Here is a 56350-nt window from a genome sequence, read left to right as displayed (position 1 = left end):
TACATCGGGACGCAGGGCATCCTGCAGGGCACGTACGAGACGTTCGCAGCGGTCGCGCGGTCCCTCGCCGAGAAGCAGGGACGGGATGCAGCCACGGCGAGCCTCACCGGAACGCTGACCCTCACCGGCGGCTGCGGCGGCATGGGCGGAGCGCAGCCGCTGGCGGTCACGATGAACGGGGGAGCGGTGCTCATCGTCGACGCCGACGAGTCGCGCCTCGCCCGCCGTGTCGAGCACGGCTACCTCGACGAGTACACGACCGACCTCGATGTCGCGATCGAGCGGGCCGTCGCGGCGCGCACCGAGGGGCGGGCGCTGAGCGTCGGCGTGCTCGGCAACGCGGCGCTGGTGTTCCCCGAACTGCTGCGCCGCGGCATCCCGATCGACGTCGTCACCGACCAGACGAGCGCGCACGACCCGCTGGCCTATCTGCCGGTCGACGTCGCGTTCGAGGACTGGCGGGCCGAGGCGGAGCGCGATCCCGCAGGCTTCACCGAGAAGGCGCGCGCCTCGATGGCGGCGCAGGTCGCGGCGATGGTCGGATTCCAGGATGCCGGCGCCGAGGTCTTCGACTACGGCAACTCGATCCGCGCCGAGGCCCAGCTGGGCGGCTTCGCGCGGGCATTCGAGTTCCCCGGGTTCGTGCCGGCGTACATCCGCCCGCAGTTCGCCGAGGGACGCGGACCGTTCCGCTGGGTGGCGCTGTCCGGCGACCCCGAGGACATCCGCAAGACCGACCAGGCCGTGCTCGAGCTCTTCCCGCACGATGAGGGGCTGCGCCGCTGGATCGAGCAGGCGAGCGAGAAGGTGCACTTCGAGGGACTTCCGGCCCGCATCTGCTGGCTCGGGTACCAGGAGCGCCACCTCGCCGGCCTCAAGTTCAACGAGATGGTGGCCTCCGGCGAGCTCTCCGCGCCGATCGTCATCGGGCGCGACCACCTCGACTCGGGTTCGGTGGCCTCGCCGTACCGCGAGACCGAGGCGATGGCAGACGGATCCGACGCGATCGCGGACTGGCCGCTGCTCAACGCCCTCCTGAACACCTCGAGCGGTGCATCGTGGGTGTCGATCCACCATGGCGGCGGCGTCGGCATCGGCCGCAGCATCCACGCCGGGCAGGTGACGGTCGCCGACGGCTCCGCCCTCGCGGCCGAGAAGATCGCGCGCGTGCTCGTGAACGACCCGGGTTCGGGCGTCATGCGGCACGTCGACGCCGGGTACGACCGCGCCAAGGAGATCGCGCGCGAGCGCGGCCTGAAGGTGCCGATGCTGTGAGCACCACGCTGATCACGAACATCGGTGAGCTGACCACGAACGTCGCGGTCGACGGCGACCGGTTCGGGACCCTCCACGATGCCGCCGTGCTGGTCGAGGGCTCGCGCATCGCCTGGGTGGGCCCGGCAGCCGAGGCCGAATCGCAGGGTTTGGGGCGCTCATCGTCCGTTGGGGCGCACCGATCACGCCCCAACGGACGGATCGCGCCCCAAACCCCGCAGACCGAGGCCGCGGAGGCCGGCGGGCACGAGGCCGCCGAGACCGGCGAGATCGAGATTGTGGATGCCCGGGGCCGGGCCGTCATCCCGGGGTTCGTCGACAGCCACACGCACCTCGTGTTCGGCGGGGATCGGGCCGACGAGTTCGAGGCGCGGATGACCGGCGTGCCGTATGCGGCCGGCGGCATACGCCGGACCGTCGCGGCCACCCGTGCAGCGAGCGACGACGAACTGCGCCGACGCCTGCGCGGATTCGTGGCCGAGCTGCACGCGCAGGGCACCACCACGTTCGAGATCAAGACTGGCTACGGACTCACCGTCGAGGACGAGGAGCGCCTCGCGCGCCTCGCGGCCGAGGTCACTCCGGAGGTCACATTCCTCGGTGCGCACGTCGTACCGGCCGAGTACGCCGACCGTCGCGACGAGTACGTCGACCTCGTGTGCGGCCCGATGCTGGCGGCCTGCGCCCCGCACAGCCGCTGGATCGACGTGTTCTGCGAGCGTGGGGCGTTCACGCCGGACGAGGCGCGCCGCATCGTGGCCGCCGGCGTGGTGCACGGGCTCGAGCCGCGGGTGCACGGCAATCAGCTGGGGTTCGGCGAAGGGGTGCGGGTCGCGGTGGCGATGGGCGCCGCCTCCGTCGACCACTGCACGTACCTCGACGACGCGGATGTCGCGGCCCTGGCCGCGAGCGACACCGTGGCGACGCTGCTGCCCGGCGTGGAGTTCTCCACCCGCCAGCCGTACCCCGATGCGCGTCGGCTCATCGACGCCGGGGTCACTGTCGCGCTGGCGAGCGACTGCAACCCGGGGTCGAGCTTCACCAGCTCCATGCCGTTGATGATCGCCCTCGCCGTACGCGAGATGGGCATGACGACGGCCGAGGCGGTCTGGGCGGCCACCGCGGGCGGGGCCCGGGCCCTGCGGCGCACGGACATCGGGGCGATCGCCCCGGGAATGCGGGCCGATCTCGTGCTGCTGGATGCGCCGACGCGCACCCACCTCGCCTATCGTCCCGGTGTGCCGCTCATGGCGACGACCTTCAAGGACGGCGTCCCGGTCTGACGCGCGCGGTCAGTGCGGCGAGTGGAAGGTCCACTCGGCCGGCTCGATGGCGTCGATCACGGCCCAGTCGTCCTCGTCCCAGCGGAAGGTCGCGACCGCGCACGTCGGCATGTGGGTGATGCGGCCGCCGGAGAGCGTCTCGGCGAGCTCGGTCAGGCCGGGGTCGTGCGCGACGAGCACGACGCTGTGCGCGCCGCTGGCGGCGGCCCGCTCGAGCAGCGTCCGGGCGGAGGCGCCGTACAGCAGCGGGTCGAGGTCGATGGCCAGGCGCAGCTCGGCTGCGAACGCCTCGGCCGTGGTGCGTGCACGGAGCGCCGTGCTGGAGATGATCACGTCGGGGCGGAAGCCGTGGTCGAGGAACACCCCGGCCATGTGCGGGGCGTCGCGCTCACCGCGGTCGTTGAGCGGGCGGTCATGATCGGGCAGCTGCGGGTCGCCCCAATCGGACTTCGCATGCCGCACCAGCGCGAGCCGGATCACGCGGGCACCGCTTGGCTGGTGAGGAGATATCCGGCTCTGTGGCCGACACCGAGAAGCATCACAACGTAGACGCTAGTCGCTCGACGTCACCGTGCGACGTAGGCCCACGCGCTCCGTCCGGTGGCCAGTACGACGGCGACGCGGCGGTAGGCCTCGACCTCGTATTCGTCGGCGGCTTCGAGCTCGTCGACGCTGACCCGAAGCACCTTGCCCATGACCTTGTCGAGCCGGTTGCCGGTGCGGCGCAGGATCGCGTGCGTGCCGAGTCCGGACACCCCCACGACCCGTGGGTCCGCTATGTCGACGTAGTCGACGGTGTACCCGGTCAGCACGTCGTCGTCCCCGGTCAGGAGGCGCCCGAACGTGTCGAGTTGCACTGCGGGGAGCTGAAGCGTCCCGTAGCTGAAGAGAAGCTCGTCGGCAGTCTCGGCCACGCCCTCAGGCTAGCCGCTCAGGGGATCAGCGCGTGAGCGATCGAGAAGATCGCGACCCCGGCCAGCGCACCGACGATCGTGCCGTTCAACCGGATGTACTGCAGGTCGCGGCCGACCATGAGCTCGATCTTCTCCGTCGTCTCGGCGGGGTCCCAGCGTTCGACCGTGTCGGTGATGATCGAGGCGATGTCGTGCCGGTAGCGGTCGACCAGGAAGACCGCGGCCTGCGTCACCCATTCATCGACGCGATGCTGCAGCGCGGCATCCGTCGTCAGTCGTTCGCCGATCTCGATGAGCGCCTGTCCGATGCGCACGCGCAGGGAGCTCTGCGGGTCGGCGAGCGAGGTCAGCAGTCCGGACTTGGCGGTGTTCCAGGCGGATGCCGCGAGCTCGCGCACGCGCGGACTGTCGAACACGCCGATCTTGGCGTCCTCCAGACGACCGATCGTCGCCGGGTCGTGCTGCAGCCCGTCGGCCAGGCGCGCCAGGTACCCGTCGATGGCCCGCCGGGCGGGATGCCGCGGATCGGCGCGCACCGCGGCGACGAACTTGACGGCCTCGCTGTAGGCCGTGTCGTCCACGAGCCGCTGCGCGATCGAGGGCACCCACGACGGCAGACGGCGGGAGACGAGACCGTCGAACGCCACGCGGTTGTTGCCCAGCCAGGTGGCGATGTTGTCGGCGGCGAGGTCGACCGCGCCGTGGTGGGCACCGGCGGCGATCACGCGTTGCAGCCAGCCGCCCAGCGGCGGCCCCCACTCCGGAGCGATGAGGTGCTCGCGGGCGAGGTCCTCGATGATCTCCTGCACGTCGTCGTCGCTCAGGGCGGTCAGAACGCCGGCGATCATGGTGGATGCCTCGGCGCCCACCCGCTCGGCATGCACCGGCACGCTCAGCCACTCGCCGAGCCGCGCCGCGATCGGCGTCCCCTCGAGCTTCGCTCGCACCACGGAGCCTTCGAGGAAGTTGGTCTCGACGAACTCGCCGAGCGTGCGGCCGATCTCGTCCTTGCGAGTCGGGATGATCGCGGTGTGCGGGATCGGGATGCCCAACGGATGCCGGAACAGCGCGGTGACGGCGAACCAGTCCGCCAGGGCGCCCACCATGCCGCCCTCGGCGGCGGCGCGCACGTAGGCGAGGGCGGGGACGGACTCCTGCCAGGCGAACGCGACGACGAACACGACGGCCATGAACAGCAGGGCGCCGAGCGCCACGCCCTTCATCAACTGGAGGGCACGGCGGCGCTCCTGGTCGGCCGGACTCAGCAATGCCGTCGGGGTGCGCGCCATTCCGCCATCCTCGCACGGCGCATCCCCGGCTACGGGCGGTAACCTTGCCGCGTGATCGAAGACATCAAGAAGCGCGCGCTGCACCGCACCAGCATCCTCGAGGGGCAGATGCGGGGGCTGGCGAAGATGATCGAGAACGAGGACTACTGCATGGACATCATCGGTCAGTCCCGGGCGATCGAGAAGGCGCTCGAATCCCTCAACCGACTGCTGCTGGAGAACCACCTGCGCACGCATGTCACGCACATGTTCGAGCAGGGCGGCAACGACCGCGAACAGGCCGTCGACGAACTGCTGAAGGCGTTCGCGTTCGACAAGAAGTAGTCGCTCAGCCCTCGAGCGGTCCGAGCCAGGCCGTCGCGACGGTCGAGTGCGCCGACTCGGGGTCGGACGGGTGGAACATGCCCGCCAGCACGTCGCGATACAGCCGACCGAGCTCGCTGGCACTGAAGTAGGACGAACCGCCGGCGACGAGTACGGCGTCATCGACGACCCGCTTGGCCATCGTCACGGCGCGGTGCTTGAGCCCCGACAGGAGCGCGAACCACTGCGACCCATGATCGGCAAGCCGGTCCACGTCGCCCGCGAGCGCCGCGAGCTGCGGCGGGAGGGCGTCGTACGCGAGCGCCATCTCGGCGATGCGCCAGCGGATGTCGGGGTCCTGGCTATACGACGCCCCCGTGCGCTTGGACCGGCGCTTGCCGGCCGTCTCCACCGCGAGCTCGAGGGCGCGCCGCGCGATGCCGGTGTAGACCGATGCCAGCAGGATCTCGAACACGCTGAAGATGCCGAACACGATGGGGTCGGGGTTCGGCCCCGGTGCCACGCGCCGCACGATGCGGTCCGCGGGGGCGACGGCGCCGTGCAGTTCGGTCGTGCGGCTCTGCGTGCCGCGCATGCCCACCGTGTCCCAGTCGTCCCGCGTCACGACGGCGTCGGTGCGAGGGACGAAGGCGTAGACCATCTGCGGTCCGTCGGGGGAGGTGGTGTCCAGGCCGTGCAGCCCCAGCTGGGTCCACACCGGCGCGAGCGAGGTGAAGATCTTGGTCCCCGTGAACGCGTACGATCCGCCCGGCCGGGGCGCGGCATCCGTATCGCTGCCGAACAGCACGAGGTCGTTGCCGGCCTCGCTGATCCCGAAGGCGAATACCTCTCCGACCGCCGCGCCGGTCTGCACGAAGGCGAGGTCGTCGATGCCGCGATCCTGGAGGACCTTCGCGACGCCGGTCCACACCAGGTGCATGTTGATCGCGAGGGCGGTGGCCGGGGCGGCGCCCGCAAGCCGCTGCTGGAGGACGGATGCCTCGGCCAGGCCGAGCCCGGCGCCGCCGCGGTCCTTCGGCACGAGGATCGCGAGATAGCCCGCCGCGGTCAGCTCCGCGAGGTCGTCGTCGGGAAAGGTGTTCTCGCGATCGTGGACCGTCGCCCGGGAACGGATCCGCTCGAGAAGGTCGTCGGGGAGGTACGCCGCAGGATCGAAGTCGGTCACGGCTCCATTCTTCCGCCTCGGACTCCGGTGCGGGGTGCGGATCGAGAACCGGTCGGGACACGGTACCTCTTGCCCGGGCACCCGTGCCACGATGAACGCAACCGCAGCGAGGAGACCACATGTCCCGCCTCACCCAGACCCTGATCCCGCGTTCTCAGCGGCAGCCGGTCGACGCCCTCAACGACGCGCTGGATCTCGGCTACGGCGACACCGTCGGCAAACGCACCGGGTTCCTCATCATGCTGACGCTGGCCGGGATGATCGCCATCGCGGGCGTGCTGACCGACTCCACCGCCACCGTCATCGGGGCCATGATCATCGCACCGCTCGGCACCCCGATCCTGGGCATCGCGCTCGGCATCGTCACGGGGCACCTGAGCCTCGTGCTGCGGTCGATCATGTGGGTGCTGATCGGCCTCGTGATCGTCATCGTCCTCGGGCTCATCTTCGCGGTGTTCGTCGCGACGCCGGAGAGCCTGGCGACCAACTCCCAGGTCGTCGGGCGCACCTCGCCGAGCCTGATGGACCTCGTCGCGGCCCTGGCGACCGGCCTGGCCGGAGGGTTCGCGATGTGCCGGAAGGACCTCAGCGCGGTGCTCCCCGGCGTCGCCATCTCGATCTCGCTGGTGCCGCCGCTCGGCGTCGTGGGGGTGTGCGCCGGTCAGGGACAGTGGGAGGACGCCTTCGGCGCGCTCGTCCTGTTCCTCTCCAACGTCGTCGCCCTGGTGATCGCGGGCAGCATCGTCTTCACGATGGGCGGCTACGCCCGGGACCCCGGATCCTCGCCGAGCGCGAACCGGCGCCGCGCGTACACGGTCGTCACCGTGCTCGCGCTCATCGTCGCCATCCCGCTGGCCGCCAACTCGATCGTGTCCGTCGCCTTCGCCCGATGGTCGGTGACGGTCCAGCAGGAGACCGTCCGCTGGCTGGCCGACGTGCCGGGCGCGCGCGTGTACAACGCGGACTGGGACGGCCTGTCGCTCACGCTGAACGTCACGACCGAGGACGGGAAGCTACCCCCGATCGACGCGCTGCAGAAGCAGCTGTCCACCGCGGTGCCGAGCTTCATCGGCGTCGTGATCGATGCCGGACAGGCCGTCGAGTACGTGGTGCGGTGATTCTTGTGCGCAGCGGTCAGGCGGACAGGACGCGCAGGACCTCCGCGATCGTCTCCTCGGGCTTGTCCCGGTGCGGGGAGTGCCCGGCATCCTGAATCACCGACATCGAGACGACCGGGTTGCGCAGCACCTCCTCTGCGAGAGCACCGGTGAAGATGGAGTGCACGAGCGGATCTGAGCCGATGATGTGCGTCGGCACGCGCAGACGGGATGCCGCGTCCCGGATGTCCCAGGGATCGTTCTGGGCGCTGGTCTGATCCACGGCCCAGCGGCTGGCCTGCTGCGTGGCGAGGGCCTTGAGCTCGATGTCGGTCTCGTGCCAGTGCGGATGCTCGGCACGCACCGCCGCGATCGAAGGGTCCTCGAACGACTGCTCCTGGCTCGAGCGCACGATCTCGCGATCGCTGTCGGCGAGCTGGATGCCCGGGTCGATCAGGAGGAGGCGTCGCGTCCACTGCGGATCGGCGGAGGCAGCGAGCGTCGTGGTCGTGCCACCGAGCGAGTGCCCGATCACGAGATCCCACGGACCGCCGTGCTCCGGAGTCGTGGCGGAGAGGTCTGCGGCGTACGCGTGGACCGAGTAGTCCAGGGTGCGCGGCGCGGTGCCGTGTCCGCGCAGGTCGACCGCGTCCGCACGCCAGCCGGCCTCCGACAGCGCCACCCCGTAGCGCCACATCAGCGCTCCGGTGGAGCCGAGGCCGTGCACCAAGAGGGCGCGGAGCGGGGCGGACGGACCGCCCCACGACAGACGGGGCAGGGTGACGGGTGCGGTCATGCGCTCAGCCTACGATCCGACGCCGGGGCGCAGCATCCGGGGGCAAGATGGGGACATGATCTCGACCGAACTCGCCCGCGCGCTGCGCGAAGCCGGGCTGGTGTGGCACCCGCAGCCGGGCGACCGCTTCCAGCTGGACGAGCCGGAGTTCGAAGCGGATGTCTTCACGGTGAGCGAGATGACAATCGAGGCGCGCAGCTATTCGACCGGATCGGTCCTGGCATTCAACGGTACGACGGAGTGGGCGCTGGACTCCGTGGCGCTGGAGGACGCACTGTGGCTGCCGCACGAGGCGCAGCTGCGCGAGATGCTCCGTGGCACGTTCCGGTCGCTGCGGCGACTCGCCGACACGCACGAGGTCGAGATCGTCGTGCACGCGACCGCAGGTGTGGTGGGGGAGACGCTCGTGTTCGAGCATCCCGAGCCCGCGGACGCCTACGCGCTCGCCGTGCTGGAGCTGCTCCGCCGGATCGCCTGAGCGCTCACACGCCGATCGTCAGCGCCGCGGTGTAGCCCTGGGCGACCGAGCCGGACATCGTCGCGAGCTGGCGGATGGCGCCGTCGTCGCGGAACACGTTGTCGTTCTGCAGCGTCACCTGGGCGGCGTTGCGCACGCTCTGCTCGTAGCCGGCGGTCGCGTACACGGTGTCGTTCGTCTCGGCGGGCAGCGCGATCTGGGAGGTCTTCACGATAGGCCCCGAGGCCACCGCGTTCGCGACATCGTCGTACACCTCGAAGTGGATGTGCGGCCAGCGTCCCGAGTAGCAGGCCGGGTAGATGGAGGTGAAGGCGACGGTGCCGTTCGCGTCGGTCTCCTGCACGCCGCGCAGGTAGTTCTCGTCCTCCACGCCTTGGCTGTACAGCGAGTAGTTGCCATCGCGGTCGCAATGCCAGAGGTACACACCTTTACCTGCGAGGGCCCGCCCGGTCGCGGCATCCCGCACGGTGAGGGCGATCGTCAGCGGAATCCCCGCGGCGACGGTCGTGGACGACCCGAAGCTGGAGCGGATGTCCGCGCGCACGATGCCCGAGTCATCGAGCACGTTGACGCCGTTGGAGCCGTCGGCCGGGTACGGTCCGCCGGTCTCGTCCGGAACCTCTGCGAGGGGTTCGGATGCCGAAGCCGACGCCGACGCCGAGCCGGTGGGAGTGGGAGTGGCGTTGGGGGTGGCCGAGGCATCCGTCGTCGGATTGACGCCGCACGCGGCCAGCAGCGAGGTGAGCGCGACGCCGCCGAAGATTCCGAGCGCGCGGCGACGGTTGATCATCGTCCGTACGTCGTAGACGAGTCCGCGGTCGTCCTCGTCGATGACGGTGCCGTCGGCGTTGATCCACTGCGGGTCCAGGGGAGCCGTGGTGCGGTCCGGGGTGTTGTGATCCTGGGTCATGCGCCCTACTGAACCACCGGTCGCTGTGCGCCGTCGATGAGCGGACTATGCGCTCCCGAAGCTCAGCGGGGCAGATGCACCGGCTCGGTGTCGGGCAGCGGGCTCGGGTCGCGGTGGCGCAGGTCGGGGAAGCCGCGCACGAACACGATCGCGACGATGAGCCCGAGCACGCAGAACGCGGCGGCGGCGAAGTAGGCGCCCTGCGGGCCCACTCCGTCGATCAGGAACCCCGCGACGGCGGAGCCTGCGGCTGCGCCGATCAGCTGTCCGGTGCCGACCCAGCCGTAGGCCTCGGCCGTCTCGCTGAACTTCACGCTCGCGGAGGTCATCGCGAAGATGACCGCGAGCGCCGGGGCGACGCCGATGCCGGCCAGCAGCAGCGTGCCGCCGAGCCACCAGACGTTCAGCGAGAACATGGTCAGAGTGAGCCCGATCGCGACGATCGCGAGGCGGCGTGCCATCGCCCACGGGCCGATCGGGGTATGCCCGAAGGTCAGCCCGCCGGCGAGGCTGCCGAGCGAGAAGACCGCGAGCACGAGGCCGGCCTCCAGGCCGCCGTGCGAGAAGGTCGCGACCACGCCGGCCTCGACCGCGCCGAACGAGCCGACCAGCAGGAACCCGATCGCGGTGGCGAGCATCACGGGCGGCTTGGTGAGCACCTTGCCGAGCCCGCGGCGGCTGCGCGGGATGCGCACGCGTCCGACCTCGGGGGAGAGGATGAACCACGCGCCGCCGCCGATGAGGATGACGACGATCACGAGCAGCGCAGGGACCGTGCCGGCCTGGGTCGCCACGAAGGTGATCAGGACCGGTGCGAGGATCCAGATGATCTCCTGGAGCGAGGCGTCCAGTGAATACAGCGGCGTGAGCTGCCGCGAGTTGACCATCTTCGGGTAGATCGTGCGGACCGCGGACTGCACGGGAGGGGTGGAGAGGCCGACGAGGGCGCCGACCGCCATGGCGTACGGCACCGGCATCGGCACGAGCGCGAGGGTGGTGAGCGAGGCGGCGCAGATCACCAGGGTGATGGTGAGCACGCGTCGCATGCCCCACACGCCCATCCAGCGGCTGGTGAGCGGGCCGGCGATGGCCTGCCCGACCGAGGTCGCGGCCAGGACGAGGCCGGCGGCCCCGTACGAGCCGGTGACGTGCTCGATGTGCAGCAGGATCGCGAGGCTCGTCATGCCGTTGGGGAATCGCGCCGTCAGCTGGGCGGCGATGACGCGGCCGACACCTGGCGTGCGCAGTAGTTCTCGGTAGCCTGCCACCCCTCAACGGTAGTGCCGACGACCCTCCGGCACGATGACGATCGTGGGGTCGTCGCGACACGCCGCGACACGCCGAAGCGCAGTTTCCACAGGCTGGGGGATGTCGGAACCCCCCTTTAGCGTCGTGCCTGTGGATGGATGTGGCCGCGGCATCCGATTCTCCCGTCTTTCAGCGCTTTTCCAGGTTCCGAATCCGAGCCCGTCCTGTGGATGAATCGGTGGACAACCTGTGTTGTACCTGAGGAGAACGGTGGATAATCACATGGATGTAACTACTACCCCTTGTGGTGCTAACGAATGTCGGTACCCATATGTAGTATTGAACTCCCGGTGGGGGGCCTACCGGGTTAGAGCTAGAAGAAGTGAGGGGAGACGGGTCTTATGACGATCACGGTCTACACCAAGCCCTCTTGTGTCCAGTGCACGGCGACCTATCGCGCGCTGGATTCCAAGGGAATCGAATACGAGATCCAGGATCTCTCGCAGGACCCCGCGGCCCTCGAACAGGTCAAGGCGCTGGGCTACCTTCAGGCGCCCGTCGTGATCACGGACGAGGACCACTGGTCCGGCTTCCGCCCCGACAAGATCGACGAGCTGGCCAGCCGCCTGGCCTGATTCCGATCAGCTCAGGGACGTCGCCATGAGCCTCGCCGCCATGCACGCGAACGCAGGGCGAGAATCGGAAGCTCGTCCCTCGACATCGACTGCTCCGCTGCTGGTGTACTTCTCCAGCGTGTCGGGCAACACGGCACGCTTCATCGAGAAGCTCGGGAAGCGTGCCGTGCGGATCCCGCTCCGTTCGAGCGAACCTCCCTTGCGGATAGATGAGCCGTACGTGCTCATCACTCCGACCTACGGAGGCGGCGAAGGCCGCGGCGTCGAACGGGGAGCGGTCCCCAAGCAGGTCATCCGATTCCTCAACGACGAGCGAAATCGTCGCCTGCTGCGTGGAGTGATCTCCACGGGAAACACCAACTTCGGCGAGTCATTCGGACTCGCCGGCGACATCATCAGCCGCAAGTGCCACGTGCCGCACTTGTATCGGCTTGAAGTTTTCGGCACGCCGGAAGACGTAGATCGCGTGAGCGAAGGATTGGAACGATGGTGGAAACTGCACTGACTCAGGCGCAATTCAAGACCGAGTCGCGGTTCGAGGGCATGGACTATCACGCCCTCAACGCGATGCTCAACCTGTACGACGCCGACGGCAAGATCCAGTTCGACGCCGACAAGCGTGCCGCGCGGGAGTACTTCCTGCAGCACGTCAACCAGAACACGGTGTTCTTCCACTCGCTCAAGGAGCGCCTGGACTACCTGGTCGAGAAGGAGTACTACGAGCCCGAGATGCTCGCGAAGTACCCGCTCGAGTTCATCCAGAAGATCAACGACTTCGCCTACGGCAAGAAGTTCCGGTTCGAGACCTTCCTCGGCGCGTTCAAGTACTACACGAGCTACACGCTGAAGACGTTCGACGGAAAGCGCTACCTGGAGCGGTTCGAGGACCGCGTCGTGATGACGGCGCTCGCGCTGGCGGACGGCGACCAGGAGCTCGCCATGCAGCTGGTCGACGAGATCATCTCCGGTCGCTTCCAGCCGGCCACGCCGACGTTCCTGAACACCGGCAAGGCGCAGCGCGGCGAGCTGGTCTCCTGCTTCCTGCTGCGCATCGAAGACAACATGGAGTCGATCTCCCGCGGCATCAACTCGTCGCTGCAGCTGTCCAAGCGCGGCGGCGGCGTCGCGCTGCTGCTCTCGAACATCCGCGAGGCGGGTGCGCCGATCAAGCAGATCGAGAACCAGTCCAGCGGCATCATCCCCGTGATGAAGCTCCTCGAAGACAGCTTCAGCTACGCCAACCAGCTCGGCGCACGTCAGGGCGCGGGCGCGGTGTACCTGCAGGCGCACCACCCCGACATCCTGCGCTTCCTCGACACCAAGCGCGAGAACGCCGACGAGAAGATCCGCATCAAGACGCTCTCGCTCGGTGTCGTCATCCCCGACATCACCTTCGAGCTCGCCAAGAACGACGAGGACATGTACCTGTTCTCGCCGTACGACGTCGAGAAGGTCTACGGAGTGCCGTTCGGCGACATCTCCGTCACCGAGAAGTACCGCGAGATGGTCGATGACGCGCGCATCAAGAAGACCAAGATCAACGCCCGCGAGTTCTTCCAGACGTTGGCCGAGATCCAGTTCGAGTCGGGCTACCCGTACATCATGTTCGAGGACACGGTGAACGCGGCCAACCCGATCAAGGGTCGGATCAACATGTCCAACCTGTGCTCGGAGATCCTCCAGGTCAACACGCCGACCACGTACAACGAGGACCTCTCCTACGCCGAGATCGGCAAGGACATCTCGTGCAACCTCGGCTCGATGAACATCGCCCTGGCGATGGACGGCGGCAACCTCGGCTCCACGGTCGAGACGGCGATCCGTGCGCTGACCGCGGTCAGCGACCAGAGCCACATCGCCTCGGTCCGCTCGATCGAGGACGGCAACGACCGTTCGCACGCGATCGGCCTCGGGCAGATGAACCTGCACGGCTACCTGGCGCGCGAGCACGTCTACTACGGCTCCGAAGAGGGCCTGGACTTCACGAACATCTACTTCTACACGGTGTTGTTCCACGCGCTGCGCGCGTCGAACAACATCGCGAAGGACCGCGGTGAGTCCTTCGACGGGTTCGCCGACTCGACGTACGCGTCGGGCACGTTCTTCGACAAGTACATCGAGCAGGCCTGGGTTCCGCAGACGGCCAAGGTCGTCGAGATGTTCGCCGGCATCCCGATCCCCACGCAGGAGGACTGGGTGGCGCTGAAGGCCAGCATCCAGGAGCACGGGATCTACAACCAGAACCTGCAGGCGGTGCCCCCGACCGGCTCGATCTCGTACATCAACAACTCGACGAGCTCGATCCACCCGATCGCGTCGAAGATCGAGATCCGCAAGGAAGGCAAGCTCGGCCGCGTCTACTACCCGGCGCCGTTCATGACGAACGACAACCTGGAGTACTACCAGGACGCGTACGAGATCGGCTACGAGAAGGTCATCGACACGTACGCCGCGGCCACGCAGCACGTCGACCAGGGCCTGTCGCTGACGCTGTTCTTCAAGGACACCGCGTCGACCCGCGACATCAACAAGGCGCAGATCTACGCATGGCGCAAGGGCATCAAGACGATCTACTACATCCGCCTGCGGCAGATGGCGCTCGAGGGCACGGACATGTCCGAGTGCGTCTCGTGCATGCTCTGATCGCCACACCAGAATCGAAGACGGAAGAGTCATGACCCCCGAAAAGCTCAAGCTTGTCGACCACGTGCAGGCGATCAACTGGAACCGCATCCAGGACGACAAGGACCTCGAGGTCTGGAACCGCTTGGTGAACAACTTCTGGCTGCCCGAGAAGGTGCCGCTGTCCAACGACATCCAGTCGTGGAACACGCTGACCCCCGACGAGCAGACGCTGACGATGCGCGTGTTCACCGGACTCACGCTCCTGGACACGATCCAGGGCACCGTCGGCGCCGTCTCGCTCATCCCGGACGCGATCACGCCGCACGAAGAGGCGGTGTACACGAACATCGCGTTCATGGAGTCGGTGCACGCCAAGAGCTACTCGTCGATCTTCTCGACGCTGTGCTCGACGAAGGAGATCGACGAGGCCTTCCGCTGGTCGGTCGAGAACCCGAACCTTCAGAAGAAGGCTCAGATCGTCATGGAGTACTACCAGGGCGACAGCCCGCTCAAGCGCAAGGTCGCCTCGACCCTGCTGGAGAGCTTCCTGTTTTACTCCGGGTTCTACCTGCCGATGCACTGGTCGTCTCGGGCGAAGCTCACGAACACGGCCGACCTGATCCGCCTCATCATCCGTGACGAGGCCGTGCACGGGTACTACATCGGGTACAAGTTCCAGAAGGGCCTCGAGCGCGTCACCGAGGCCGAGCGCGAGGAGATCAAGGACTACACGTTCTCGCTCCTGTACGAGCTCTACGACAACGAGGTGCAGTACACGCAGGACCTTTACGACGGCGTCGGCCTGACCGAGGACGTCAAGAAGTTCCTGCACTACAACGCCAACAAGGCGCTGATGAACCTGGGCTACGAGGCCATGTTCCCGGCATCCGTCACCAACGTGAACCCGGCCATCCTGTCGGCGCTCTCGCCCAACGCGGACGAGAACCACGACTTCTTCTCGGGCTCCGGCTCGTCGTACGTCATCGGCAAGGCCGAGGCCACCGAAGACGAGGACTGGGACTTCTAGAGTCCCGGATCAAGCCCGGCCCGTAAAACGGCTGCTGAGAGGCCCGGACCCGCAGGATTCTGCGGGTCCGGGCCTCTTTTCGTGCCTTCTCCTCGACGGGCTCGCCGTCTTTCGGGCCGCAGCATCCGGTGTCCTGTGGGCTTGGGGCGTATTCGGTCCGTTGGGGCGTGATGCTTGCGCCCCAACGGACGGATCGCGCCCCAATCTCCGGGTGGGGGCCGTTCGACGGCGGAGGCCCACACCCATCCGCCGTCGTTCGGGCCGCAGCATCCGCTGCCCTGTGGGCTTGGGGCGTATTCGGCCCGTTGGGGCGTGATTCTTGCGCCCCAACGGACGGATCGCGCCCCACACTGCGAGAATCGGATGGATGGTGAAGTCGGACGGATGCTGTGGCCGGGGTCCATTCGTCGTGGTGACACCGGATGCTCTGTCCCCCGAAGAGGGGACAGACACCCCTCTTGCGGAGCACGTATCCTTGACTTAGCTCCCGCAGCTCATGAGTCATCGCTTTCCCCAGAAGTGAGTCGAACCCCACCCCCATCGGGTTCGCGCCGATTCATGCGGTGAGCACGAGGCCCTCTCGAGTCGACCGCCCCCCAGCGAGTGACTCGAGAGGGCCCCACTTTTTCATGGGCCTTCTCGAGCGTGCCGGTCGTCGGGTGGTCAGACGGTGGCCACCGCGCGATTCGCGGCGCGGGCGCGCACGTGGGCTGCGATCCACTCGATCACGAGCCACAGCCAGCCGCCGATCCAGACGAGTCCGGCGGCGAGGCTGATCACGGTCGAGATGTCGCCCAGCGCGACGTTGCCGGGCGCGCCCACGATGTACATGAACGCCGATCCCCAGTCCTGATCGCCGCCGTCGACCATGAAGAATGCGCCGACGAGAACCCCGCCCGCGCTCAGCCAGGAGGCGAGCAGCGCGCGCCGTCGTACGGTCGGCGCCCGCAGAACCCCGCGCGGCCGCAGCAGCCCGTTCGCCGCGATGACCACCTGCAGCGCGTAGCCGACTGCCAGCCCGGGAGAGACGATCACCAGGATGAGCGCGAGCCACCCCATCCACGTGAACTTGATCACGACTGCGAGCAGCGGCAGCACGATCAGCGCGATGCCGGCCCAGAAGGCGGCGCGGTCAGGGGCGGAGCGGGTCGCGCTGTCGGTCATCCTTCGAGTGTGGCAGAGCACGCAGAGAGCGGCGCAGGGCGGATGTCGCGGCATCCGCCCTGCGCAGAACTGCTCAGTCGCGCACGGGGAGCTCCTGCAGGGTCCATGTGTTGCCGTCGGGGTCGTCGAACGTGACGAAGCGGCCCCACGCCTGATCGTCGACCCCGGCCGCCTCGACACCGAGGCCGCGAAGGTGGGCGAGCGCCTCATCGGCGTTCGGGACCACGACCTGGATGGTGTTCTGCTGCCCGGGCTCGAGATCGACGCCGAGGCCCTCGCCGAAAGCGATCGAGCACGCGGATCCCGGCGGGGTCAGCTGCACGAACCGCAGTCCCTCGAACGGCACTTGGTCGTGGTCGAGGTGGAACCCGATCTTCACGTAGAAGTCGCGCGCGCGGTCGACATCCGTCACCGGTACGAAGATGAGTTCGATCTTCCAGTCCATGGTGTCCTCCTAATCGCGGGGCGTGGCCGCCCACGGAACCAGGGTAGAAGCGAATGCGGGCGCATTGTGTCCGCAATCGAGAATCCGTGTCGGCCCAGCGCGAATCCGCGTGAGGCGGGGAAGCGGTTAACATGGAGGGCTGAACGCAGCATCGAGCAGGGGAGATGGCATGGCCGGCGAACGACCTCCGTTCAGCCCCGTGATCGCGCTGCTGACCGTGTCGGCGGTCTGGGATGCGCAGCTGAACACGCTGCTGCGCCGCGTCGGGCTGACCACGCGCAAGTACGCGCTCCTCGCGCACATCGAGGCCACCCCCGGCATCTCGTTCAGCGAGCTGGCGAGGCGCTCGCAGATCACCGTGCAGACCGCGCACACGGCCGTCCGGTCTCTCGCGGACGAAGGCATGGTGACGGATGCCACGGCCCACGCCGGTGCGGCCTCCGACCTGCGCGTCACCGACCGCGGCACCGCCGCGCTCCGCGAGGCCGATGCGCGCCTCGGCGACCTGGACCGCACATTCGGCGTGGGCGCACCCGCGCTCACGAAGGCGCTCGAGGGGCTGCACGAGGAGCCGTTCGAAGGAAACCCTCAGGATCGTTGACCTCCTTCAACTAGACTGAAGGTTGTCGTCGCCGCGTCTCTGAAGCGGCATCCCGAGACATCTATCTGCGCCCTCCTCGAGGAGTCCCGTGTTCCGCACGCCCCTGTCCCTGTTCCGCACCCTGGCGATCGCCGAGGCGATCACCTGGACGCTGCTGATCGCCGCGCTCATCACGCGTGCCGTCACCGACATCTCCGTCGTCGTGACGATCGCCGGCGGCATCCACGGCTTCATCTTCCTGTCGTACGGCGCGACCGCGATCCTCGTCGCGATGAACCAGCGCTGGGGCGTATGGCCGGCGGTCGTCGCGATCGCCAGCGCGATCATCCCCTACGCGACCATTCCCACCGAGCTCTGGCTGCACCGCTCGCACCGACTCGAGGGTGCCTGGCGCCTCGAGCAGACCGATGACCCCCGTGACGCCGTCTGGTACGACAAGTGGATGCGCTGGTTCCTGCACCGTCCCTGGGCGCTGGGCCTGCTCATCGCGGTCGCGATCGTCGCGCTGTTCGTGGTGCTGCTCATCCTCGGTCCTCCGGGTGGCAGCCGCTCTTAGCGGGTGCGGCGGTGTGACGATCTCGTGACATCCGCCCACAGCGCGGATTCCCGCGCCAGTATGGAGGCGTGAGTCGGCCCTCCCTCCTTTCCGAGCGTGCCGAGCCGGCGCGCGCCCCCGCGTCGAAGCGCAAGAAGAAGCATCCGTCCGGGGACCGCCTCTCGGCCGCGCTGATGCTGATCGCCGTCGCGATCGCGATGGTGTGGGCGAATCTGCCGGACGGCGGCGGCTACGAGGCGTTCTGGGGGATGCCGGTCGGCCTGTCGATCGGCGACTTCTCGGTGTCGTTCACGCTGCATCAGCTCGTGAACGACGCGCTGATGACGCTGTTCTTCTTCCTCGTCGGGCTCGAGGTCAAGCGCGAACTGACGATCGGGGAGCTGACGGACCGTTCGCGCGCGATCGTGCCGATCGTCGCCGCGGTGGCGGGCCTCATCGTGCCCGCCGCGATCTTCGTCCTGTTCGCCCTCTCCACGCCCGAGGTCGACGCGTGGGGCGTGGTGATCTCCACCGACACCGCATTCCTCCTCGGCGCGCTGGCGCTCATCGGGCCGAAGTTCCCGGCGCGACTGCGCACCTTCCTGCTCACCCTCGCCGTCGTCGACGATGTCGGCGCACTCCTGGTGATCGGCGTCTTCTACAGCAGCGGCTTGAGCCTGGTGCCGTTCCTCGCCGCGGTGGTGCTGATGGTCGCCATCGGGTTCGTCCGATTCCTCCCGGCTGGCCGCGGCCTGAGCTACGCGCTGCTCGGCGCTGCGCTGTGGGTGGCGGTGCTCCTGGCCGGCATCCACCCCACGCTCGCCGGTGTCGCGGTGGCGCTGCTCATCCCGGTGTTCTCGCCCCGTCGCACCGATGTGGAGCGCACCGCCGTGCTCTCCCAGGCCTTCCGAGAGTCCCCGAATCCCGCCTACGCCGCCGCGGTGACCCGGAGCCTGCGCGACTCGCTGTCGATCAACGAGCGGGTCGACGCCGCGTGGCGTCCGTACGTCGCCTACGGCGTGCTGCCGATCTTCGCGCTCGCGAATGCCGGCGTACATCTCAGCGCCGAGACGCTGCGGGATGCCGTGACCTCGCCCATCGCGTGGGGCATCGTCGTCGCGCTCGTGGTCGGCAAGTTCGTCGGCATCACCGGCGCGACACTGCTCCTGCGGGTGCTCGGCAAGGGGCAGCTCGCGCCGGGGCTCGGGCTGCACCGCATCGCCGGGGGAGCCGCGCTGTCGGGTATCGGCTTCACCATCGCCCTGTTCATCGTGCCGATCGCGATCACCGACCCCGCGACGCAGAACATCGCGCGGGTAGCGGTGCTCGCGGCATCCGTCATCGCATTCCTGGCGGGATGGGCGATCCTCTCGATCGGCGATCGGATCCGGCCGCCGGAGCCGGTCGGGGCCACTCTGGCGCGACCGATCGACCCCGAACGGGACCACTTCAAGGGCCGTCCCGCCGCGAAGTACACGATCGTCGAGTACGGCGACTTCGAGTGCCCGTTCTGCAGCCGCGCCACCGGGTCGGTCGACGCGGTGATCGAGCACTTCGGCGACGAGGTGCTGTGGGTCTGGCGGCACCTGCCACTGGATCAGCCGCATCCGCACGCGCAGGCCGCTGCGCAGGCCGCCGAGGCCGCGGCGCTGCAGGGGCACTTCTTCGAGATGGCGCAGATGCTGTTCACGCACCAGGACCACCTCGAGCCGGCCGATCTCTGCGGGTACGCCGACGCGCTCGGGCTGGATGCCGACCGGTTCGCCGAGGACTTCTCCGCGCCCGCCGTGCTGCGACGCATCCAGGACGACCGCTGGGACGCCGAGGTGATGGACCTGCAATCGACGCCCACCTTCTTCGTGAACGGGCGTCGCCATGTCGGGCCGTACGACTCGGCGAGCCTCATCCGGGCACTTCAGGCACAGGTGGGGGAGGCGCGCCACCGCTGAATCCGGGGTGCGCGACACTGCTGCGCGAAACCGGGAATAGTCTCCACGTCTGGTCGTTGAAGTTGATACGACAATGCTCAAGTTCTAAAGTTGAGCTATCAGGACTCAAGTTTCATGGAGGCCATACATGCCTGAAGACTTCACCCCGCAGGACGGGGCAGAGAACAACGGAAGCCCGTTCGACGACTTCATCGCGCGCTACCTCGCCGGCGAGCGCGCCCGCGAAGAGCGCTCCATCGACCTCAGTCGCTTCCTGAGCGCGCGCACGCAGAACATCCTGCAGGAGGCCGGGCAGTTCGCACTGCGCCGCGGCCAGCGCGAGCTCGACGCGTTGCACGTGCTGCGCGTCATCGTCGAGGAAGAGCCCGCCCGCGACGCCGTGCGTCGCATCGGCGTGGACCCGGGAACCATCGCCCGTGCCGCCGAGGAGCGCCTTCCCGCGCCGACACCGGGCACCGCCGTCGACGCCGCGATGATCGCGCCGTCGGTGCAGCGCGCCCTGTTCCACGCGTACCAGGTCGCCCGAGCGTCTGGTTCGACCTACGTCGACCCCGAGCACCTCTTCTTCGCGCTCGTCATCGGACAGGACGCCCCGGCGGGTCAGGTGCTGGCGCGCGCCGGCGTGACCGCCGAAGCCCTCACCCAGGGCATGCGCGAGACCGTCGCGGCCGGTGGCGTCACCACGCAGCCGGCGGAGACGGATGCCGCGGCATCCGAGACCCCGATGCTCGACAAGTTCGGCACCGACCTCACCGAACTCGCCCGCAACGGCGAGCTCGACCCCGTCATCGGCCGTGCCGACGAGATCGAGCAGACGATCGAGATCCTCAGCCGTCGCACCAAGAACAACCCGGTGCTGATCGGCGAGGCGGGCGTGGGCAAGACCGCGATCGTCGAAGGCCTGGCCCAGGCGATCGTCGACGGCGCCGTGCCCGAGCAGCTGCGCGACAAGCGCGTCATCGGACTGGACCTCCCGGCCATGCTCGCCGGCACCCGCTATCGCGGCGACTTCGAAGAGCGGCTGACCGCGACGATGGACGAGATCTCCGCCCACAAGGGCGAGGTCATCGTGTTCATCGACGAGGTGCACACGGTCGTGGGCGCCGGTGGCGGTGGCGAGGGGGCGATGGATGCCGGAAACATCCTCAAGCCCCGTCTCGCGCGCGGCGACCTGCACCTGGTCGGCGCGACCACGCTCAAGGAGTACCGCGTCATCGAGAAGGACCCGGCGCTGGAGCGTCGCTTCCAGCCCGTCCGGGTGGGGGAGCCGTCGCTCGAGGACGCCGTGCTGATCCTGCGCGGACTCCAGCCTGCGTACGAGGCGCACCACGCGATCACCTACACCGACGAGGCACTGCGGGCTGCGGTGGAGCTCTCCGACCGGTACCTGCCGGACCGGGTGCTGCCCGACAAGGCGATCGACCTCATCGACCAGGCCGGCGCGCGACTGCGGCTCCGGCTCGGCGTGCAGGTCGACGTGAGCGCGCTGATGGCGCGTCTGGCCGAACTGGAGGCAGACAAGAACGCCGCCGTCTCCGCCGAGCACTACGAGGAGGCGTCCCGCATCCGCGATGCGATCGCCGAGGTGCAGGCACGCATCGAGGAGGCGACCACGCGCGGCGCGGTGACCGACACCGGCGCTGTCGTCGATGAGGCGCAGATCGCCGCGGTGATCAGCCGGGCCACCGGCATCCCCGTCAACCGTCTCACCGAGACCGAGCGCGAGCGTCTGGCCACCCTCGAGGACGAACTGCACGGTCGGGTGATCGGACAGGAGGACGCGGTCACCGCTGTCGCCAAGGCCGTGCGTCGCAACCGCACGGGCATGGGCGACGCGCACCGCCCCGTCGGCTCGTTCCTCTTCCTCGGTCCGACCGGTGTCGGCAAGACCGAGCTGGCCAAGGCCCTCGCGGGGTCGCTGTTCGACGACGACACCGCGGTGATCCGTTTCGACATGAGCGAGTTCGGCGAGCGGCACACCGTCTCGCGGCTCGTCGGTGCCCCTCCGGGATACGTCGGCTACGACGAGGCCGGTCAGCTCACCGAGCGCGTCCGCCGCAACCCGTACTCGATCGTGCTGTTCGACGAGATCGAGAAGGCGCACCCCGACGTGTTCAACCTGCTGCTGCAGGTGCTGGATGACGGACGCCTGACCGATGGGCAGGGCCGCACTGTCGACTTCCGCAACACGGTGATCGTGATGACCTCGAACCTCGGTTCGGAATTCCTCGCGTCGCGCTCCGGCGCCATCGGCTTCATCGCCGACGGCGGCGGCGCGACCGGATTCGGCAGCGAGAAGGACCTCCGCGACCGCGTCATGGGCAAGCTCCGTGAGGCGATGCGTCCCGAGTTCCTGAACCGCATCGACGAGATCGTGCTGTTCCGCAAACTCGACAAGGAGCAGCTGCGCCTGATCGTGCGTCTGCTGCTCGGCGCCACCGAGAAGCGGCTCGCCAAGCGCGAGGTGACCATCACTGTGACGGATGCCGCCGTTGCCTGGCTCGCCGAGCACGGATACGAGCCCGAGTACGGTGCCCGCCCGCTGCGTCGCCTGATCCAGCGAGAAGTCGACGACCGCATCGCCGAACTGTTCGTCGACGGACGTCTCGTCGACGGTGGCGCGGTGACGGTGGATGCCGCGAACGACGAGCTCATCGTCGCGACGGCCGCTGCCGAGGTCATGGCACAGCTGGCCGCGTAACGACTGTTCCCGAACGCCCGGATTCCACGGAATCCGGGCGTTCGGCGTTGCCGCGGGCCTTCGCCCGGGGTGCGCACGGGCGTTGTAGGGTCCAGAAGGTGACGGCATCCATCCTCATCCTCACCGGCCCTCCGGGCGCCGGGAAGTCCACGGTCTCCGGTCGACTGGCCGCAGCACGGGATCGGGCCGTGCACCTGCACACCGACGACTTCTACGGGTTCATCGCGGCGGGCTACATCCCGCCGTACCTGGCCGAGGCGGATACCCAGAACCACACGGTGATGGAGGTCGCCTTGGGCGCGGCCTTCGCCTACGCCGACGGCGGCTTCGACGTCGTGGTCGACGGCATCGTCGGACCGTGGATGCTGGACCACTGTCGTCGCCGGGCCGCGGCACATCCCGATATCGCGGTGCACTACGTGGTGCTCCGGCCATCCCGGGAGACGACGCTCGGTCGAGCGCAGGCGCGATCGGCACCGGATGCGCTTGTCGAACGCGAGCCCATCCTCGGGATGTGGGACGCCTTCGCGCAGCTGGACGACCTGGAGACGCACGTGCTTGACACCTCGGAGCTGAGTGTGGACGACACGGTCGAGGCCGTCGAGGCGATCCTCGGGTCGGGGCGGCTCGCGCTCGTGTGAATCCCGACGCCGCGGCGTTTCCAACGGCCGCCGTGGATGGTGCATGCTCGGAGCATGACTGTGCGCAGAGGCAATGTGTCGATCGGAATCGCGGGGGCGCTCGGCGCCGACGCCGCCCGGATCATCGCTCCCGCGGTGGAGCAGGCGGGCTTCCACGCGCTGTGGGTCAATGACACGCCCGGCGCGGATTCGCTCGAGGTGCTCGCTGCCGCCGCCGCTATCACGACTTCGCTCGTGCTCGCCACAGGGGTGATTCCGCTGGATCGCCGACCGGCGGACGATGTCGCCGCCGCGGTCGCGCAGCGCGGGCTGCCGAGCGAACGGCTCGTGCTGGGCGTCGGCGCCGGGGGAGCCCGGGTCGGGGCGCTCGCCCTCGTCGAGGAGGGCGTCCGCACGCTGCAGGACCGCACGGGTGCCCGGGTGTTCGTCGGAGCTCTCGGCCCGCGGATGCGGCGGCTTGCGGTCGACCACGCGGACGGCGTGCTGCTGAGCTGGCTTTCGCCGGCGGCCGCGGCCGAGCAGGCGCGCGAGTCCGGCGATGCCGAGGTCGCGCTGTACGCGCGGACGGCGCTGGACCCTGCCGCGGTGGCGCGACGCGATGAGGAGGCCCATCGCTACGCCGGCTACCCGGCCTACGCTGCGAATTTCGCCCGGCTGGCGCTGGATCCGCTCGACACGCTCCTTCCACTTCCCGGCGATGCCGGGATCGGTCCCGGCGTCGCCGCCTACGCGGCCGTCGTCGACGATCTGGTCCTGCGCGCGATCACCCCTGCCGACACGGTCGAGGAGTATCTGCGCTTCATCGAGCAGGCCCGCGTGGCGCTCGCTGTGACGGGCTGACGGATCAGCCTGCTGCGACGGGCTGCTCCACCCGCGCAGCGTCCTCATCCGCCAGGATGTCGAGCAGTCGCGGCGCGAGCGTCGTCGCGTTCGTCAGGACCGCGGAGACGATCCAGGGCGGCGCAGCCGGCAACGGAAGCGCCACGAGTCCCGAGGCTTCGGGCTTCTGGGCGACGTGCTGGGGCACGAGAGCGATCCCGAGTCCGCGCTGCACGAGGTCGATGAGGGTGTGCACGTCGTCGACGCTGAATCCGACCTGTCGATGGATTCCGTGGGAGGCGAGCGCCGCATCGTTGAGGCTGCGCACGCCCCACGACGGCCGGAAATCGATGAAGTCGCGATCGCGCAGATCCGACCATTCCGCAACGGTGCGGGCGGCCAGCGGGTCATCCGGGAGCACGAGGAGGCGGAGTTGTCGTCGACCGAGCTCGACGGACGACACTGCGCTCGGGGTGTCGGCGGTGGCGACGAAGGCGATGTCGAGCTCCCCCTCGCGCACCCGGGCGATGAGGTCGTTGGACCCGGCCTGGATGAATTGGATGTCGACCTCGGGGTAGCGGCGGTGGAATCTCTCCAGCAGCATTCCCACATCCACCGCGCCGAGACACTGTTCCGAGCCCACGCGCAGTTCTCCGGAGAGGGCGTGGCTGGCGCGGATGACGGCATCCCGTCCGGCAGCGGCTTCGGTGAGGATCGTGCGTGCGTGCGCGAGCAGTGCGAGTCCCGCCGCGGTCGGGACGACGCGTCGCGTGGTGCGGTCGAACAGCACCGAGTTGAGTTCACCTTCCAGTCGGCGTATTGCCGCGGACAGCCCCGACTGGGACACCCGGCAGAGCTCGGCCGCCCGCGTGAAGTGCTGCTCGTCGGCGAGTGTGACGAAGTACTCCAGTTGGCGAAGATCCACTGATCGCATCCTGTTCTCAATGTCATCAATTTGAGTTGTTGGACTTCTAGCTTTGCCCGATCTAGCGTGGAAATCAATCCCGACGGCGCCGAAACGCAGGGCCGTCTCCGCTCAAGTCTGGAGCCCCGATGAAGACGATCACCCTCCCCGGCATCGACCGGCCGGCACCGAACGTCGTGCTCGGTGTGATGCGCATCGGCGAGCTCGATGACGATGCCGTCCGCACGCTCGTCGGTACGGCACGGGATGCCGGCATCGACTTCTTCGACCACGCCGATGTCTACGGTGCCGACCTGCACGGCTGTGAGACCAGGTTCGCCGAGGCGCTCCAGCTCACGCCGGCGGAGCGGGCCGAGATCACTCTGCAGACCAAAGCCGGGATCGTGCGCGACGGCCCCTACTTCGACTACTCGTACGAGCACCTGATGGCCTCGGTCGAAGGATCCCTGCGTGCGTTGCGCACCGACTACATCGACATCCTGCTGCTGCACCGACCGGACGCGCTGGTCGAGCCGGAGGAGGTCGCGCGCGCGTTCGCCGATCTGGAGGCTGCCGGAAAGGTCCGAGCGTTCGGCGTGTCCAATCACACACCGCGCCAGATCGATCTGCTCAAGAGCGTGGTGACTCAGCCCCTCGTGGTCAACCAGCTGCAGCTGTCGATCACCCATGCCCCCATCGTCGCGCAGGGGGTGGCGAGCAACATGCAGGGCACCGAGCAGTCGACCACGATCGACGGTGGCGGCATCCTGGACTACTGCCGTCTCCATGGCATCACGATCCAGGCGTGGTCGCCGTTCCAGGCCGGGTTCTTCACCGGCGTCTTCCTGGGATCGCCGGAGTACCCCGAACTCAACGCCGTCATCGACCGCCTCGCGGCGCAGTACGACGTGCCGGCGATCGCGATCGCGACGGCCTGGATCACGCGTCATCCCGCGAACATGCAGGTCGTTCTCGGTACGACCAACCCCGAACGGGTCGCCGGCGCCGCGCAGGGTTCGGACATCCCGCTCACCCGCGCGGAGTGGTACGAACTGTTCCGTGCCGCGGGGTACCGGGTCCCGTAGAGGCGACGCGGTGGCTTTCGGCTGCGTGACAGACTGAGGCCATGAGCCGTCGCCCGAGCCGAACGCCCGCCGTCCGACTCGCCGCGCGCATCGCCCTGGCCGCGCTGCTGGTCGTGGCCGGCCTGTCCCACCTCACATGGGGCCGCCGCGGCTACCGGATCGTCGTGCCTGACTGGGCGACAGGGCTCCTCCACACCGACAAGGACACGATAGTGGTGGCATCGGGGGTCGTCGAGGTCATGCTCGGCACCGCCCTTGTCGCGCTCCCGAAAGACCGCGGGATGATCGGAGCGGCGATCGCCGCGTTCTTCGTCGCCGTGTTCCCGGGCAACCTGCACCAGTGGCAGACGGGTCGCTCCGCCCCGATGCTCGACACCGACCGCAAGCGGTTCGTGCGGTTGCTGCTGCAACCACTCCTGGTCGTGTGGGCGCTGTGGAGCGTGCAATGACGCAGACGGCCGTGATCGCCGGCGGCTCGGGATTCGTCGGCGGCGCGCTCATCAGAGCGCTGCAGGCGGATGGCTGGACTGTTCGGCAGATCGGGCGTTCCGGGCCCGACGCCCGATGGGATGATCCGGAGTCGCTCGCGCGGACGATGGACGGCGCCGACCTGCTGATCAACCTGGCGGGCAAGTCGGTCAACTGCCGGTACACCGAGGCCAACCGCGATGAGGTCTACCGCTCCCGCATCGACACGACGCGGGCGCTGCGCGAAGCCGTCATCGCCGCGGCATCCCCGCCGTCCCTCTGGCTGAACGCCAGCACCGCGACGATCTACCGCTACGCGCTGGACCGGCCGCAGACCGAATCGTCGGGGGAGCTCGGCTCGGGCTTCTCGGTGGATGTCGCCCGGAATTGGGAGGCGGAGTTCTTCGCCGACGATCTGCCCGCGACGCGTCGCGTCGCGCTGCGGATGGCGATCGTCCTCGGCGACGGCCCCGCGAACGACCTGCTGTTCCGCCTGGCACGGCTCGGCCTGGGCGGTCCACAGATCGACGGCTGGTGGTTCCCGCATCGGCGGTACCGGGGAACCGGACCCCACCCGAGCGGCGACGGCAGGGCGCCCTGGCATCGGTCGCACGGGCGGCAGCGCTTCAGCTGGATCCACATCGACGACGTCGTCGGCTCCGTGCGGTTCATCCACGATCATCCGGAGCTCGACGGCGTCGTCAACCTGGCCGCCCCGCATCCGAGCGACAACCGCGGCCTCATGGCGGCGCTGCGCCGGACGGTGGGCATGCCGGTCGGGCTTCCGGCCTGGCGGTTCATGCTCGAGCCCGCGATGTGGGCGCTGCGCACCGAGCCCGAGCTTCTCGTGAAGAGCCGCTGGGTCATTCCCGAGACGCTGACACGCGCGGGCTACCGCTTCGTGCAGCCCGACCTCGAACCGGCGCTGCGGCACATCTGGGCGTCGCGTCTCATGAGATCTCGAGAGCAGTGACGCCAGGCATCCCGAACCAGGCGCGTCCGTCGTCGGCACGGACGATCACCGCGAGCACGCCGGCGCACGTCATGCAACGGGCGACCGTGCCCATCGCGGTCGCGTAGACCATCGCGGTGGCGACCGGCGCGGTCGCTCCGCAGTGGGCGCAGCGCGCCGTGCGGTCCGTCGGGTCGAAGCCGAGCACGTCGGCCAGGGGCCCGGCGAGCATGTTGCCGTCGATGTGGGTCATCGGGTGCCTCCGAATCTCTCGGTGCGGATGCGCTCCGCCGCATGACCGGCCGCCTGCAGCCAGTCGGCGACGGTCTCCACGAACGCCGTAGGCCCGCACACATAGATGAGGGGCTCGGATGCCGCGTCCCAGGCGCGCGCCGTCAGCACCTCCCGCGTGAGCCGTCCCGCGGGGGCGGGCCAGTCGCGCGGGGCCCGGCGCGTGTAGATGTAGTCGAGCCGCAGCGCCCCGATCGCGAGGGCGGTGAGCTCGGGCCGGAAGAAGACGTCATCCGGGGTGCGCACCGAGTAGAGCAGGCGAAACCCGGTGTCGTCCCCCGCCCGCGCGTGCGCATCGGCCATCGCGAACAGGGGGACCACACCGGAGCCGCCCGCGATGAGCTGCACGGGGCGTGGCGGGAGCTGGTCGGTCGGGGTCCAGACGAAGAATCGGCCGAGGGGGCCGTGCAGCTCGAGCCGATCACCGACTTGGAGATCACGGACCAGGAACGGCGAGACCTCGCCGTCGGGAAGTTCATCCACGGCCAGGACGACACGATGATCGTCGCCCGAGGAGGCGAGCGAGTACGAGCGGGTCGCCTGATACCCGTCCGGCGCGGTGAGGCGCACGTCGACATGCGCGCCAGCGTCGTTGCCCGGCCAGGTCGGCACGTCGAACTCGATGCGTCGGGCCGTGCCGGTCTCAGGACGGGTGGAGGTGACGGTGGCGGTGTGCCACGACGCGGGGCGCCGCGTCACCAATAGCGCTCCTCCTGCCACGGGTCGCCGTGCAGGTGGTAGCCGTTCTGCTCCCAGAATCCGGGGTCGTCGGTGGGCATCGTGACCAGCCCGCGCACCCATTTGGCGCTCTTCCAGAAATACAGATGCGGCACCAGGAGCCGCGCCGGCCCACCGTGCTCCGGATCGAGCGGCTCGCCGTCCGCCTCGAATGCGACCCAGGCTTTGCCGTCGAGCAGATCGTCGAGGGGCACGTTCGTCGTGTAGCCGCCGTAGGAGTGCGCCATGACGTAGTCGTGGTCGGTCTCGACCTCGGCGAACACCCGATCGAGCGGCACTCCGCGCCACGGCATTTCCAGCTTGGACCAGTGCGTCACGCAATGGATGTCGGTCGTGATGTCTTCGATGCCGAGCGCCCGGAAGTCGTCCCAGCCCCACCGATGCCGCCCGTTCTCGGTGGTGACGACGAACTCCCACTCGGCGGGCTCGATCTGCGGCGTCGGCCCGGCGGACAGGACCGGCCAGTCCGACACGATCGTCTGGCCCGGTGGCAGCCGCGGATCGCGATCGCGGGATCTACCGGTGAAGCCTCGGGTGATGAAGGACATGCGACCCCTTCCGTCGGGGATCACACTAGCCACGGGCGGTCCGGCGCAACAGCCTGCTTCTCGGTGCGTGTCGGTTTCTCCTGGCAGAGTGGGACTATGCGACGCATCGGTGCGATCTTCACTCCCTCCTTCCCGCCGGAACACCTGCGCGCGGCCGCGCTGGCCGCCGAAGCCGCGGGCGTGCCGGAGCTGTGGCTGTGGGAGGACTGCTTCCGCGAGTCGGCGTTCGCCGCGGCATCCGCTGTCCTCGCCTGGACCGAGCGGCTCACGGTCGGCATCGGGGTCTCGCCGATGCCGCTGCGCAACGTCGCCCTCACCGCGATGGAGATCGCGACGATCGAGCGGCTGTTCCCCGGGCGCCTCATCCCCGGTGTCGGGCACGGCGTGCTGCCGTGGATGGGCCAGGTCGGCGCCCGTGTCGCCTCACCGCTGACGCTGATGCGGGAGTACGTGCCGGCGCTGCGTGCCCTGCTGGCCGGTGAAGAGGTCACGACTGCCGGTCGATACGTCACGCTCGACCACGTGCGGCTGGACTGGCCGCCGGTGCAGGCCCCCGCGATCATCGCGGCGGGTGAGGGGCCCAAGACGCTGCGCCTCACGGGCGAGGTGGCCGACGGCACGGTGCTGCCGGCGGGGTGGTCGCCGCGACGCATCCGCGAGGCCCGCGAGCTGGTCGGGCAGGGGGCGGATGCCGCGGACCGCGGTGGCGATCGACCGCTGGTCGTGTTCCTCATCTGTGCCTTCGGCGACGGTGCGCAGGAGCGCGCGGACGCCGAGGTCACGCGGTGGAAGGTCGAGCCCGAGCCCGGCCTCGTGGTGGCCGGGACGCCGGAGGAGGTCTCCCGTGCAGTGCTGCCGTTCTTCGAGGCGGGCGTGACATCGGTGATCCTGCAGCCGACCGACGATGAACCCGGACTCGAGGAGTTCATGGCCGGTGTCGGCGAGGTCGCGCGACTGCTCGGCTGACACGCGGGGTTGCGGGTCGAGGCCTGCACGCCCTGCAGAGCTCGCGTCTGTCCGACCCCGGTGCGAGAATCCGAGGATGCTGCTCACCGAGCTCGTCGCCGCGTCCGAGGTGGTGGCCGCCACGGCCTCGCGTAAGGCCAAGGTCGCCGCGCTCGCCGACGTGCTCTCCCTGCTCGAGCCCGAGGAGATCCCGGTCGCGGTCGGCTTCCTCATCGCGAAGCCACGGCAGGGGCGGGTCGGAGTCGGATGGCGCGGACTCACGACGCTGGAGGTCGCGCACGCTGCGGAGCCCACCCTGACCATCGGTGAGGTCGACGCCTTCCTCGCCCGGCTGGTCGCGGCATCCGGATCAGGATCGGTCGCGGTTCGCAGTGAGGAGCTGCGCGCTATCGCTTCGCGCGCAACGGCCGACGAGTGGCGGTTCCTGACCCGCGTCATCCTGGGCGAGCTGCGCACCGGCGCCCTGGAGGGCGTGATGATCGACGCGATCGTCGCGGCATCCGGGAGGGATGCGGCGACCGTCCGGCGTGCGGCGATGCTGTCCGGCGACCTCGGCGAGACCGCGCGCCTCGCCCTCACCGGCACCGCGGAAGAGCTCGCGGCGGTCGGTCTCGTCGTCGGCCGGCCCGTGATGCCGATGCTCGCCTCCACCGCCCCGACCGCCGCCGCGGCGATGGAGATCACCGGTCTCGCGTCGGTCGAGTACAAGCTCGACGGGGCGCGCATCCAGGTGCACCGCGACGGCGACGAGGTCCGCGTCTTCACACGCAACCTCGCCGACATCACCCACCGGGTGCCCGAGATCGTCGAGGCGGCGCGCGCGCTGCCCGCGCAGTCGCTGATCCTCGACGGCGAGACGCTGTCGCTCGACGAGGACGGCGGCCCACGTGCGTTCCAGGACACGATGGCGCGGTTCGGTTCGGAGTCCTCACGTGATCTGGTCCTGCGCCCGTGGTTCTTCGACATCCTGCACGTCGACGGACGGGACCTGCTCGATGAGCCGCTGTCCGTGCGGCTCGCCGAGCTCGACCGTGTGGTCGGCCCACTGCGCATGCCCGGCATCGTGACGGACGATCCGGATGCCGCGGAGTCGCTGTCGCGCGAGGCGCTGGCGGCCCGCCACGAGGGCGTCGTCGTCAAGGCCCTCGATGCGCCCTACGCCGCCGGACGGCGCGGCGCGAGCTGGGTCAAGGTGAAGCCGGTCCACACGTTCGACCTGGTGGTGCTCGCGGCGGAATGGGGGTCGGGACGCCGGGTCGGCTGGCTGTCCAACCTGCACCTCGGCGCGCTCGACCCCGTCGGCGAGTTCGGCGAACCCGGCGAGTTCGTGATGGTCGGCAAGACCTTCAAGGGGCTGACAGATGACCTGCTGCGGTGGCAGACCGAGCAGTTCCCGCTGATCGAGACCGCAAGCACGGCCCACACGGTCCACGTCGCACCGGTGACGGTCGTGGAGATCGCGATCGACGGCGTGCAACGCTCGTCGCGCTACCCGGGCGGTGTCGCGCTGCGGTTCGCCCGGGTCAAGACCTATCGACCCGACAAGTCCGCAGCCGAGGCCGACACGATCCAGACCCTGCGGGCGCTGCTGCGGGAGTGAGTCCCTATCGCCTCGTCGAGGCGGTGACGGTGAACTTGGCGTTGCGCACGATCTGCCGCGTCGGACCCACGATGCGCTCCAGTGCGGCGCGGTACTGCAGCGGTGAGTTCCACACCGTCCACAGCTCGCCGCCCGAACGCAGCACGCGTGCGGCATCCGTGAAGAGCGGGAGCGCGGCACCCTCGTGGATAGCGGCACCCACGTGGAACGGAGGGTTGAGCGCGATGAAGTCCGCGCTCGCATCCGCTCGCAGTGATAGCGCATCGTCGCGCACGATCGTGACCCGGTCCGCGACGCCGTTCGCGGCGACGGTCGCGGCCGTCGAGGCCACTGCCGCGGCGGACTGGTCCGTCGCGTAGACGCGCACGTCGGGGTTCCGCAGCGCCATCATCGCCGCGACCACGCCGGTGCCGCACGCGAGGTCGATGGCCTCGGCGGGCAGCTGCTCCGGCAGGTTCTCCACGAGCAGCCGCGTGCCGATGTCGATCGAAGTGTCGGCGAATGCTCCGCCGAACGCGCAGACGGTGAGCAGACCCGCATGCTGCTGCATCCGCGGTGCCGGATCGACACCGTCGTGCGGTCCGCGGGCGATCAGCACGCGCGACTTCTGCCGGGCGTGGGTGACATCGACGGTGGTGAAGAACTCGCGCAGCACGTCGTTCATCGACGTCGTCATGTGCTTGAGTCGCCCGCCGGCGAACACGACGACATCGGAATGCGCGTGCGCGGCGATCAGCGACGCGTAGTCACGCAGCGCAGCCAGAGAACGGGGGAGTCGCAGCAGCACGACCCGTGCACCGGCCACCAGCGAGGCATCCAGGGGCATGCTCGTGAAGGTGCCGGTCAGCTCGGTGGTCACGGCATTCGCGGCGAGCGCGCGCTCGGCGCTCAGCATGTCCTGGTGGACGCGGATGCCGCGTGCACCGTCGTATGCGGCCGCCAGGGTCAGTGCGCCGTAGTGATCGCCGAGGACGACGATCTCGCCGGGAGCCGTCGCATCGCACGCGTCGACGGATTCGTCGAGGATGAGGCGGTCGGCGGCGTCCGACGCCAGCAGCTCGGGGGACTCGTGGTCGGGCCAGCGGCTGAGGTCATCGAAAGGGAGAGGCACAGCAACGACGGTACCCCGCGTGGGGGTCCGCTGCGGACGACGGAGTGCCAGGATTGTGTGCATGACGCGTGCGCAGGGGCCTGGCACCGAGCTGTCCTTCCGGATCTTCGGAACCCCGGGGGCGGCCCGAACCGTTTTCGTGCTCCGCACCGGGCCGGCCGCGATCCTGGATCCCGATCCCCCGACCACGATCCGAAGGGACGTGCGGATCATCGCCGTCCAGGTGACGCCGGCCGAGCTGTCGGACCCGGGGGCCTACCGCGGAGAGACGCCGGCCGAGCTCGCGGTGGCGAGCCTGGACGAGCTCGTCGTCGAGGAGGTGCCCGACGGAGCGACGGTCGGCGTCGTCGGCGTCGGGGCCGCGGCCGCCTTCAGCGCGCTGTTCGTGTGCGAGCTGGGCGAGCGCGCCGACCGCTTCGCGCTGGTCGGGGTTCCGGCTCCGAGCAGCGCGCTCGATCGGGACGAAGGCGCCGGGATCCTCGCGCGCGTACGCGCCAAAACCCTCCTCCTCAACGGCCAGGGGGATGGCGACGCGGGGGCGGCCTCGGCATCCTGGCACCGGGATCATCTCTCGGACGCCCGCGTCGAGATGGTGCCGCGCGCCGGTGCCGGCGCGAAGGCGCTGGGTCTCACGGAGGTCTGGCCGCGCGTGCTCTCGCACGTCGCCCCGGGCACCATCCGCGGCACCTAGGACCACGTCAGGTCGTCGCGGACGCCTCGACCAGGACGTACGTCACGCCGTCGTGCTCGAACAGCGCGGTCTCGCGCATCCCCATGCGGCGATGCGCGGCGCGGGATGCCTCGTTGTCCTGGCGGATGAAGGCGCAGACGGCGGCGTGGTCCATGACTTCACGCTGTGCTGCGAACAGGAGCGCCGCGACGCCGCGGCGCCTGTCGGCCTTCGCGACGCAGATCGGGCCGTGCACATACGCGTCGGGGTGCGGCTCGGCACGGAGCATCGCCTGAATGATCGGCACGTGCGACTGCGCGTCGCGGGACGTGAACGCGACGTAGCCGGCGATGTGGTCGTCGCATCGGGCGACGATGAGAGTCTCGTTCGCGATCGCCTGCGCGAACCACTCCGGTGTGAAGCGCGCCGAGAGACTGCCGCCGTTCTCGGGCAGATTCTCCTCCTGCACGTCGAGGATGCCGGGGACGTCGGCGGGCGTCGCGAGACCGACGTCGAGAACGGGGGAGTGCTGCATCCTTCGTGTCTACCAGAACGACGAGGGGCCGGATCGCGCGCGACCCGGCCCCTCGTCTCTTGAGCGCAGCTAGGTGCGCGCCCCACCCGAGCGCAGTCGCGACAGGGCGTCGACGGTCGCGGCCAGGATCAGCACACCGCCGGTGACCAGCAGGTTGATGCCGGCCGGCAGGTTGAGCAGGCCCAGACCGTTCGTGATGACGGCGATCACCAGCGCACCGATCGCCGCGTGCAGCAGTCGACCGCGTCCGCCGAACAGGCTGACACCGCCGACGACCGCCGCCGCCACACCGCTCAGGACGATGTCGCGTCCGACGGTGGCATCCACGGATCCGACGCGCGCGACGCTGAACAGAGCGGATGCGACAGCGAGGCTCGAGCAGATCACGAACGCCCACCACTTGACCCAGCGCACCTTGACGCCGGAGCGGCGGGCCGCCTCGGCGTTGCCGCCGATCGCGTAGATGTAGCGCCCGAACTTCGTGCGGTCCAGCACGAAGGTGCCGATCCACAGGATCACCAGCACGATCGGCACGATCACCGGCACGCCCTGGACGGCGTTCACCGACTGTCCACGGTCCTGATTCAGGATGTAGACGACGGCGCCGCCGAGGACGGCGATCACGCCCAGCTTGATGAAGACGAGCGACACGGCGCGGTTGGGCACGCCGGCCGCGGTGCGACGTGAGCGATCCCAGAAGGATGTTCCGGCCGAGACGAGCAGCATGACGGCGAGCATCGCCCAGCCCGCCCACACCGGGAGGTTGCCGTTCTGCAGTGCGACGAGCTCCGGCACCTCGAGGCGGTAGAGGCCGCCGGGACCGATGATGACGAGCGCGAGGCCTTGGAACCCGAGGAACAAGCCCAATGTCACGACGAACGACGGGATCCCGATCCTGGCCACGAAGAAACCTATCAACGCGCCGGTGAGGAAGCCGAAGCCGAAGCCGATCAGCAGGGCGAGCGGCCAGGGAATGCCGAACTGCGCGTTCAGCACGACGAACAGTGCCATGCCGACACCGCCGGTGACGCCCGCGGACAGGTCGATCTCGCCCAGCAGCAGCACGAACACGAGGGCCATGCCGAGCACGACGAGACTCGCAGCCTGGTTGAGCAGGTTGGCGAAGTTGCGCTCGGTGAGGAAGAACGGGCTGAGGATCGAGAACAGGATGCCGAGGACGACGAGTCCGCCGATGGCCGGCAACGCGCCCATGTCGCCGCCGCGCACGCGCTGCCACCAGGCCTGCATCTGGTCGGTCAGGCCGCCCTCGACACCGCTGCCGATCAGATCGCCCACAACGGGATCCGGGCCCGCTGCGGTGCGGGTCGCATTGCTGCTCATGCCGCCCCTCCTGTCACGATCGTGGATGTGCCCATGTGCTCGATGCCGCCCATGGTCTTGGTGCCGGTGATGTAGCCGACGACGTCGTCGCGGGTGGTGTCGGCGGTCGCGATCTGTGCGACCATCTGCCCCAGGAAGAGCACCGCGATGTCGTCGGCGACGGCGAAGACGTCGGCGAGGTTGTGGCTGATCAGGATGACGGCCACGCCCTGCTCCGAGAGCCGCTGCACGAGGTTCAGCACCTGCTCGGTCTGCGCGACGCCGAGCGCCGCGGTCGGCTCGTCGAGGATCACGACGCGTGCCTTCTTCAGTACGGCACGCGCGATCGCGACGGTCTGGCGCTGGCCGCCGGAGAGCGACGACACTTTCTGGCGGACCGACTTGACCGTGCGGACCGAAAGCGAGCGGAGCGTGTCGGACGCGTCCTTCTCCATCCGTCCCTCGTTGAACGTGCCACCGGTCAGCTCCTCGCGACCGAGGAACATGTTCTGCACGATGTCGAGGTTGTCGCACAGGGCGAGGTCCTGGTACACCACCTCGATGCCGAGGCCCGAGGCATCCCGGGGCGCATGCAGATCCCGATGCACACCGTCGATGAGGACTTCGCCCTCGTCGTACGGTTGGACGCCGGCGAGACCCTTGATGAGCGTCGACTTGCCGGCACCGTTGTCGCCGACCAGCGCGGTCACCTTTCCGGGGTAGACCTTCAGGTCGACGCCCTTCAGGACGCTCACCGGACCGAAGGCCTTCTTGACGCCGACCAGTTGGATGATCGGCTCTGTGTGTGTGGTCGTTTCTGACATGCTCGCTTCCTTGCGATGGGTCTCTGTGTCGAGCACGCAAGGGCGCCGCGTCCGTATGACGCGACGCCCTCGCGGCTATGACCGGTCGGCTACTTGGTGACGCCGTACTGCTCGCAGGCTGCGAGAACGTCCGGCGTGCAGACGTCGTCGTAGGCGGCATCGCCGGCGGCGACGACGTCCTTGACCTTGTCGGGGCCCACCAGGATCGGCGTGACCTGGATGTACGGCGTGCCGTCGTCGAGCTTCGCGCCCGCCGACGGGGTGTCGCCCTTCAGCAGTGCGATAGCCGTCGTGACGGCGGCGTCGGCCTCATCCTTGACCGGCTTGTAGACGGTCGCCGTCTGCCAGCCGAGGAGGATGTTCTGCAGGCCCGCGACGTTGGCGTCCTGGCCCGACACGGCAACTCCGGTGAGGTTGTTGTCCTGCAGCACCTTGATGACGCCGGCCGCGTTGGTGTCGTTGGCCACCCAGACGCCGTCGACCTTGCCGCCGAGCGAGGTCAGCGCCTGCTCGAAGTTGGTCTGCGACTTGGCCTGGTCCCAGACCCCCGGGGGCTCCGCCGCCGGCTTGATTCCGGCAGCTTCCATCACGGTGGCAGCACCCTCGTGGAACATGGCCGCGTTGCCGTCGGTCGGGTCGCCGCCCATGTACACGACGACAGCGGTCGCCGGGTCCTTGCCGGCGGTCGTGAGGCCGTCCAGGACTGTCTGGCCCTCGAGCTCGCCGACCTTGACGTTGTCGAACGACACGTAGTAGTCCGCACCGGTGAAGGGGCGGTCGTACGCGATCACGGGGATGCCTTCGGCCTTGGCCTTGGTGGCGACCGCCTCGGCGGCGCCCTGGTAGTCCACGAGCAGCATGACGCCGCAGCCCTGGGTGAGCTGCTGGTCGGCGATCGTGGAGTACTTGTTCACGTCGCCCTGGGCGTTCTGGATGTCGACCTCGAATCCGGCACCCTCCAGACCCTCCTGGAGGTACTTGCGGTCGAAATTCTCCCAGCGCGGCGAGGAGGCCGCGTCGGGAAGGATGACGCAGGCGCGCTGTGCGGCATCGCCGCCGCCGCTTTCACTGGGGCTCGCGCCACCACCGCCGGAACACCCGGCGAGCAGCATCGCAGCGGCGCCGGTGACGGCGGCCGCGGCGAGGAGGGAAGACTTCTTCATCATTCACCTTTCGTCTATGAAATGTGCGAGCTCGAGGAGCGTCGCGGGTTCGCACCTGAGGAAGATCTTGACTCCATCCATCCTTGGCGTCAAGACTTGAACGTAACGCTTTCGCATCGTGGGGAGGGGCCGGCAAGCTGCGAACGAAGCGCGCGCGCCAGCGTGGCATCCATCGTGCATAATGGTGCAGTTCTCGACTTCGAAGGGCGCATAATGCCTATTCGGACGCGTACGGACGACGACACCATCCGGTTAGCGTTCGCCAACTGAACTCAGCGGAGTGGTTTCGCTGCCGCGGACACGGCGCGGATCAGGCTGCGCGCGCTATGCGCGACCGGACGCCGCGCGCGAGCGGCGGGAGAGCGAATCGACAATGACCGCGAGCACCAGGACCACTCCGGTGACCATGAAGCGCACCGAGGAATCGAGGTTCAGCAGCGACAGCCCGGACGAGATCGACTGGATGACGAAGATGCCCAGCAGTGCGGCGAAGGCGGTGCCACGGCCGCCGAAGAGGCTGGCGCCGCCGATGACGGCGGCTGCGATCGCGTTGAGATTCGTGTCGCCGGCGCCGGAGCTCTGATTCACGGCGGCGAGCCGCGCGGCGGCGAGGATGCCGCCCACCGCGGCCAGGCTGGAGCAGAGGGCGAAGACCGACAGGTAGATGCGATCGACCGGGATCCCGGCACGTCGCGCGGCCTCCTGTGACCCACCCACTGCGTAGACCGCGCGCCCCCAACGGGTGCGGGTCAGGGCGAAGTTCATCACCACGACCAGCAGCAGGAAGAACAGGAACATCACCCCGACGCCGCGCGAGAGATTCAGGTACCAGGCGGCGACTGTGAGCAGTGCGAGCAGCACCCCGGCGCGGATGGCGATCTCGCGGTAGCCCTGACTGACGAGATTCGCTGCGGCGCGTCGTTGCGCCTCTCGCACGCGGGTCCAGGCGTACGCCGCCACCGCCAGCGCGACGACGAGGTACGACGCCCACGCGGGGAGGAACAGGTGCTGCGCGAAGATCACGATCCACGAATCGAACGGGAGGTTGATGGATCCGGTGTCGCCGAGCACCCACAGCTGCAACCCGAGGAAGCCGAGCAACCCCGCGAGGGTGATCACGAAGCTGGGCACGCCGAAGCGCGTGTACAGGAAGCCGTACAGCAGCCCGGCCGCGCAGCCGATGCCGATGGCGGCGATCAGCGCGAGTGCGAGGTTCCACTGCAGCTGCACGAACGTGACGGCCAGCACCGCCGCGGCGAGACCCGAGACCGACCCCACCGACAGATCGATCTCGCCCACCAGAAGCACCATCACCACGCCCAGTGCGATCGTGCCGATGGCCGCGCACTGCATCGTGAGGTTGACCAGGTTGGTGCTGGAGAGGAAGACGGGGTTCAGCGCCTGGAACACCGTGCCGATCAGGACGAGTCCGACGATGACCGGCAGCGAGCCGAGGTCTCCGCCGCGCACCCGGGTGAGCAGCAGCGAGAGCGTGCCGCGGAGGCTGCCCCCGCTGAGGAAGGAGGCGTCGCTGTCCTCGATCGTGACCGGCGCCGTGGCGCGGTCGTCCCGCCCCGAGTTCATGCGTCGCCGTCCGTCGGCTGGCCCTTGGCGCGTCGTGCGGCGACGGAGGGCAGATCGATGATGTTGCGGTCGGCCGGCTCCGGATCGGGCTGGCGTGCGGCCCGCAGGCTCGCGGCGTTGTCGATGGCGCCGGTGATGGCGGCGATGAGGGTCTGGGTGGTGACGTCGGCGACGTTGTATTCGCCGTTGTTGCGTCCGAGCCGCAGCACCACCACCCGATCGGCCACCGCCATGACGTCTGCCATGTTGTGGCTGATCAGCACGACCCCGTGCCCGCGTTCGCGCAGCCGCTCGATGAGGTTCAGCACCTCCGCCGTCTGGGCGACGCCCAATGCGGCGGTCGGTTCGTCGAGGATGACGACGCGGGGGTCTCCGATGAGCGACCGTGCGATCGCCACCGTCTGCCGTTGGCCGCCGGACAGGGACGCGACCGGGATGCGCACCGACGAGATCTTGGCCGAGAGTTCACGCAAGAGCGCCCAGGTGCGCTGCTCCATGTCGACCTCGTCCAGTCGCGTGCCTTCGACCAGCTCGCGCCCGAGCCAGAGGTTGGCCACGACGTCGAGGTTGTCGCACAGCGCGAGGTCCTGGAACACCGTGGCGATTCCGAGGTGCTGGGCGTCGGCGGGGCTGGAGATCTCGACCATCTCGCCGTCGAACTCGATCGAACCCGCGTCGGGAGGGTGCACACCGGAGAGCACCTTGACGAGCGTGGATTTGCCGGCGCCGTTGTCGCCGACGAGCGCGACGACCTCGCCCTCGTTGACCCAGAAGTCGACGTCGGTGAGGGCGCGGACCGCACCGAAGCGCTTGCCCACCTTGTGCACGGTGAGCACCCGTTCCCTGGCGCGTCCTGCGCGCGGATACGTTGCAGGCATCGTCGTCACCGTTTCATTCGTCAATGCCTAGCGGATGCCGGCGGCTGCGCACGCGTCGGCATATGCGGGAGTACAGATATCTTGGACGCTCCAGAAGCCATCCGCAACGACGGTGTCCATGATGTTGCCGACGGTGACGGCGACGGGCTCCAGCAGGGTCGAGGGGATGCCGTCGATCTTCAGCGGTGCGGTGACCTCCTCGCCGCGCAGCAGCGCGACGGCCACCTCGGCGGCGAGCTCGGCCTGCTCCTTGATCGCCTTGTAGACGGTCATGAACTGGTCGCCCGAGACGATCCGCTGGATGGCGGACAGCTCGGCGTCCTGACCCGTGACGAGCGGGAGAGGCGTGATGTTGGCCGCCTTCAGTGCGGCGATCGCGCCGCTCGCGGTGCCGTCGTTGGCCGCATAGATGCCGGCGATCTCGTCGCCGTGCTGAGCGAGCTGGGAGGCGACCCACTCCTGTGCCTTGTCCGGACTCCAATCCGGGGTGTCGTACTCCGCCAGCACGCGCAGGTCGCTCGTGTCGAGCACGCTCTGCGCGCCCTCGCTGAACCGGGCGGCGTTCGGGTCGGTCGGTGATCCGTTGACCACGAGGATGCCGGCGGAGCCGCGGCCGTCGGCCTCCAGCGCCCCGACCAGCTGGGAGGCCTGCAGCGCGCCCACCTGTTCGTTGTCGAATGAGACGTAGTACGCGATGTCTCCACCCGCGATGAGGCGGTCGTAGGAGATCACCGGTACGCCGGCCGCGTTGGCCGCGCTCACGATGGTCACCGCAGCACGGGCATCCACGGGATCCAGCACCAATACGTCGGCGCCGGCCGTCAGCGCGGACTCCGCCTGCTGCTGCTGGGTCGCGGCATCCTGGTCGGCGTTGGAGTACAGGACCGCGTAGGGGCCGAGCTCAGCCACCCGGCGTTCGAACATCGGTCGATCGAAGGTCTCGTATCGCGCCGTCTTCGCATCGGGCAGCAGGAGCGCGATCTTCCCGGCATCGTCGCCGGCCGTGGTCCCGCAGCCGGTCAGGCTCGCCGCGGTGAGTCCGAGCGCCGCGAGCACGACGAGGGCGCGCTGCGCGAGTGACCGGGGTCCTCGTCGCCAGGGTGCTCGCATAGACGGGTCCGGCCTAGGCCGAGAAGGGGAGCGCTTCGGCGTCGACGGTCACGTGATCCAGCGCGATCGCGATGGCGCCGCGCGTCTCGGCCCAGCTGCCGAAGGAGGCGCCGACGATCTCCGGGAGTCCCTCGGCGGTCGCCAGCGCGCTGCGATCCAGCGAGTGCCGCATCGGCGCCATCAGGATCTCGCCCGCCTCGGCCAGCTCTCCGCCGACGATGATCAGCTCGGGGTCGAACAGGTTGCAGAGGCTGGCTGCGGCGATGCCGATGTGACGGCCGGCATCCGCGATCACACGGCGAGAGCTGCCGTCACCCGCTTCGGCGGCCTGGATCAGGTCGCCGAGCCGCTGCATCCCTTCCCCCGGAGGGAAGAGGGAGAGCAGCGCGGGACCGCCCGCGTAGGTCTCGAGGCAGCCGCGGTTGCTGCACCGGCAGATGGGGCCGTTCTCGTCGATCGTGACGTGCCCGATCTGTCCGGCCTTGCCGTTGAACCCGCGGAACAGGTCGCCGCTGACGACGAGTCCGGCGCTGATCGTGTGCCCGACACGGATGAAGACCGACGACGACACAGCGCGCCCGGCGCCCTCACGCGCCTCGGCCAGTCCACCGAGGTTCGCCTCGCTGTCGACGTAGACGGGCCGTCCGATCCGTGCGGTGAGGCTCTCGGCGACGTCGATGCCCTCCCAGCCGCGCAGCAGCCCGGGGGTCGAGACCATCCCCGTGCGCGGGTCGATGGGCGCCGGCAGAGCGAGCCCGACGGCGAGCAGATCGGTGAGCGAGCCGCCGAGTGTGTCCATCATGTCGCTCAGCAGGATGGCGAGCCGGTCCAGCTCGGCGTCGTGGCGATGGTCCAGCGGTAGCGGCAGCGAGGTCTGGGTGACGACCGTGCGCGTGGCATCGGCGATCGCGATGTGCAGCTGCCGGGAGCTGAAGTGCACCCCGGCGACCAGTCCGAGCTGCCGGGCGAGCGACACGAGGGTCGCGCGGCGGCCGCTGCGCGACGTGATCGAGGTGTGCAGCAGACCGGACGCGGTGAGCTCCTTGACGATGTTCGACACCGTCGCCGGAGAGAGCCCCGTGCTGCCCGCGAGCTCGACCTGGGTGAGGCGCCCATGTCGTTTGAGCGACTCGACGAGTCGGGCTCTGTTCGCTTCACGGAGTGAAGACTGCGAGCCTGGCGGGGCGTTCAGTCGTGCCACGGACGACACTTTACTTCACGGGTGCCCGGAATGGCGCTGTGCGTCTAGTGTTCGCGCAGTCGGACCAGGCGCTCGTGGCCGGTCTCTTCGAGCTCGGCGATCGATTCGCGGGCCTTCACGAAGTCCGAGAACGAGCGGTAGCCGAGCCCCTTCTCGCTGAAGGACGGGTCCATCCGGCGCATGTGGGTCTTGACCGCGGAGCTGTGCAGCCACTCGGCGTCGTCCTTGTCGTGGCCGAGGCGCAGGGCGCGTTCGAGCAGCGCGGTCGCGGTCTCCTGCGGGTCTTCGACGGGCTCCTCGGCACCGCCGTCGTCGAACAGGTCGCCGCTGCCGTCCTCGAACACGAGGTCGGTCGAGGGCGCGATCGTCTTGGTCGTGACGCGACGGTTGGTGCGCTTGGGCGGGGCGACCTCGTCCAGTGCGTCGACGAGGGATGCCTCCACCTCGGCGGACGCGGGTGCCTTGGCGGGCGGCGCCTCGGTCGCCGCATCCTTCGCGGGCGTCTTGCTGCCGGCGCGGCGGCCACCCGTGGCGCGCGTCTTGGGCGCCGCGTCCGGAGCGGCATCCTTCGCGTCTGCGGCCTTCGCTTCGGTCGTCTCCGCGGCCTCGGCGGCCTTCGCGGCGGCGGCCTTCGTGCCGGATCCGCGGCGGCCGCGTGCCGGTGCAGCGGCGGGCACGGTCGTCGCGTCGCTCGCGGCGTCCTTCGCTTTTGCGGGCTCCTTCGCGGGCTGCTCCTTGGCGGGGGCGCGCACGATCGGCTTGACGCCCGGGAGCGAGTCGTAGGCCTCGAACTCATCGCACGCGGCGGCGAGGGACTTGGCGGTGGAGCCGGCGACGCCGACCCCGATGACGTAACGGCCGAGGCGCTTGCAGCGCTGCGCGAGCGGCACGTAGTCCGAGTCTCCGCCCACGATCACGACGTGCGTGAGGTCGGGCAGGCGGAACATGTCTTCGACGGCGTCGACGGCGAGACGGATGTCGGCGCCGTTCTTCGCGTAGGCGGCCGCCGGGAAGAGCTGCACGAGGTCGACGGCACGGGCCACGAGCTGCGTGCGGTAGACGGCGTTCACGGGCGAGGACCAGTCCGCGTAGGCACGGGTCAGCACGAGCGTCCCGAATGATGCCGCGTAGTCGATCACGGCGCCGACGTCGATCATCGCGTGGGCCAGGCGATCGGCGATCTCCGGGTCGTTCGGCTCTTCGATGATGCGCTGGCGGTCGCGGCCGTACGAGTTGCGGCCGTGCACGCGGTCGTACCAGCTGATGACGATGTTGTCGAAGTCGAGGTAGACCGCAACGCGGCCGGCGGATGGATCAGGCATGGTGGTTCTCCCCGGGATAGGTCACGCCGATCTGACTGCGCACTTCATCGAGCGTACCCATGATCGCGACGGTCTCGTCGAGGGGGAGGACGTCGCTGTCGCGGAGTCCGTCGGCGATGAAGCGTTCCGCGGCCAGCGCTTCGAACTGCATCCCGCGCCCGTCGATGTCCGACACGTAGGTTTCGAGCACGGTGCCGTCGGGCGCGGTGAGGCGGAACGAGGTGGCGTTGTACCAGACCCGGTCGATGTCGATGCGGGCCAAGGTGCCCACGATGTGGGCGGTGTTGGACCCCGCCGCGCGGGACGACGACAGCGTCGTGGACAGCGCGCCGGAGGCGTGCGTGAAGATCGTCGCGACCTCGGTGTCGGCGCCGGTCTCGCCCAGGCGTGCGGAGGCGACCACGGAGGTCGGGGCGCCGAGGATGTCCCACGCGAACGAGATCGGGTAGATCCCGAGGTCGAGCAGCGCGCCGCCGCCGAGGTCCATCGCGTTGAGGCGGTGCTCCGGGTCCGAGGTGAGGAGCTGGGTGTGATCGGCGCTCACCGCACGGATCTCGCCCAGGGCACCGGACGCGACGAGCTCGCGGATGCGGATCATGTGCGGCAGGTACCGGGTCCACATGGCTTCCATGGCGAGCAGGCCGCGCGCGCGGGCGAGGTCGCGGATGGCGGCGGCCTCGGCGGCGTTGAGGGTGAAGGGCTTCTCGATCAGCACGTGCTTGCCGTGCTCGAGGAGCATCATCGCGTTCTCGGCGTGCATCGGATGCGGCGTCGAGACGTAGACGATGTCCACCTCGGGGTCGGCGGCGAGCTCTTCGTACGACCCGTGCCAGCGCGGAATCCTGAATTCGGCGGCGAAGCGCTCGGCGGACTCTGCCCGCCGGGACCCCACGGCTGTGACGGTGCATCCCGCCGTCCGAAGATCGTGCGTGAACGCGTGAGCGATTCCGCCCGTGGCAAGGATTCCCCAACGCAGTCCGGTCATGCTTCGAGCGTACCGACGGCGGGCGCCGCGCGCGGACCGGTTCTCGTTCGGTGGCGTGGAGGAGACGCCCGAAATGCCGCGGGTAGGCTCGTGCCGTGGCATCCTCCCTCGAGCGCTTTCAAGAGCTCCTGCGCATCCCGACCGTCTCGCACGCCGACGAATCGCTCATCGATTGGGCCCGGTTCGACGAGTTCGCCGCGGCCTTGGAGCGCCTGTACCCCGGCATCCACCGCGTCCTGGTCCGCGAAGTCGTCGACGGCCATTCGCTGCTGTTCCGCTGGGCGGGTCAGGAGAGCGCCGAACCGCTCGTGCTGATGGCGCACTTCGACGTGGTGCCCGTGGTCGAATCCGAGTGGACGCACCCGCCGTTCGGCGCGGAGATCGTCGGCACCGGAGCCGAGGCCGCGATCCACGCGCGCGGCGCGATCGACGACAAGGGATCGCTCGTCGCGATCCTGGAAGCGGTCGAACAGCTGGTGGGCGAAGGTTTCGTACCGCGCAACGATGTCTACCTGTCTTTCGGTCACAACGAGGAGACCGCCGGCGGGGGAGCGCAGGCGATCGTGGCGCTGCTGCGCGAACGCGGCGTGCGCCCCGCGCTGGTGCTGGACGAGGGTGGCGCCGTGGTCGAGGGAGTGCTGCCCGGCGTGAGCGCGCCGACCGCGATGGTGGGCGTCGCCGAACGCGGCGTCATGACGCTGCACCTGACCGCGCGCGAGCAGGGCGGGCACGCGTCCACTCCGCCGGTGCTTCCGGCGACCGTGCGGCTGGCCCGAGCGATCGATCGGCTGCACCGTCGTCCGTTCCCGCGGCGCATCTCCCCGCCGGTGCGGGCGATGCTCGCCACGATCGCTCCGCATGCCCCGCAGCCGCTGCGCGCGCTGTTCCAGAACCTCGCGCTGACCGGTCCGCTCGTGGCCCTCGCCTTCGCGAAGCTCGGCCCCGAGACGAATGCGCTCGTGCGCACCACCGCGGTGGCGACCGAGCTCAGCGGCGCACCCGGCGAGAACGTGCTCGCAACTGCGGCTCGGGCATCGGTGAACATCCGCCTGCTGACAGGCGACACCGTGGACAGCGCCACCGAGCACGCGCGCCGGGCCATCGGCGACCCGGGCATCGAGCTCGAGGTGCGCCACGGCTCGAACCCGTCGCCGGTGTCGCCGTGGCGCGGCGAGCCCTGGCAGCGGATCGCCACCGCGGTGCGCGACACCCTCGGCGCGGACGTCGTCACGACCCCGTACCTGCAGCTCGGCGCGAGCGACAGTCGCTGGTTCACTGCGATCAGCGAGAACGTCTACCGGTTCACGCCGTTCTCGATGAGCCGCTCTGAGCGCGACGCGCTGCACTCGCACAACGAGCGCATCCGGGTCGACGCCTGGCTGCGCGGCATCGAGTGCTACCGCGCGCTGGTCGCGGCATCCTGATCCTGCGCCGACGCTAGACGACGTCGAGCGCCGCGCCGAAGTCGCGCAAGATGTCGCTCGGGTCTTCCAGCCCGACCGACAGGCGCACGGTCGTCGAGGTGATGCCGGACTCGGCCAGCTGCGTCGGCGTCATGTGGCTGTGCGTCATCGACGCCGGGTGCGCCACGAGGCTGCGCGCGTCGCCGATGTTGGCCACGAGCCGCGAGATGTGCAGACGCCCGATGAACTGCTCGACGCGCTCGAAGTCCGCCGCGTCGTCGCCCGTCGAGTGCAGATCGAAGGAGAAGACGGATGCCGCGCCGCGCGGCAGGTACGTCTCCACGAGTCCGTGCCAGTCGCTGGAGGGCAGCCCGGGGTGGTGCACGCGCGCCACGGCGGGGTGCGCCTCGAGGAACTCGGCCACCAGCTGCGCGTTGGCGCTGTGCCGCGACATCCGCAGGTCCAGTGTCTCCAGACCCTGCAGCAGCTGGAAGGCGTTGAAGGCCGACAGCGACGGGCCGAGGTCGTGCACGTACTTGGTCTTGACGAGGGCGATGTAGGGCGAGGCCTTCTCCCCGAACCGCTCGACCAGGCTGCCGCCGGCGACGCGGCGGTACGGCTCGGTCAGCTGCGGCCAGCGGGCGGGCTCGGCGCTGAAGTCGAACGTGCCGAGGTCGACGATCACGCCGCCGAGGGAGGTGCCGTGGCCGCCGATGAACTTCGTGGCGGAGTGCACCGAGATGTCGGCGCCGAAGTCCTTCGGGCGCTGCAGGTACGGCGTCGCAACGGTGTTGTCGATCACGACCGGCACTCCCGCGGCGTGCGCGATGTCGGCGACGGCGCGGAGGTCGAGGATCTGGGCGATCGGGTTGGTCACCGACTCGGCGAAGAACGCGCGGGTCTCCGGACGGACAGCGTCCGCCCAGGCCTGCAGGTCGTCCTGATCGACGAACGTGACGGCGATGCCCCAGTCGGCGAAGGTGTCCTGCAGCAGGTCGACGGTGCCGCCGTAGAGCTGACGGGCGGCGACGATGTGCTCACCCGACTTCGCGAGGGCGAGCAGCGAGAGCGCGACCGCAGCCTGGCCGGAGGCGACGCCGGCCGCAGCGATGCCGCCCTCGAGCACGGCGACGCGCTCTTCGAAGACGAGCACCGTGGGGTTGGCCGCACGGCTGTAGATGTTTCCGTCGCGGCGCAGCGCGAACAGATCGCGCGCCTCGGACAGTGTCGAGAACTCGAACGCGTTCGACTGGTAGATCGGCGGAACCGCGGTGTTCTGGGCGACACCGGAGACGAACCCCGCCTGAACTTGCGCCGTCGCGAATGACTGCTCGGGAGGGGTAACTGGCATGTATCCATTCTCCCGGGCGCATGCCCGGGACACCGCGTCGTGTGTCGTTCTGTTGCGGGGAGGACTGCCTCCCGGGCGCCGCGCGGAGGCACCATGGGGACATGCCCCTGCTGATCACCGCGTCCGAACTCGCCACGCTGCTCGCCTCCGATGCGGCCCCGCGTCTGCTGGACGTGCGCTGGCGGCTGGACCGGCCGGAGGGGCGTCCCGAGTACCTCGAGGGCCACCTGCCGGGTGCCGTGTACGTCGACCTCGATCACGAACTCTCGCGCCGGGGCGAGCCGTCCGAGGGGCGGCATCCTCTTCCCACGCGGGAGCAGCTGCAGGAGTCCGCCCGGCGCTGGGGGCTGAAGTCGGGCGACGCCGTCGTGGTCTACGACGATGTGCAGTCCGTGGCGGCTGCGCGGCTCTGGTGGCTGCTGCGCGGCGTCGTCGATGTCCGGGTGCTGGACGGGGGACTGCGCGCCTGGACGGATGCCGGGCTGCCCCTGGAAACCGGCGACGTGCTCCCGCCGCGCGGCACTGTGGAACTGCCCGTCGAGCCGTCCTACGACGTCGCCGATATCAACGATGCCGCCGCCTGGCCACGCCGAGGCGTGCTGCTGGACGTGCGCGCGCCGGAGCGGTATCGCGGTGACATCGAACCGCTCGATCCGATCGCCGGGCACATCCCTGGGGCGATCAGCCTCCCGACCGGAGTGCACCTGAACTCCGGCCGGTTCCACGAGCCCGTCGTCATCCGAGCGTCGTTCGCCTCGGCCGGCGTCACGCCCGGCGTGGCGACCGCCGCCTACTGCGGGTCGGGCATCACCGCCGCCCACACCGCGCTCGCCGGAGCCATCGCCGGGATCGACGTGGTCGTGTTCCCCGGGTCCTGGAGCCAGTGGTCCAACACCCGCGGGCGTCCGATCGCCACCGGTCCGACGCCGGCAGGGGTCGTGTCGCCCGCCTGAGACGCTCTCCATCGAGCCCGACGCCCTTCGGTCGCACCAGAACGCCCGATCACGCACCTGCGTGATCGGGCGTTCTGCATTACGCGCTGTGACGCACGGTGTCCCGGCTGGTCGTGCGGTTGCTCGCGGTGACGTGGTCGTTCGCGGGCACTCGGGACCTCTCCCTAACGTGGCGACACACCTTCCCGCGCACACCCATCCACCAGGAGAGACCCCATGTCCCGTTCCGTTCTCCGCGCCGCGGCAGGCGCCGTCGCGATCATCGGCATCGCCTCGCTCGCCGCCTGCGCGAGCACACCATCCCCAGGAGGCTCGGCTTCGCCGTCCGGTGAGCCGGTCGTCGGCGGCACGCTCACCTTCCTCGAGTACCAGTTCCCGACCTGCTTCTACGCCGGGGGTGGTGGCTACTACCCGGTCGCCACGATCCTCAACCAGATCGGCGACAAGCTGACGTATCAAGACCCCGAGACCCGCGACATCGAGCCCTGGCTCGCCGAGTCGTGGGAGATCAACGAGGATGCGACGGAGTACATCTTCCACCTCCGCGACGATGTCACCTTCTCCAACGGCGACCCGCTGACGGCGGAGGTCGTCGCGGCGAACTTCGATCACTTCGGTCTCGGCGACAAGGAGCTGGGCCTGGCGGCGCAGGAGTTCGTGAGCAACTACGAGTCCTCCGAGGTGATCGACGACAGCACCGTCGTCTTCCACTTCACTGCACCCTCGCCCGGATTCCTGCAAGCCACCTCTGTCGTCGGCTCGGCGATCGTCGCCCAGGAGACGCTGGAGCTGCCGTACGAGCAGCAGTGCCAGCTGGAGAACTTCATCGGCACCGGACCCTTCACGGTCGGCGACGTGGTTCCCGAGCAGGAATACACCCTCAACGTGCGCAAGGACTACGACTGGGCCCCGGCCGAGATCGAGCACCAGGGTCGTGCGTACCTCGACGCGATCCACGTCATCGTCACACCGGAGGACAGCGTGCGCATCGGCGCGCTGAAGTCCGGTCAGGGCGATGCCATCCGCACCGTGCAGGCCTACGACGAGGGCGGGCTCGAAGACGCCGGGTTCGAGGTGTACGCGCCGCAGACCAACGGAGTGAACCCGCAGCTCGCCCTGCGCTTCACCAACCCGCTGCTGGCGGACATCACCGTGCGCAAGGCGCTGCAACTGGCGACGAACCCTCAGGAGATCACCGACACGCTCTTCTCCGACAACTACAAGCCCGCGACATCGGTGCTCAGCTCGGGGGCGACCGGCTACGTGGATCTCTCGGACAAGCTGATCTACGACCCCGAGAAGGCGAACGAGCTTCTCGACGACGCCGGCTGGGTCGCCGGAGCCGACGGGATCCGGGAGAAGGACGGACAGCGACTGTCGTTCACGACCTTCGTGATCGCGGTCTTCCCGCAGTCGCAGCAGACCAACGAGATCATCGCCCAGCAGTGGGAGAAGGTCGGCGTCGAGCTGAAGATCGAGACGCCGGACCCGGCGACGAGCACGGCACGTCAGAAGGACGCGAACGACATCGGCGTGATCACCACTCACGTCGGTCGCGTCGACCCCGACGTGCTCAAGAGCAACTTCTGGAGCAAGGGCTCGCGCAACGCGCTGCTCTCCGACGACACGGTGCTTGATGACCTGCTCGTGCAGATCTCGACGCTCCCGTCCGAGGAGGAGCGCTACGCCAAGGCCGCCGAGGTGCAGAACTACCTGATCGACAACGCCTACACGATCCCGCTCTACGAGCTGCCGCAGACATACGCGGCCGCACCGTACGTGCACGGATTCGGGTGGGAATCCGTCGGGCGGGCGTGGCTCTACAACGCCTGGCTGGACAAGTAGGAACGGGCGGGAGGCAGGGGAATGTCCCGGCGCATCGTCACTCGTATCGCACAGTCGCTGTTCGTCCTGTGGGCGGCGTACACCGTGTCATTCCTCCTGCTGAACGCGCTCCCCGGCGACGGCATCATGATCAAGTTCGAGAACCCCGAGATGGGGCTCTCGGCCGAGCAGGTCGCCGTCATCCGCGAGTACTACCGTGTCGACGATCCGCTGCTCATCCAGTACATACACGCGCTGCTGGGCGCGCTCCACGGCGACTTCGGCTACTCCATCGAGAACGCGGTGCCGGTGATCGACCGGGTGCAGGCGGCATTGCCCTCGACGCTGGTGCTCGCCGGGCTGGCGTTCGTCGTGGCCGTCATCCTGGCGCTCGGCGTGTCCCTGGCCGCCGTGTACTCGCGCTCGGGGTGGCTGCGCAACGCGCTCATCGGGGTTCCGTCGCTGCTGATCTCGATCCCGGCCTTCTGGCTGGGCATCGTGCTGATCCAGGTGCTGTCGTTCCAACTCGCGTGGGTCCCCGTGATCGGCGGGGAGGACTGGCAGAAGCTCATCCTGCCGGTGATCACCCTGGCGATCCCCGTGTCCGCCCCGCTCGCACAGATCATCCTGCGCACACTGGACGACGTCGCGACGAGCCCCTTCATCCACGTCGTCGAGGCGAAGGGCGCATCGCGGTGGTGGACTCTCACGCGCCACACGGCGCGCAATTCGCTCCTGCCGGTGCTGACGATCAGCGGACTGATCTTCGCCGAGCTGATCTCCGGATCCGTCGTGGTCGAGACCGTCTTCGCCCGCAACGGCATCGGCCGCCTCACCAACCAGGCCGTGACCGCGCAGGACATGCCCGTCATGCAGGCGATCGTCGTCATCGCCGCGGCCGTCTTCGTCCTGATCAACCTCATCGTCGATCTGCTCTACCCCGTCCTGGATCCGCGATTGCGTGCGCGCGGCCGGACACAGACCACAGACAAGCACTCGCCGGTGCGCGAGGCAGCCGGAGCGTAGGAGGATCCATGACCATCGCAACCGAGCGAGAGCTCGACCCCCACAGGCCGATCGAGGTCGTCGGTGACGTCCTCGTCGACGAACAGCCTCCCGCGCTGCCGACGTCATCGACGCCGACTCGTGCGCGGCACGCCGGTCGCCTCCTGTTCGGCATCCGTCGACCGTCCGTGACGTTGGTCCTCTCGTGGGTCATCGTGGTGGTCGTGGTGCTGTGGGCGATCGCTCCCGTCCTGTTCGCACCGTACGACGCCTACACCAGCGTGGTCACAGGGCTTCAGGGACCCAGCTGGCAGCACCTCTTCGGCACCGACTCCGTCGGCCGCGACCAGTTCTCGCGCGTCGTCTACGGCGCATCCGAATCCCTCCTCGGCGCATTCGTCGCCGTCACGGTCGGCATGGTCGTCGGCACCGTCCTCGGCGTGGTGAGCGGATCCCTCGGCGGATTCGTGGATGACGCGGTGATGCGCTTCGTCGACGTGCTGCTGTCGATCCCGGGCCTGCTGCTCGCGCTGACCATCGTGATCCTGCTCGGACCGGGGACCATCAACGTCGCTATCGCCGTCGGGATCGGATCCGTCGCCACCTTCGCCCGTCTTGTGCGCAGCGAGGTCGTCCAGGTGCGCGGGACGGAGTACGTCGAAGCGGCGTTCGGGTCCGGCGCGCGGTTCATCGCGGTGCTGTGGCGCCACATCCTGCCCAACTCCACCCGGCCGGTCGTGGCGCTGGCCGCGATGCAGTTCGGCATCGCCATCCTCGCGCTCTCCACGCTCGGCTTCCTCGGCTACGGGGTCACGCCGCCGGATCCCGAGTGGGGCATGATCATCGCGCAGGGCCGCGACATGCTCGGTGCCGCGTGGTGGGTGACGACGCTTCCGGGCGCGGTCATCGTGGCCGTGGTGCTCTCCGCCAATCGCATCAGCCACGCACTGGGAGGCTCGAAATGAGCCTGCTGAGCATTCGCGACCTGGTCGTGGACTACGACACCCGTGAGGGCGGAACCCACACGGCGGTGGACGGGGTGAGCCTGTCGGTTGCTCCCGGTGAGGTCGTCGCCATCGTGGGGGAGACAGGGTCGGGCAAGACCACGACGGCCCTGTCGGTGCTGGGGCTGCTCGCGGGCAACGCGCGGATCCGCAGCGGAACGATCGCGCTCAACGGCACCGAGATCCAGGGCTGGTCACGGCGCCGCCTCGAGACCATCCGCGGGAAGAGCGTCGGTCTGATCCCGCAGGACCCGGGCAGCTCGCTCGACCCGCTGAAGAGTGTCGGCTGGCAGGTCGGCGAAGCGCTCCGCATCCATGGTGAGAAGGACCGATCTGCGGTTTCGGCCCGCGTCACCGCGCTGCTCGATCGCGTGGGACTGCCCGGTGAGCGGGTGGCGCGCGCATATCCGCACGAGCTGTCCGGGGGGATGCGGCAGCGGGTGCTGATCGCGGCGGCGCTCGCGTTGCAACCTCGGCTGCTCATCGCCGACGAGCCCACCAGCGCCCTCGATGTCACCGTGCAGCGGCGCATCCTCGATCTGCTCGATGACCTCCGTCGGCAGGACGGCACCGGCATCCTCTTCGTGACGCACGACCTCGGTGTGGCGGCCGAGCGCGCCGATCGGATCATCGTGATGAAGGACGGGCGTGTGGAGGATGACGGGTCCGTCGCCGCCGTGCTGGACTCGCCGTCGAGCGGGTACACGCGTCGGCTGCTCCTGAACGCGCCGTCGCTCAACGACCGCGTCTTCCGAGGGCCCCCGACGGTGATCGCCTCCGCAGAAGAGGACGCCGCGCCCGCCGTGCGTGTCAGCGGGCTGCACAAGCAGTTCCGCCGCGGAGGATCACGCGCGACGACGGTGACGGCGATCGATGACGTCTCCTTCGAGGTCGCCGCCGGCACGACCCATGCGATCGTCGGGGAATCCGGTTCGGGCAAGTCGACGACCGCCCGCATCCTTCTCGGATTCGAGACCCCGGATGGGGGAGAGGTCACCGTCGCGGGCAACGACGTGGCGGGCCTGCGCGGCGAGGCGCGTCGTCAGTTCCGACAGACCGTGCAGCTCGTCTACCAGAATCCCTTCGGCTCGCTCAACCCGCGCATGTCGGTGCTCGACATCGTCGCCGAGCCGCTCCGCAACTTCGGTCTCGGCGGACGCCGCATCCGGCGCGAGCAGGCTGCCGCGATCCTCGATCGGGTCGCACTGGGGACGGCCGTGCACACCCGCCGCGCCAGAGAGCTCAGCGGAGGGCAGCGTCAGCGAGTGGCCATCGCGCGTGCGCTCATCCTGGATCCGCGCGTCGTCGTGCTCGACGAGCCGGTGTCCGCCCTGGACGTGAGCGTGCAGGCCCAGATCCTCGATCTGCTGGCCGAACTCCAGCGTGAGCGCGGGCTCACGTATGTCTTCATCTCCCACGACCTCGACGTCGTGCGGCAGGTGTCCGACACCGTCACGGTGCTGCACCACGGCCGTGTCGAGGAGGCCGGGCCGACCCGGCAGATCTACCTCCACCCGCAGAAGGAATACACCCGAGAGCTGCTGGAAGCGATCCCGCGGCGCGTCGACCGGCAACGACAGAAGGAGACGACGACATGACGATCAAAGGGGTCGGGTTCTTCACCCGCGTGCTCGATGAGGCGCCCCCCGCCGAGCGGTACCGATTCGCGCTCGAACAGGTCACCCGCGCCGAGCGCGCCGGCTTCGACTCGGTGTGGGTCGCCCAGCATCACTTCCACGAGAAGGAGGGCGGGCTGCCGTCGCCTCTCGTCTTCCTCGCGCACGCGGCGGCACTCACGGAACGGATCCGACTCGGCACCGGCATCATCACGCTGCCTCTCGAGCACCCGGTGCGCCTCGCCGAGGATGCGAGCGTGACGGATCTGGTCTCCGGCGGACGCCTCGAGCTCGGGTTCGGCTCCGGGGGCACACCCAGCTCGTTCCCCAGCTTCGGCACCACCTTCGACGCGCGACGCGAGGTGTACGACGCCCATCTCGCGACGGTGACCGCGGCGCTGCGAGGGGACGCGATCGCGGGGTCGGACAATCGCCTCTACCCGGCGTCCGGAACCCTCGCCGACCGCATCTGGGAGGCGACCTTCTCGAAGCGCGGTGCCATCGCCGCAGGGAGACGCGGCAACGGCCTGCTGCTGTCGCGCACCCAGCCGGCCACCCCCGAGACGGTGGGCCTGTCGCTGAGCGACATCCAGAACGACATCATCGACGGCTACCTGGAGGCGCTGCCGTCCGGCGTCGCGCCCCGCATCCTCGCGTCGCGGACCGCCTTCGTGGCGGACACCACCGAAGAGGCGCGGCTGTGGGCCGCGCGGGGACTCGAGAAGTTCCGTGCCGTGTTCGCCGCACAGGGCCTGGATGCTGCGACCGGCGATCTCGACGACCTGATCCGCGCCAGTGACACGCACCTGGGCACGCCGAGCGATGTCGCCGAGCAGCTCGCCGCGGACACCACCCTGCAGCGGGCGACCGATGTGTCGTTCCAGGTGCACTCGGTCGATCCTCCGCACGAGCTCATCCTCCGTCACATCGACCTGCTCGCGTCCGAGGTCGTACCCGCTCTGAACTGGCGCGCGCAGTTGGCCACCGCATCCCGCTGATTCCTCGATCCATCCTCACCCCTACCGAAGGAGAACACATGTCCACCGACACCGACATCATCGACAGGCTGGTGGGCGTCGCGCCCGGCAGTCGCATCGATGTGCTGCGTCGCCGCCGTCCCGAGACGCGGGAGCAGAGTCAAGCGAGCTACGACGCCCTCTTCAGCCCGCTTGATGACGGCGACGCCAGTCTCGCCGAGCGCCGGCTGGTCGCCGCGTTCATCACGCGCCTCGCCGCCGACACGGCGACCGCCGCGCACCACGCCGCCCAGGCCCGAGACGCGGATGCCGCGCTCACCGACATCGTGGTGAGTGAAGCGGCGGCTGCCTCGACCAGCGGCCCGTACGGTCACTACGCCGAAGAGGGACTGCACGCCGAGAGCACCGATGGACTGCGGTATCACGCCGCCGAGAGCGTCCGCGAGAGCATCGGGGCGCGCCTCACCGCGGCGCTGGAGCACGCGCACCTGCTGGTCTATCGGCCGCGCGAGGCCTCCGGAGACTCCATCCAGGCGCTGCTCGACGCGGGCTGGACGCCGGACGGCATCGTCACCCTCTCGCAGCTCGTCGCCTTCATCTCATTCCAACAGCGGGTCATCTCCGGACTCCGCGTACTCTCCGAGGAGGTAGCAGCATGACCGACATCACCCAGCTCGTCGCCGTCCGGACGCACGATGCCCCGCACCCTGAGGCGTTCACCCGCGAGGGCGTCGGGTGGCTGCCGTGGCTCGACCCCAAGCCCGAAGCCGAACTCACCGAGCGGCACTTCGCGGCCGCGATCGATCGCAATCGACTCAAGTCGGACTACTTCCGGCTGCTCGTGCGCGATCCCGAGATCCTGGCGGCACGCACGCGGACCGACAACGACATCTTCTACAACGTCGCCGAGGGGCTGCCTCGAGCGGAGCGCGAGCTTGCGGCGACCGCTGCCTCCCGGGAGAACGGGTGCGTGTTCTGCGCATCGGTCCACTCCCGTTTCGCGGCGCACTACTCCCACCGGCCCGACGATGTGCAGCGTCTGCTCGACGACGGCGTCACCGCCGAGCTGGGCGACCGCTGGGACGCCATCGTGGCGGCGGCCGTCGCGGTGACCCGCACCCCGTTCGGGCTCACCACGGCCCACATCGCGCGGCTCCGCGAGGTGGGGCTGGACGACCTGTCCATCTCGGACGTGATCCACGGCGCCGCGTTCTTCAACTGGGCGAACCGGCTCATGCTGTCGATCGGCCGCGCCGTCGCGCCCGCGGAGGCGTAACCGCGCGGAGGTGGTGCCACTCCTCAAGATCCGGCATCGGGTACCCGTCTTCGGACGGGTACCCGATGTCGGCTCAGCCGGTGAGGACTGCGGCACCGCCGCACCCGCTCGGTTCAGGGGATGAGTACGAGTTTGCCGGTCACGCCGGACTCGAGGAGGCGGTGCGCCTCGGCCGCGTCGGCGAGGGGGAGCGACGGGCCGATCTCGACGGAGAACTGACCGGCCGACATCAGGGCGAGCGCGACCGGCACGGCCTCTGCGCGCCACACGCTCTGCTGTCGGGTGAGCGGTTCGGGGCTGCCGCCGGCGAAGGCGCGGATGCCGAGGCCCGCAGCATCCCGTCCTCGCACGATCGTCGCCACGCGCGACAGATCATCCACGAGTTCGATCGAGCTCTGCAGTGCCTCATCGGTGCCGGCGGCGTCGATCGCGACCGTGATGCCCTGCGGGGCCGCCTCCCGCACGCGATCGGCGAGGCCGGGTCCATAAGCGACCGGGATGGCGCCGAGTTCGCGAAGTCGGTCGAATCGCGCAGGGGAGCCGGTGGCGACGACGCTGGCGCCCCAGCGGACGGCGAACTGGATGATCGACTGACCCACGGCACCGGAGCCGCCGTGCAGCAGCAGGGTGTCACCCGACCCGACGGCCATCGAACGGGCGACCTGGTATGCCGTGCCGATGGGAATGCCGATCGCCGCGCCCTCGGCGGCGGACACCTGGGGCGGCCGGACCCACGCGCGCGCGGCCGGCACCACCGCATCGGAG

General features: G+C 69.2%; 56 protein-coding genes and 1 pseudogene (2 of these 57 cut by a window edge). 30 read left to right on the top strand and 27 right to left on the bottom strand.

The features are described 5' to 3' along the window. Both hutU and hutI read left to right on the top strand, forming a co-directional pair. Positions 1 to 1275: the 3' portion of a urocanate hydratase gene (gene hutU / locus ASD65_RS05790; protein WP_056219707.1), read on the top strand. Its footprint begins 405 nt before the window's first position; only the last 1275 of its 1680 coding nucleotides appear in the window; the start codon falls outside the window, past its left edge; it ends in the stop codon at positions 1273 to 1275. Further along, the gene (gene hutI / locus ASD65_RS05785) at positions 1272 to 2558 is read left to right on the top strand and encodes an imidazolonepropionase (RefSeq protein WP_056219704.1); all 1287 of its coding nucleotides are present in this window, start codon (positions 1272 to 1274) and stop codon (positions 2556 to 2558) included. Before hutU ends, hutI begins: the two co-directional genes overlap by 4 nt. 9 nt (positions 2559 to 2567) lie before the next feature. Here the strand turns inward: hutI and ASD65_RS05780 are convergent, their stop codons facing one another. From ASD65_RS05780 to ASD65_RS05770, 3 genes are all read right to left on the bottom strand, one after another. Beyond that, complete coding sequence (locus ASD65_RS05780; RefSeq protein ID WP_056219701.1) at positions 2568 to 3038, bottom strand: SixA phosphatase family protein; 471 nt, start codon at positions 3036 to 3038, stop codon at positions 2568 to 2570. A gap of 86 nt (positions 3039 to 3124) precedes the next feature. After that, entirely contained in the window at positions 3125 to 3472 is a 348-nt protein-coding gene (locus tag ASD65_RS05775; protein WP_056219699.1) for a gamma-glutamylcyclotransferase family protein, read from the bottom strand. A 17-nt stretch (positions 3473 to 3489) separates the two neighbouring features. Then, positions 3490 to 4761 (bottom strand): DUF445 domain-containing protein, encoded by a 1272-nt coding sequence (locus ASD65_RS05770; RefSeq protein ID WP_056219696.1) that lies wholly within the window; start codon positions 4759 to 4761, stop codon positions 3490 to 3492. A gap of 51 nt (positions 4762 to 4812) precedes the next feature. Here ASD65_RS05770 and ASD65_RS05765 point away from each other — a divergent pair, with 51 nt between their 5' ends. Continuing rightward, the gene (locus ASD65_RS05765; protein WP_056219692.1) at positions 4813 to 5085 is read left to right on the top strand and encodes a metal-sensitive transcriptional regulator; all 273 of its coding nucleotides are present in this window, start codon (positions 4813 to 4815) and stop codon (positions 5083 to 5085) included. A 4-nt stretch (positions 5086 to 5089) separates the two neighbouring features. On the opposite strand, the gene ASD65_RS05760 is transcribed toward ASD65_RS05765, so the two are convergent. Continuing rightward, on the bottom strand, positions 5090 to 6250 hold the full coding sequence (locus tag ASD65_RS05760) for an acyl-CoA dehydrogenase family protein (RefSeq protein WP_056219688.1): 1161 nt from the start codon (positions 6248 to 6250) through the stop codon (positions 5090 to 5092). Between the two features lie 119 nt (positions 6251 to 6369). Between ASD65_RS05760 and ASD65_RS05755 the strand changes: the two genes are divergently transcribed. Further along, entirely contained in the window at positions 6370 to 7368 is a 999-nt protein-coding gene (locus ASD65_RS05755) for a TIGR00341 family protein (RefSeq protein WP_056219685.1), read from the top strand. A 16-nt stretch (positions 7369 to 7384) separates the two neighbouring features. On the opposite strand, the gene ASD65_RS05750 is transcribed toward ASD65_RS05755, so the two are convergent. Then, positions 7385 to 8143, bottom strand: a complete 759-nt coding sequence (locus ASD65_RS05750; RefSeq protein WP_056219682.1) for an alpha/beta fold hydrolase — start codon at positions 8141 to 8143, stop codon at positions 7385 to 7387. 55 nt (positions 8144 to 8198) lie between these two features. On the opposite strand from ASD65_RS05750, the gene ASD65_RS05745 reads away from it, so the two are divergent. Continuing rightward, positions 8199 to 8621 carry a hypothetical protein gene (locus ASD65_RS05745; RefSeq protein WP_056219679.1) on the top strand — a complete coding sequence of 141 codons (423 nt, stop codon included), beginning with the start codon at positions 8199 to 8201 and terminating at the stop codon, positions 8619 to 8621. A gap of 4 nt (positions 8622 to 8625) precedes the next feature. Here ASD65_RS05745 and ASD65_RS05740 read toward each other — a convergent pair whose 3' ends face one another. After that, entirely contained in the window at positions 8626 to 9531 is a 906-nt protein-coding gene (locus ASD65_RS05740) for an intradiol ring-cleavage dioxygenase (RefSeq protein WP_082561585.1), read from the bottom strand. Between the two features lie 62 nt (positions 9532 to 9593). Next, the gene (locus ASD65_RS05735) at positions 9594 to 10799 is read right to left on the bottom strand and encodes an MFS transporter (RefSeq protein ID WP_056219676.1); all 1206 of its coding nucleotides are present in this window, start codon (positions 10797 to 10799) and stop codon (positions 9594 to 9596) included. 381 nt (positions 10800 to 11180) lie between these two features. On the opposite strand from ASD65_RS05735, the gene nrdH reads away from it, so the two are divergent. From nrdH to nrdF, 4 genes are read left to right on the top strand one after another with little or no spacing between them, the layout of a single operon-like run. Then, positions 11181 to 11414: a glutaredoxin-like protein NrdH gene (nrdH, locus tag ASD65_RS05730; RefSeq protein ID WP_056219671.1), complete on the top strand. Its 234-nt coding sequence runs from the start codon at positions 11181 to 11183 to the stop codon at positions 11412 to 11414. A gap of 40 nt (positions 11415 to 11454) precedes the next feature. After that, positions 11455 to 11919 carry a class Ib ribonucleoside-diphosphate reductase assembly flavoprotein NrdI gene (nrdI, locus tag ASD65_RS05725; protein WP_056224522.1) on the top strand — a complete coding sequence of 155 codons (465 nt, stop codon included), beginning with the start codon at positions 11455 to 11457 and terminating at the stop codon, positions 11917 to 11919. Then, a complete protein-coding gene (gene nrdE / locus ASD65_RS05720; protein ID WP_056219669.1) occupies positions 11901 to 14057 on the top strand; it encodes a class 1b ribonucleoside-diphosphate reductase subunit alpha in 2157 nt (718 codons plus the stop codon). Before nrdI ends, nrdE begins: the two co-directional genes overlap by 19 nt. A 31-nt stretch (positions 14058 to 14088) precedes the next feature. Further along, positions 14089 to 15066 carry a class 1b ribonucleoside-diphosphate reductase subunit beta gene (gene nrdF, locus ASD65_RS05715; RefSeq protein ID WP_056219666.1) on the top strand — a complete coding sequence of 326 codons (978 nt, stop codon included), beginning with the start codon at positions 14089 to 14091 and terminating at the stop codon, positions 15064 to 15066. Between the two features lie 663 nt (positions 15067 to 15729). On the opposite strand, the gene ASD65_RS05710 is transcribed toward nrdF, so the two are convergent. Both ASD65_RS05710 and ASD65_RS05705 read right to left on the bottom strand, forming a co-directional pair. Further along, positions 15730 to 16230 (bottom strand): hypothetical protein, encoded by a 501-nt coding sequence (locus tag ASD65_RS05710; protein ID WP_056219663.1) that lies wholly within the window; start codon positions 16228 to 16230, stop codon positions 15730 to 15732. Positions 16231 to 16303: 73 nt separating this feature from the next. After that, entirely contained in the window at positions 16304 to 16675 is a 372-nt protein-coding gene (locus ASD65_RS05705; RefSeq protein ID WP_056219661.1) for a VOC family protein, read from the bottom strand. A 169-nt stretch (positions 16676 to 16844) separates the two neighbouring features. On the opposite strand from ASD65_RS05705, the gene ASD65_RS05700 reads away from it, so the two are divergent. From ASD65_RS05700 to ASD65_RS05675, 6 genes are all read left to right on the top strand, one after another. Next, positions 16845 to 17276, top strand: coding sequence for a MarR family winged helix-turn-helix transcriptional regulator (locus ASD65_RS05700; RefSeq protein ID WP_056219659.1), 432 nt, complete (start codon positions 16845 to 16847; stop codon positions 17274 to 17276). 88 nt (positions 17277 to 17364) lie between these two features. Further along, positions 17365 to 17832: a DUF3817 domain-containing protein gene (locus ASD65_RS05695; protein WP_056219654.1), complete on the top strand. Its 468-nt coding sequence runs from the start codon at positions 17365 to 17367 to the stop codon at positions 17830 to 17832. Between the two features lie 68 nt (positions 17833 to 17900). Next, positions 17901 to 19760 carry a Na+/H+ antiporter NhaA gene (gene nhaA, locus ASD65_RS05690; protein ID WP_235566613.1) on the top strand — a complete coding sequence of 620 codons (1860 nt, stop codon included), beginning with the start codon at positions 17901 to 17903 and terminating at the stop codon, positions 19758 to 19760. Positions 19761 to 19887: 127 nt separating this feature from the next. Next, a complete protein-coding gene (locus tag ASD65_RS05685; protein ID WP_056219651.1) occupies positions 19888 to 22461 on the top strand; it encodes an ATP-dependent Clp protease ATP-binding subunit in 2574 nt (857 codons plus the stop codon). 98 nt (positions 22462 to 22559) lie between these two features. After that, positions 22560 to 23102: an AAA family ATPase gene (locus tag ASD65_RS05680; protein ID WP_056219648.1), complete on the top strand. Its 543-nt coding sequence runs from the start codon at positions 22560 to 22562 to the stop codon at positions 23100 to 23102. 54 nt (positions 23103 to 23156) lie between these two features. Further along, complete coding sequence (locus tag ASD65_RS05675; protein WP_056219645.1) at positions 23157 to 23942, top strand: LLM class flavin-dependent oxidoreductase; 786 nt, start codon at positions 23157 to 23159, stop codon at positions 23940 to 23942. Positions 23943 to 23946: 4 nt separating this feature from the next. On the opposite strand, the gene ASD65_RS05670 is transcribed toward ASD65_RS05675, so the two are convergent. After that, complete coding sequence (locus ASD65_RS05670) at positions 23947 to 24846, bottom strand: LysR family transcriptional regulator (protein WP_056219642.1); 900 nt, start codon at positions 24844 to 24846, stop codon at positions 23947 to 23949. A gap of 128 nt (positions 24847 to 24974) precedes the next feature. On the opposite strand from ASD65_RS05670, the gene ASD65_RS05665 reads away from it, so the two are divergent. From ASD65_RS05665 to ASD65_RS05655, 3 genes are read left to right on the top strand one after another with little or no spacing between them, the layout of a single operon-like run. After that, entirely contained in the window at positions 24975 to 25910 is a 936-nt protein-coding gene (locus ASD65_RS05665) for an aldo/keto reductase (RefSeq protein ID WP_056219639.1), read from the top strand. 41 nt (positions 25911 to 25951) lie between these two features. After that, positions 25952 to 26359, top strand: a complete 408-nt coding sequence (locus ASD65_RS05660) for a DoxX family protein (protein WP_056219637.1) — start codon at positions 25952 to 25954, stop codon at positions 26357 to 26359. Further along, positions 26356 to 27351 carry an epimerase gene (locus ASD65_RS05655; protein ID WP_056219635.1) on the top strand — a complete coding sequence of 332 codons (996 nt, stop codon included), beginning with the start codon at positions 26356 to 26358 and terminating at the stop codon, positions 27349 to 27351. The genes ASD65_RS05660 and ASD65_RS05655 overlap by 4 nt, the downstream gene beginning before the upstream one ends. Here ASD65_RS05655 and ASD65_RS05650 read toward each other — a convergent pair. Genes ASD65_RS05650 through ASD65_RS05640 form a run of 3 tightly spaced genes read right to left on the bottom strand, consistent with a single transcriptional unit; the run spans position 27329 to position 28907 of the window. Next, entirely contained in the window at positions 27329 to 27583 is a 255-nt protein-coding gene (locus ASD65_RS05650) for a DUF6510 family protein (protein ID WP_056219630.1), read from the bottom strand. The two genes, ASD65_RS05655 and ASD65_RS05650, sit on opposite strands and share 23 nt — an antisense overlap. Continuing rightward, complete coding sequence (locus ASD65_RS05645) at positions 27580 to 28320, bottom strand: FAD-binding oxidoreductase (RefSeq protein WP_235566612.1); 741 nt, start codon at positions 28318 to 28320, stop codon at positions 27580 to 27582. The genes ASD65_RS05650 and ASD65_RS05645 overlap by 4 nt, the downstream gene beginning before the upstream one ends. Beyond that, on the bottom strand, positions 28317 to 28907 hold the full coding sequence (locus ASD65_RS05640) for a molybdopterin-dependent oxidoreductase (protein ID WP_056219625.1): 591 nt from the start codon (positions 28905 to 28907) through the stop codon (positions 28317 to 28319). The genes ASD65_RS05645 and ASD65_RS05640 overlap by 4 nt, the downstream gene beginning before the upstream one ends. A gap of 96 nt (positions 28908 to 29003) precedes the next feature. On the opposite strand from ASD65_RS05640, the gene ASD65_RS05635 reads away from it, so the two are divergent. Beyond that, a complete protein-coding gene (locus ASD65_RS05635) occupies positions 29004 to 29873 on the top strand; it encodes an LLM class flavin-dependent oxidoreductase (protein ID WP_056219622.1) in 870 nt (289 codons plus the stop codon). Between the two features lie 76 nt (positions 29874 to 29949). Next, positions 29950 to 31473, top strand: a complete 1524-nt coding sequence (locus ASD65_RS05630; RefSeq protein ID WP_056219614.1) for an ATP-dependent DNA ligase — start codon at positions 29950 to 29952, stop codon at positions 31471 to 31473. 4 nt (positions 31474 to 31477) lie between these two features. On the opposite strand, the gene ASD65_RS05625 is transcribed toward ASD65_RS05630, so the two are convergent. Beyond that, on the bottom strand, positions 31478 to 32584 hold the full coding sequence (locus ASD65_RS05625; protein ID WP_056219611.1) for a class I SAM-dependent methyltransferase: 1107 nt from the start codon (positions 32582 to 32584) through the stop codon (positions 31478 to 31480). 61 nt (positions 32585 to 32645) lie between these two features. Here ASD65_RS05625 and ASD65_RS05620 point away from each other — a divergent pair, with 61 nt between their 5' ends. Next, positions 32646 to 33275 carry a hypothetical protein gene (locus ASD65_RS05620; protein WP_056219608.1) on the top strand — a complete coding sequence of 210 codons (630 nt, stop codon included), beginning with the start codon at positions 32646 to 32648 and terminating at the stop codon, positions 33273 to 33275. A gap of 7 nt (positions 33276 to 33282) precedes the next feature. Here the strand turns inward: ASD65_RS05620 and ASD65_RS05615 are convergent, their stop codons facing one another. The 11 genes and pseudogenes from ASD65_RS05615 to ASD65_RS05570 all read right to left on the bottom strand — a co-directional run bounded on the left by ASD65_RS05615 (position 33283) and on the right by ASD65_RS05570 (position 44176). Beyond that, complete coding sequence (locus ASD65_RS05615; protein WP_056219605.1) at positions 33283 to 33789, bottom strand: GNAT family N-acetyltransferase; 507 nt, start codon at positions 33787 to 33789, stop codon at positions 33283 to 33285. Between the two features lie 69 nt (positions 33790 to 33858). After that, positions 33859 to 35130 carry a sugar ABC transporter permease gene (locus tag ASD65_RS05610; protein WP_056219602.1) on the bottom strand — a complete coding sequence of 424 codons (1272 nt, stop codon included), beginning with the start codon at positions 35128 to 35130 and terminating at the stop codon, positions 33859 to 33861. Next, complete coding sequence (locus ASD65_RS05605) at positions 35127 to 35933, bottom strand: ATP-binding cassette domain-containing protein (RefSeq protein ID WP_056219599.1); 807 nt, start codon at positions 35931 to 35933, stop codon at positions 35127 to 35129. Before ASD65_RS05605 ends, ASD65_RS05610 begins: the two co-directional genes overlap by 4 nt. 89 nt (positions 35934 to 36022) lie before the next feature. Beyond that, positions 36023 to 37096, bottom strand: coding sequence for a sugar ABC transporter substrate-binding protein (locus tag ASD65_RS05600; RefSeq protein ID WP_056224518.1), 1074 nt, complete (start codon positions 37094 to 37096; stop codon positions 36023 to 36025). Between the two features lie 324 nt (positions 37097 to 37420). Next, positions 37421 to 38680, bottom strand: a complete 1260-nt coding sequence (locus ASD65_RS05595; RefSeq protein WP_082561581.1) for a sugar ABC transporter permease — start codon at positions 38678 to 38680, stop codon at positions 37421 to 37423. Beyond that, positions 38677 to 39558, bottom strand: a complete 882-nt coding sequence (locus tag ASD65_RS05590) for an ATP-binding cassette domain-containing protein (RefSeq protein ID WP_082561870.1) — start codon at positions 39556 to 39558, stop codon at positions 38677 to 38679. Before ASD65_RS05590 ends, ASD65_RS05595 begins: the two co-directional genes overlap by 4 nt. 27 nt (positions 39559 to 39585) lie before the next feature. Then, positions 39586 to 40668 (bottom strand): sugar ABC transporter substrate-binding protein, encoded by a 1083-nt coding sequence (locus ASD65_RS05585; RefSeq protein WP_056219596.1) that lies wholly within the window; start codon positions 40666 to 40668, stop codon positions 39586 to 39588. A gap of 13 nt (positions 40669 to 40681) precedes the next feature. Beyond that, on the bottom strand, positions 40682 to 41869 hold the full coding sequence (locus ASD65_RS05580) for an ROK family transcriptional regulator (RefSeq protein WP_235566611.1): 1188 nt from the start codon (positions 41867 to 41869) through the stop codon (positions 40682 to 40684). 44 nt (positions 41870 to 41913) lie between these two features. After that, positions 41914 to 42213 (bottom strand): OST-HTH/LOTUS domain-containing protein, encoded by a 300-nt coding sequence (locus ASD65_RS19440; protein WP_442922448.1) that lies wholly within the window; start codon positions 42211 to 42213, stop codon positions 41914 to 41916. A gap of 381 nt (positions 42214 to 42594) precedes the next feature. After that, positions 42595 to 43191, bottom strand: a pseudogene (locus tag ASD65_RS19435) (NYN domain-containing protein); the annotation flags it as partial. Further along, positions 43184 to 44176, bottom strand: a complete 993-nt coding sequence (locus tag ASD65_RS05570) for a Gfo/Idh/MocA family protein (protein ID WP_056219592.1) — start codon at positions 44174 to 44176, stop codon at positions 43184 to 43186. The pseudogene ASD65_RS19435 and the gene ASD65_RS05570, both read right to left, overlap by 8 nt. A 95-nt stretch (positions 44177 to 44271) precedes the next feature. On the opposite strand from ASD65_RS05570, the gene ASD65_RS05565 reads away from it, so the two are divergent. After that, a complete protein-coding gene (locus ASD65_RS05565) occupies positions 44272 to 45600 on the top strand; it encodes a M20/M25/M40 family metallo-hydrolase (protein ID WP_056219590.1) in 1329 nt (442 codons plus the stop codon). Positions 45601 to 45613: 13 nt separating this feature from the next. Here the strand turns inward: ASD65_RS05565 and ASD65_RS05560 are convergent, their stop codons facing one another. Continuing rightward, complete coding sequence (locus tag ASD65_RS05560; protein ID WP_056219588.1) at positions 45614 to 46930, bottom strand: O-acetylhomoserine aminocarboxypropyltransferase/cysteine synthase family protein; 1317 nt, start codon at positions 46928 to 46930, stop codon at positions 45614 to 45616. A gap of 101 nt (positions 46931 to 47031) precedes the next feature. On the opposite strand from ASD65_RS05560, the gene ASD65_RS05555 reads away from it, so the two are divergent. The 8 genes from ASD65_RS05555 (at position 47032) to ASD65_RS05520 (ending at position 55585) form a co-directional block, all read left to right on the top strand. Further along, complete coding sequence (locus ASD65_RS05555) at positions 47032 to 47883, top strand: sulfurtransferase (RefSeq protein ID WP_056219586.1); 852 nt, start codon at positions 47032 to 47034, stop codon at positions 47881 to 47883. 216 nt (positions 47884 to 48099) lie between these two features. Beyond that, positions 48100 to 49728 carry a TIGR04028 family ABC transporter substrate-binding protein gene (locus ASD65_RS05550; protein WP_056219583.1) on the top strand — a complete coding sequence of 543 codons (1629 nt, stop codon included), beginning with the start codon at positions 48100 to 48102 and terminating at the stop codon, positions 49726 to 49728. A 21-nt stretch (positions 49729 to 49749) separates the two neighbouring features. Then, on the top strand, positions 49750 to 50733 hold the full coding sequence (locus ASD65_RS05545) for an ABC transporter permease (protein WP_056219580.1): 984 nt from the start codon (positions 49750 to 49752) through the stop codon (positions 50731 to 50733). 8 nt (positions 50734 to 50741) lie between these two features. Beyond that, on the top strand, positions 50742 to 51677 hold the full coding sequence (locus ASD65_RS05540) for an ABC transporter permease (protein WP_082561580.1): 936 nt from the start codon (positions 50742 to 50744) through the stop codon (positions 51675 to 51677). Next, complete coding sequence (locus ASD65_RS05535) at positions 51674 to 53314, top strand: dipeptide ABC transporter ATP-binding protein (RefSeq protein WP_056219577.1); 1641 nt, start codon at positions 51674 to 51676, stop codon at positions 53312 to 53314. The genes ASD65_RS05540 and ASD65_RS05535 overlap by 4 nt, the downstream gene beginning before the upstream one ends. Continuing rightward, the gene (locus ASD65_RS05530) at positions 53311 to 54330 is read left to right on the top strand and encodes a putative FMN-dependent luciferase-like monooxygenase (protein ID WP_056219576.1); all 1020 of its coding nucleotides are present in this window, start codon (positions 53311 to 53313) and stop codon (positions 54328 to 54330) included. Before ASD65_RS05535 ends, ASD65_RS05530 begins: the two co-directional genes overlap by 4 nt. Before the next feature lie 38 nt (positions 54331 to 54368). Further along, the gene (locus ASD65_RS05525) at positions 54369 to 54968 is read left to right on the top strand and encodes a CMD domain protein (RefSeq protein WP_056219573.1); all 600 of its coding nucleotides are present in this window, start codon (positions 54369 to 54371) and stop codon (positions 54966 to 54968) included. After that, entirely contained in the window at positions 54965 to 55585 is a 621-nt protein-coding gene (locus ASD65_RS05520; protein ID WP_056219571.1) for an alkylhydroperoxidase domain protein, read from the top strand. The genes ASD65_RS05525 and ASD65_RS05520 overlap by 4 nt, the downstream gene beginning before the upstream one ends. A 113-nt stretch (positions 55586 to 55698) precedes the next feature. On the opposite strand, the gene ASD65_RS05515 is transcribed toward ASD65_RS05520, so the two are convergent. Beyond that, a protein-coding gene (locus tag ASD65_RS05515) for a quinone oxidoreductase family protein (RefSeq protein ID WP_056219568.1) crosses the window boundary here: on the bottom strand, positions 55699 to 56350 show its 3' portion. The gene runs 290 nt beyond the window's last position; only the last 652 of its 942 coding nucleotides appear in the window; its start codon lies off the right edge, out of view — the gene reads right to left on this strand; its stop codon occupies positions 55699 to 55701.

The organism is Microbacterium sp. Root61, assembly GCF_001427525.1.
GTDB lineage: Bacteria > Actinomycetota > Actinomycetes > Actinomycetales > Microbacteriaceae > Microbacterium.
This window is presented reverse-complemented; position numbering and strand designations above follow the sequence as displayed.

Bases quoted from the DNA above. Each gene is read 5' to 3' on its own strand.
- ASD65_RS05555 (WP_056219586.1), top strand. From the start codon at position 47,032: ATGCCCCTGCTGATCACCGCGTCCGAACTCGCCACGCTGCTCGCCTCC.
- ASD65_RS05570 (WP_056219592.1), bottom strand. From the start codon at position 44,176: ATGACCGGACTGCGTTGGGGAATCCTTGCCACGGGCGGAATCGCTCAC.
- ASD65_RS05585 (WP_056219596.1), bottom strand. From the start codon at position 40,668: ATGCGAGCACCCTGGCGACGAGGACCCCGGTCACTCGCGCAGCGCGCC.
- ASD65_RS05600 (WP_056224518.1), bottom strand. From the start codon at position 37,096: ATGAAGAAGTCTTCCCTCCTCGCCGCGGCCGCCGTCACCGGCGCCGCT.
- ASD65_RS05700 (WP_056219659.1), top strand. From the start codon at position 16,845: ATGGCCGGCGAACGACCTCCGTTCAGCCCCGTGATCGCGCTGCTGACC.
- ASD65_RS05530 (WP_056219576.1), top strand. From the start codon at position 53,311: ATGACGATCAAAGGGGTCGGGTTCTTCACCCGCGTGCTCGATGAGGCG.
- nrdF (WP_056219666.1), top strand. From the start codon at position 14,089: ATGACCCCCGAAAAGCTCAAGCTTGTCGACCACGTGCAGGCGATCAAC.
- ASD65_RS05660 (WP_056219637.1), top strand. From the start codon at position 25,952: ATGAGCCGTCGCCCGAGCCGAACGCCCGCCGTCCGACTCGCCGCGCGC.
- ASD65_RS05610 (WP_056219602.1), bottom strand. From the start codon at position 35,130: ATGAGCAGCAATGCGACCCGCACCGCAGCGGGCCCGGATCCCGTTGTG.
- ASD65_RS05750 (WP_056219682.1), bottom strand. From the start codon at position 8,143: ATGACCGCACCCGTCACCCTGCCCCGTCTGTCGTGGGGCGGTCCGTCC.
- ASD65_RS05635 (WP_056219622.1), top strand. From the start codon at position 29,004: ATGCGACGCATCGGTGCGATCTTCACTCCCTCCTTCCCGCCGGAACAC.
- ASD65_RS05710 (WP_056219663.1), bottom strand. From the start codon at position 16,230: ATGACCGACAGCGCGACCCGCTCCGCCCCTGACCGCGCCGCCTTCTGG.
- ASD65_RS05740 (WP_082561585.1), bottom strand. From the start codon at position 9,531: ATGACCCAGGATCACAACACCCCGGACCGCACCACGGCTCCCCTGGAC.
- ASD65_RS05655 (WP_056219635.1), top strand. From the start codon at position 26,356: ATGACGCAGACGGCCGTGATCGCCGGCGGCTCGGGATTCGTCGGCGGC.
- ASD65_RS05525 (WP_056219573.1), top strand. From the start codon at position 54,369: ATGTCCACCGACACCGACATCATCGACAGGCTGGTGGGCGTCGCGCCC.
- ASD65_RS05605 (WP_056219599.1), bottom strand. From the start codon at position 35,933: ATGTCAGAAACGACCACACACACAGAGCCGATCATCCAACTGGTCGGC.
- ASD65_RS05745 (WP_056219679.1), top strand. From the start codon at position 8,199: ATGATCTCGACCGAACTCGCCCGCGCGCTGCGCGAAGCCGGGCTGGTG.
- ASD65_RS05545 (WP_056219580.1), top strand. From the start codon at position 49,750: ATGTCCCGGCGCATCGTCACTCGTATCGCACAGTCGCTGTTCGTCCTG.
- ASD65_RS05590 (WP_082561870.1), bottom strand. From the start codon at position 39,558: ATGCCTGCAACGTATCCGCGCGCAGGACGCGCCAGGGAACGGGTGCTC.
- ASD65_RS05630 (WP_056219614.1), top strand. From the start codon at position 29,950: ATGCTGCTCACCGAGCTCGTCGCCGCGTCCGAGGTGGTGGCCGCCACG.
- ASD65_RS05520 (WP_056219571.1), top strand. From the start codon at position 54,965: ATGACCGACATCACCCAGCTCGTCGCCGTCCGGACGCACGATGCCCCG.
- ASD65_RS05615 (WP_056219605.1), bottom strand. From the start codon at position 33,789: ATGCAGCACTCCCCCGTTCTCGACGTCGGTCTCGCGACGCCCGCCGAC.
- ASD65_RS05540 (WP_082561580.1), top strand. From the start codon at position 50,742: ATGACCATCGCAACCGAGCGAGAGCTCGACCCCCACAGGCCGATCGAG.
- ASD65_RS05705 (WP_056219661.1), bottom strand. From the start codon at position 16,675: ATGGACTGGAAGATCGAACTCATCTTCGTACCGGTGACGGATGTCGAC.
- ASD65_RS05560 (WP_056219588.1), bottom strand. From the start codon at position 46,930: ATGCCAGTTACCCCTCCCGAGCAGTCATTCGCGACGGCGCAAGTTCAG.
- ASD65_RS05665 (WP_056219639.1), top strand. From the start codon at position 24,975: ATGAAGACGATCACCCTCCCCGGCATCGACCGGCCGGCACCGAACGTC.
- nrdE (WP_056219669.1), top strand. From the start codon at position 11,901: ATGGTGGAAACTGCACTGACTCAGGCGCAATTCAAGACCGAGTCGCGG.
- ASD65_RS05650 (WP_056219630.1), bottom strand. From the start codon at position 27,583: ATGACCCACATCGACGGCAACATGCTCGCCGGGCCCCTGGCCGACGTG.
- ASD65_RS05620 (WP_056219608.1), top strand. From the start codon at position 32,646: ATGACGCGTGCGCAGGGGCCTGGCACCGAGCTGTCCTTCCGGATCTTC.
- ASD65_RS05770 (WP_056219696.1), bottom strand. From the start codon at position 4,761: ATGGCGCGCACCCCGACGGCATTGCTGAGTCCGGCCGACCAGGAGCGC.
- ASD65_RS05685 (WP_056219651.1), top strand. From the start codon at position 19,888: ATGCCTGAAGACTTCACCCCGCAGGACGGGGCAGAGAACAACGGAAGC.
- ASD65_RS05755 (WP_056219685.1), top strand. From the start codon at position 6,370: ATGTCCCGCCTCACCCAGACCCTGATCCCGCGTTCTCAGCGGCAGCCG.
- ASD65_RS05550 (WP_056219583.1), top strand. From the start codon at position 48,100: ATGTCCCGTTCCGTTCTCCGCGCCGCGGCAGGCGCCGTCGCGATCATC.
- nrdH (WP_056219671.1), top strand. From the start codon at position 11,181: ATGACGATCACGGTCTACACCAAGCCCTCTTGTGTCCAGTGCACGGCG.
- ASD65_RS05675 (WP_056219645.1), top strand. From the start codon at position 23,157: ATGACTGTGCGCAGAGGCAATGTGTCGATCGGAATCGCGGGGGCGCTC.
- ASD65_RS05595 (WP_082561581.1), bottom strand. From the start codon at position 38,680: ATGAACTCGGGGCGGGACGACCGCGCCACGGCGCCGGTCACGATCGAG.
- ASD65_RS05640 (WP_056219625.1), bottom strand. From the start codon at position 28,907: ATGTCCTTCATCACCCGAGGCTTCACCGGTAGATCCCGCGATCGCGAT.
- ASD65_RS05535 (WP_056219577.1), top strand. From the start codon at position 51,674: ATGAGCCTGCTGAGCATTCGCGACCTGGTCGTGGACTACGACACCCGT.
- nrdI (WP_056224522.1), top strand. From the start codon at position 11,455: ATGCACGCGAACGCAGGGCGAGAATCGGAAGCTCGTCCCTCGACATCG.